Source organism: Baekduia sp. Peel2402 (assembly GCF_052567285.1).
The window spans coordinates 3,133,572-3,188,423 of record NZ_CP199582.1; the positions used below are offsets into that span (position 1 = coordinate 3,133,572).

The window sequence follows — 54,852 nt, forward strand, 5'->3', positions numbered from 1 at the left end:
AGGATCCGGGACGGCTTGGCGGTGCGGGCGGCAGCGAGCACGGAGAGGACCTGTGACCTAGGCGGCGGCGCGGAGCTCGTCGGCGGTCTCAGAGACCTCGACGTTCAGCGCGTCCTTAGCGGCACCGACGATCCCCTCGGGATCGAGCAGGACCACCAGGCGGTCGCCGATCTTGGCGATGCCGTCGATGCCACGGCCACCGGCCGTCGGCGCCTCGTCGAGCTGCTCGCCGTCGATCGTGATGACCTCCTCGACGTCGTCCACGACGACGCCGGCCATGTCCTCGGCCGTCTCGACGATCACGATCTTGGCCTCGCTGACGTCAGCGTGCTCGACGCCGAGGCGGGTGGCCAGGTCGTAGACCGGCAGGATCTTGCCGCGCAGGGAGATCACGCCGCGGACGCTCGGGTCCGAGGAGGCCACCGAGCGGGGCTCGGTGAACCGGATGATCTCGTGCACCTGCGTGATGGGGAGCGCGTACTCCTCCTCGCCGAGCGAGAAGACCACGAGCTGGCGTGAGAGGGTCTCTTCAGGCATGAAAACTCCAAATAGAAGGTCTGTCTGCCCGGTGATCGACCACCCATAGGGGCCGCTTGAGAGCCCCACCCGAACATCCCCCGGCGGGGGGATGGCCGGATGTCAGCGCGCGAGCCGCAGCGAGCGCGCCATCACGTCGACGCGCCAGTCGCGGATCTTGCGCACGACCTCTTCGACCGACTCGGTGACGGCGATGCGCTGCCCCGTGGTCAGCGTGACGTGGCAGTCCGGCGAGGCGTCGATGCGCTCGATCATGTCCACGTTGAGGTGAAACGGATCGCGCGTGGTGGACAGCTTGTGCAGCTCGATCATGGGAAGCCTCCTTAACGACGTTTTGAGACCACGGCACGCCCGCCCGGGCGGATGCCCTCCGCATCCGCGCGGGCGGCCGCGCCGTGGTCTCGTGAGTTTGGCCCCAGGGGCCGACGCTATTAGCGCTTGAGGTTGACGAGCTCTTGCAGCATCTCGTCGGCCGTGGAGATGACCTTCGAGTTGGCCTGGAAGCCGCGCTGCGCGACGATCATGGAGGTGAACTCGCCGGCGAGGTCCACGTTGGACATCTCCAGCGTGCCGCCGATCGTCGTGCCGAACGTCGAGCCGTTGGGCGTGCCGACCTGCTCGGTGCCCGCCGACGGGTGCGCCGCCCAACGGTTGCCCGACAGGCGCAGCAGGCCCTCGTCGTTGGGGAACTTGGCCAGCGAGAGCGTGCCCGCCGTGGTGCGCGTGCCGCCGCCGGCCGGGATGTAGCTGACATCGCCGTTGGTGCCCACGGCCATCGAGGTGGCGCCGGCCGGGATCTGGATGTAGCCGTCGGTGGCCGGCGTCGTGGTCGTGTCGCGACCCATGACGTAGAAGCCCTCGGGCGTGGTCAGGTAGCCCTGGTCGTTGAGGATGAAGTTGCCCGCGCGGGTGTAGTTCATCTCGGTCGGCATCGTGGCCGGCGTCGTCGACGGGTCGCCGAGGCCGACGCGGAAGAAGCCGTCGCCCTGGATCGCGACGTCCAGCGGCTTGCCGGTCGCCTGCATCGAGCCGTCGCCCATGACGGCGTCGATCGAGCCGAGCTGGACGCCGAGGCCGACCTGGGCCGAGTTCGTGCCGCCGGTGTTGGGGCCCTCAGCGGAGCCGCCGTACAGCGTCTGCTGCAACTGGTCCTTGAACGTCACGCGCGAGGACTTGTAGCCGACGGTGTTGACGTTGGCAAGGTTGTTGCTCACCACGTCCAGCATCGTCTGGTGGGTGCGCAGGCCGGAGATGGCCGAGTACATGCCGCGAATCATCTTGGTGGGTCTCCTGTGAGAGACCCGGCTTCCCCTAGGAGGGGTCCAGCCGGGTGAGGGTGTTGTTGGCGTCCTTGCCGTTCTCGCTAAGCGATGACGGCGCTATCGATGTTCGTGAAGACGTGGTCCTTCATCTGGTCCCTGCCGACGGCCGTGACGACCGTGCGGTTGGAGACCGAGACCACGAATGCCGTGTCGTCCACGAGGACCACCGCGTCGCGGGCACCCTTGCCCGCGGCACGATCGACCCCGTCCTGAAGGCGCTGCATCGTCGTCTGGTCGACGTCGAGGTTGCGGCGCTCCAGGCGCTGGACGGCGTGCTTGGAGAACGAGACGGGCTTCGTGCCCGTGTCCTTGAGAACGTCCGCGAACGCCGGTCCTTGAGGCGTCTGGACGGATGGCCGGACAGGCTGCGTCCGGGCGCGCACATCCGCCGGCGCGGAGACGCCGGGCGGGACGAGCGCCGGGTTGAAGGGGGTGCCGGACATCGCGCGCCTAGGGGGTGGTCGTGGGCGTCGTGTCGGTGCCCGTCGCGGGCGTCGACGTGTCCGTGGGCGTGGTGGTGCCCGTGGGCGTGGTGGTGGGCGTGGCCGGCGTCGTGCTGGCCGTCGCGATGTTCGTGATCGTGTCCGGGTCCACGCCGCCCATGCCGCTGACGGTCAGCGCGACGTTGGAGCCCGACTGCTGCACGCTCTCGACGATGCCGCTGTAGGAGACGTTGTTCTCCACGAACGAGACCTGCTTGCCGATGAGCTGCGTCGCGTTGCTCTTGGCCTGCGAGGTCGCCAGGTTGGTCATCTGCTCGACCTGGGTCATCATCGAGATCGTCTGGAAGTACTGGTTGGGGTCCTGCCCCGAGTTGGGGTCCTGGTTGGACACCTGCGCGGTGAGCAGCTTCAAGAAGCCGTTCTTGTCCAACGACGAGTTGGCCTCGGTGCTGGACTTGTTGTAGGCCGCGGCGTTGGTGTACATGCTGCCGACGGCGGTGGTGGTGCTGGCCATGAGGGTCCGTCCTCTGGTGGTTGCGAAGGGATCAGGCCGTGACGTCGACGAGCGCGCTCGTCGCGGTCAGCGGGGCGGGGGAAAGGGTCAGCTCGGCCTCGGCGACGACGTCGTCGTCATCGCCGTCGAGCTCGTAGGAGGAGGCAGCGCCGAAGCGGCCCGACTCCGACTCGCTGGCGTCACGCTGGGCGCCGAAGCCCGAGCCCGTGTCGGCGCTGAGCTGGAGGTCGAGGCTCTGAAGCTGCACGCCGCGGTCCTCGAGCATGCGCTTGAGGTCGTTGCCCGCCTGCTGGAGGGCGTCGAGGCCGGCCTGGTCGTGGGCGGCGATCGTCGCGACGAGCCCCTCGCGCGTGGTGCGCAGGTGGACGTCGACCTGGCCGAGCGCCTCCGGCTTGAGCTGGAGGGTCGCGCGGGCCTGGCCGCTGCGGGTGGTCGCGATGCGGACGAGCTCCTGCACGCGCTCGGCGGTCTGAGCGACGGAGGCCTTCGTGAGCTGCGGAGCCCCTGCCGCGGTCGGCACCTGCGTGAGCGGCGTAGCCGTCGGCTGAGCTTGAGCCACCGGCGCGGAGGTCGTGGGCGCAGCCTGCGCAGCCGCGGCTTGCGGTGCGCCGGCGGTCGTCGGCGCGGCAGCCGGCGAGGACGCAGCGGCGTCGGCGGTCGGCGGCAGCGTCGGCGCGGGCGGCAGGTTCTGCTGGGCGCCGTCCTTGTTGAAGTCCTTGCCATGGCCGCCGGCGTGGGCCTGGGGCTTGCCGTTCAGCAGCTCGGCCGGGATCTGGAGCTTGCCGGTCTGCTGGCCGTCGGCGGCCTTGGCGTCGCCGGCCGTCTTGCCGTCGGCAGCGACCTGCGCGAGCAGCGCCTGGGCGTCGACCGGCAGGCCGTCGGCCCCGAGCGCCGGCTGCTCGCCAGCGGCGGTGCCGGCCGCCGTCGCCGTCGCCGGCGTCGTCGCGGTCTGGGCGGCGGCCAGCTGCGCGGCGAGCGCGGCCGCAGCCGCAGCCGGGTCGACCGGCGGCGTCGGCTTCTCGCCCTGGTCCTGCGCATCAGCCTGCGGCTGCTGCTGGCCCTGGGGCGTCGTCGCGTCGTCGCTGGCCTGCGTGGTCGCCGGCGTGGCCGAGGCGTCGTCGGGCTTGGCCGCCGGCGCCGCCTTCGCGTCGTCGTCGTCGCGACCGGCCGCCCGCGGCGCCGCGTCGTCGCGACGGCGCGTGTCCTGGGGCCGAGTCTTGGGGCCTTCCGCATGTGCGGTCCGGGCCGAGGTCTGGGTGAGGAGGGCGGCGAAGTCGCCGCCTGCGCCTCCGGGCGGTGAGCCAGTGCTCTTTGAGAGCGCTGTGCCCGCTCGCGCCGTTGGTGGCGTGATGGGGAGGGAAGTCATCTAGACCGTGCTGTAGTCGAGGGAACCGGAGGTGGAGGTGGTGAGCGAGACCGGCGCCGTCGCGGCGGGAACCGCGCTCGTGGCTGCCGTGGTGGCGCCCGTGCCGCGGTACTCGGCGGCGTAGCCGAGGACCTTGGTGACGTAGTTCTGGGTCTCGGCGTACGGCGGGATCCCGCCGTACTTGGCAACCGCGCCCGGGCCGGCGTTGTAGGCCGCCAGCGCCTTGGAGGCGTCGCCGCCGAAGCGGTCGAGCTGCTGCTTGAGGTACTTGGCGCCGCCGTCGATCGCCTGCGCGGGATCGGTCGCGTCGGTCACGCCGAGCCCTGCCGCGGTGCCGGGCATCAGCTGCGTGAGGCCCTGGGCCCCGGCGCCCGACTTGGCGTTCGGGTTGAAGTTCGACTCCTGGCGGATCAACCCCTTCAACAACGCGGGGTCGATGCCGTACTTGGTCGCCGCGGCGGTGATCTGCGCGTCGTAGGCCGACGGCGTGCCGCCGCCCAACGTGGTGCCGGTGGCCGTCGTGGCCGTGCTGGCGCTCGTGCCGGTCTGCGCGGCCGCCAGCTGCGAGGCGAAGCTCGACGCGTCGACCGTGGAGGCCGTCTGCGCCTGGCCGCTGAGGGCCGTGAACTGCGACTGAATCTCGGCGATCCGCGCGCCGATCAGCTCGACGCTCATGCCGCCTGCTTCCGGGCGAACATCTGCAGCGCCATCTCGTCGAGGCGCTCGGACTCAGCGCGCTCGGACTCCAGGCGATGCTCCTCGCGCTGGCGCTCTTCAAGCTTGTCGAGAACCTCGCGGGCCTGGCTGGCCTTGGCGAGCTCGGACCGCTTGTGCAGCAGGTCGTTCTCGTAGGTGGTCATCCGCAGCTTGGCGTCCGCGCGATCGTGCTCCAACCGCTCGACCCACGCCTGACGGGCGACCAGCGACTGCCCAGAGACGGACCCACCCACCCCGAAGCCCGGCTCGGTGACGCCGGACTGCGCGTCACGCAGACGATCCTCGGCGGCGCGCAGGACGGCTTCGCCGCGCACGCGCGCGTTGAGGCTGGCCGCGAAGCGCTCCTTCGCCTGGTCCTCGTCGTGGGCGCGGATCTCGCGCACACGCTGAAGGCCGAATCGAAAAGGGCGGGACATCTCGTTCTGGTTCGTCGGACGGTTCGGAGGTTGATGAAGGGCGCTGGACGACTGTCGGACAAGTCGACTCAGACCGCCAGGTTCAACGGCGGAATGGCGGACGGGCCGGTGGCCGCAGCCGGCTGCTGACCCATGGCCGCAGCGGCGGCCTGGTCGGCGGCCATCGACTCGGCCAGGTCGCCGACCGAGACCGACGTGATCCCGACCGTGCGCAACAGCATGTCGTCGGAGTCGGGACCGGGCACGGCCTCGTCGGGACGCTGCTTGAGGAAGCCGTCGATCGACCCCTTCAGGTCGATCGCCATGTCGGTGACCGGGTCGCTGCCGCGCTCGTAGGCGCCGATCGCGATCAGGTCCTTCTTGTCGCGGTAAGCGGCCAACAGCGAGCGCAGGCGCGTCGCGCCCTCGCGGACGTCCGGCGTCATGATCTCGCCTTCGAGCCGCGAGACCGACTGCAGGACGTCGATCGCCGGGTAGTGGCCGGCGTGCGCGAGCTGGCGCGTGAGGACGATGTGGCCGTCGAGGATCGAGCGGACCGCGTCGGCGATCGGCTCGTTCATGTCGTCGCCGTCGACCAACACGGTGTACAACGCGGTGATCGATCCCTTCGGGCTCGTGCCCGAGCGCTCCAGCAGCTTGGGCAGCAGCGCGAAGACCGACGGCGTGTAGCCGCGCGTGGCGGGCGGCTCGCCGATGGCGAGGCCGACCTCACGCTGAGCCATGGCAAAGCGCGTGACCGAGTCCATCATCAACATGACGTCGTGGCCCTGGTCGCGGAAGTGCTCCGCGATCGCCGTGGCCGTGAGCGCCGCCTTGATGCGCACGAGCGCGGGCTGGTCGGAGGTCGCGACGACCACGACCGAGCGCTCGATGGCGGGGCCGAGGTCGCGCTCGATGAACTCCACGACCTCGCGACCACGCTCGCCGACCAGGCAGATGACGTTGATGTCGGCCGAGGTCGAGCGGGCGATCATGCCCAAGAGCGATGACTTGCCGACGCCGGAGCCGGCGAAGATGCCCAGGCGCTGGCCGCGGCCGCAGGGCACGAGCGAGTCGAGCGCGCGCACGCCGAGCGTGACGCGGTCGGTGATCCGCGGGCGCGACAGCGGCGAGGGCGGCGCGCCGGTGATCGGGCGCATCGGCGAGCCGTCGAGCGACCCGAGGTCGTCCATCGGGTTGCCGAGGCCGTCGAGCACGCGGCCGAGCAAGTGGTCGCCGATCGGCACCGAGACCTGGCGGCCGGTGGCGGTGACGACGTCGCCCGGCGCGATGCCGGTCATCTCACCCAAGGGCATCAACAAGGTGCGGCCGCTGCGGAAGCCGACGACCTCGGCGGGGATGGTGATGTACTCGCCCGTCTGCGGATCGCGGCCGGTGCGCACGTCGCAGACCTCGCCGACCTCGGCCTCCAGGCCGGTGGCCTCGACGATCAGGCCGATCAGGTCCATGACGCGGCCGTGGCGGCGGTGCAGGTCGGCGCGCGTGATCGCGCGGCCCAGGCCTTCCAGCCGCTCGGCGATCAGGGTCTCAGGCAAGGCCGGCCTCGGCGCCGTCGCCCTCGCCGCGCAGCTCGTCCTCGAGCACCTCGCGCGCCTTGGAGAGCTTGGTGGCCAACGTCGCGTCGACCTCGCCCTCGACCGTGCGGACGATCGCGCCGCCGCGGCCGACGCGGCGCTCGGCCTGCACGTCGCAGTGCTCGATCCCGCCCAGCTCGGCGGCCAGCGTCTCAGACGCGGTCCGCACGAGCTCCAAGTCCTCCGGGTTGACGAGGATCGTCACGCGCTCGCGCTCGGCGAGGCGGCGCAGCGCGCCGCGGACGACCTCGACGACGGCCTCGGGCCGCACGGCGACCGAGGCGGCCAGCGCCTGCTCAGCGATCTTCAGCGCCAGCTCGACGGCCGCGGGCTCGACCGCGGTGGCCAGGCGCGTGCGCTCGGCGTCGACGGCCGCGGCAGCCGCCTGCAACGCGGCGACGCCCGCCGCCATGTGCGCCTGGGCCTCGATGAGCCCGGCCTGGAAGCCCGCCTCGTGGCCGGCCGCGCGCGCGGCCTCGGCCTCGGCCTCGATGTCGATCGGCGGCGCCTGGTCGACGGCCTCCGGGGCGTTGAAGGTCGGCGCGTCGAGCGCCTCCAGCGTGGGGAACGCGAAGTCCTGCATCAGATGATGTCGTCCTCGGAGGCTTCGCCGTCCTCGCCGCCGCGGCCGATCGTGATCGCGCCCGCGTCCTCGAGACGGCGGATGGCGCCGACGATCCGGCTCTGCGCCTCTTCGACGACGGAGCGCCGCTGCGGCTTGCCGGTGTCCAGGTCCTCCTGGAGCATCTCGGCGCCGCGGGTGGACATGTTGCGGAAGATGGTGTCCTTGACCTCGTCGTTGACGCCGCGCAGCGCCAGCCCGAGGTCCTTCTGGTCGACCTCGCGCAGCAGCAGCTGGATGTCGCGGTCCGACAGCACGATGATGTCGTCGAAGGTGAAGAGCTTCTGGCGGATCTCGTCGGCCAGCTCGCCGTCGGTCTCGGCGATCGCCTCCAGCACCGTGCGCTCGGTCGAGCGGCCGGCGCGGTTGAGCAGCTCGGCCAGCGAGTCGACGCCGCCCGCCTGGGAGAACTCCTGGGTGAGCACGTTGGACAACTTGAGCCGCAGGCCGCGCTCGACGTCCTCGACGACGCCCGGGTTGGTGTCCTCCATCGTCGCGATCCGCATCGCGACGTTGGCCTGGACGTCAGGCGGCAGGCAGCCGAGCACCTTCGCGCCCAGCGTCGTGTGCAGCGAGGCGACCACGAGCGCGATCGTCTGCGGCGCCTCGTCGGCGAGGAACGTCGCGATCTGCTCCGGCGGGGTGCGGCGCAGGAAGTCGAACGGGCGCAGCTCGGCCTGTGCGGTGATCTGACCGAGGATCTCCTCGGCGCGCGTCTCGCCGAGCAGGTGGACCAGGACCTCGCGGGCGAAGTCCGGGCCGCCCATGGCGAAGTCTTCCTGGGTCTCGAAGCGCTCGGCCAGCTCCTGGACGACCGCGTCGGCCGTCTCGGCCTTGACGCGCCACAGCGACGCCATCTCGGCGGAGATCGCCTCGATCTCGCGCTCCGAGAGGAACTTGAGGATGTCGGCGGCGCGCGAGGTGCCGATCGTGATCAGGAAGACGGCGGCCTTCTGGCGACCGGTGAGGCCGGCCGAGCCGGAGCGGGCGACGACGCTCACTTGTTGTCCTCCGTGATCCACGAGCGCAGGTGGGCGGCGACGCGCTCAGGCTCGTCGTGGATGATGTTGTCCAGCTGCTGGCGGCGCGGGTCGGCCGTCGCGATCGACACCTCGGTGGCCGCGGCCGCCGAGTCGAAGGTCGGCATCGCCATCAGCTCGGGCTGCGGCTGCGCGGCCTCCAGCGACTTCAGCCAGGACGGCTCGTCGATCAGCTCGCCACGCTCGCGCTTGCGCAGGTGGCGGGTGACGAAGAACAGGAACAACAGCGCGCCCAGGCCGATGCCAACGCCCTTGAGGATGCCGGAGAAGGCCGCGGGGATCGGGCCGCCGGCCTTGGCGGCGGTCTCGACCGGCGCGAAGCTCAGGCCCTCGGTGACGTTCAGCGTGTCGCCGCGCTGCTTGAGCTGCAGGCCGGCGGCCGACGAGAGGCTGTTCTCCAGCGAGGTCTTCTGCGCGGGCGTCAGCTTGACCGACTTGTCCAACATGACCGCGACGTCGAGGCGGTTGACCGCGCCCGTCGCCTTCTCGGTCTTGGTGATGGTCTTGTTGACGCCGTTGGTCGTGTCGGTCGAGGTCTTCTTGTAATCGCTGTTGCCGCTGCCCGAGCCGGTGGTCGTGGAGGCGACCTGGTTGGGCGAGTTGCTGGCGTTGCCCGTCGCGCCCGCGCCGGAGCCGGTGCCCGTGCCCTTGAGCGTCTCGGTGTCCTTCTGCTCGGCGAGCGGGACGACCGACTTCTTGTCGTAGGCCAGCGACTCCTCGTTGATCTTGTCCACGTTGAGGTCGGAGTGGACGACGACCTGCGCCTTGTTGTCGCCGAGCGTCTTGTTCAGCAGCGCCTGGAGGCTGGCCTGCTGCATGGCGTTGTACTTGGCCTCGGCCGCGGTCTTGGACGGCAGGCCGTCGGTGCCGCCGCCGGAGCTGTCGCCGGACGGCCACAGCATCGTGCCGCTGCCGTCGGTGATCGTGACGTTGGCGGGCTTGAGGTTCGGGACGGCGGAGGCGACGAGGTTGGCGATGCCCTTGACCGACGCGGGGTCCATGCTCGAGGCGTCGGTGGGCAGCAGCACGGCCGCGGTGGCCGGCTGGCTCTCGTCGGCGAAGAGGTTGTCCTGGCCCAGCGTGAGGTTTACGCGCGCGCCCTGGCCGCCGTCGATCTGGCCGATCGTGTTGGCGATCTCGCCCTCGAGGCCGCGCTGGTAGGCGACCTGCTGCTGCTGGCTGGAGGCGCCGAGCTTCTGCTTGTCGAGGATCTCGAAGCCGGGCTGGGTCGAGGTCGTGTTCAGGCCCTTGGTCGCCAGCGCGACGTTGGCCTGGGTCTCCTGGCCCTTCTTGACGGCGACGGCGGTGCCGCCGTTCTGCAGCTCGTAGGCGACGCCCGCGGACGTCAGCGCCGAGGTGATCTGCGCGGTCTTCGCCGGGTCGACGCCGGTCATCACCGTCGCGTAGGACGGCTTGCCCGCCATCTTGACGAGGAACAGCGACGCGGCGATGAAGCCGAGCGCGCAGGCGGCAAGGGTGATCTTGCCGCGCAAGGACATGGAGTTGAAGAGAGCCATTGGAGGGAGGGGCTCCAGGTGGAGGGTGTGTGGCTAGACCTGCGTGCGGAAAAGTTCTTGAAGGGCCTCGACGCCCTTGGTGCGAAGCTGAGCTGCAAGCTGCATCGACAGCTGGGCGCGCTCGACTGCAACGATCGCGGCCGTCGGGTCCGTGGCCGTACCGTCAGCCAGCGAACGCGAGGCGGAGGAGGCGTCGGTCTGCGACTTCTCGAGCGCGCCGATCTGGTTGCTGAGCAGCTGGCCGAAGCCGCCGCTGCCCGCGCCCTGAGCGCCCTCGGTGCCGGTGGTCGGCGTGCCGTCGAGCTTGCCGACCGAGCCGACGTTCCAGTCGAGGCCTTTGATGGCCATGGACGGGTCGATCGGCATCAGCGCAAGATGTCCAGCGTCTTGGTGAACATCGTCTTGGCCGTCTGCATCGCGGTGACGTTGGCCTCATAGGACCGCGACGCCGAGATCAGGTCGGTCATCTCCGTGACGGAGTTGACGTTGGGCATCGTCACGTAGCCGTCCTTGTCTGCGTCCGGGTGACCCGGGTCGTAGATGCGCTTGAGCGCGGACTGGTCTTCGACGATCCCACTGACCTTCACGCCGTGCGTCGGCGCGTTGTCGGAGATGCCGGACAAGATCGAGGCGAAGGTCGGCGTGCCGCTGGAGCCGGCCTCCTGGAAGACGACCTCCTTGCGGCGGTAGGGCTGCCCATCGGCGGCCTTCGTCGTCTCGGCGTTGGCGAGGTTCTCCGAGACGACGTCCATGCGGACGCGCTCGGCCTGCATGCCGGAAGCGGAGGAGCTGATCGCGTCGAAGAGGCCCATCTACATCGTCCCGATCGCGGTCTTGATGATGCTGACGCGGGTCTTCATGAGCTGAGAGACCGCTTCGTAGGTGAGGCCGTTCTTGGCCTGCTCGGAGGCCTCGGCGTCGATGTCGACCGCGTTGCCGTCGGCGCGCATCGTCGTGGCGTCGTCCGTCGTGGTCGAGATGCTCGCGCCCTCGACCGCCGGCTTGCCCGCGTCCCAGGCGTTGTGCAGCGCCGTCTGGAAGTCGACGTCCTTGCGCTTGTAGCCAGGCGTGTTGACGTTGGCGATGTTCTGAGCAATCGCCTGCTGGCGCATCGAGCTGCCGGAAAGCGCGCGCTCGAGGCCGATCTGGGTGGTGTCGAACAGTTCCATGGACGTGCCTAAGTCGTGGCCCGTCCGTGGGCACTGAGTCGGTCGCCGGCCATGGCCACCCACTCAACGTTCTCGGCCGAACGGACGCCCGCTTGAGCGCCGCGTCCAGGAAGCGTCCAGGCGTGGACTAGCCTCACGCTGGGCGTCGGGCGCCGGACAGCGCGAGCGCCGCCGGCGGTCTGTTATCCGACGCCGTTAAAGCTCACGCGCGGACGCGCGGAGGCCACACCGGTGCCGGCGGCGTAGCCGGCGACCGCGGTGCGAGTGGTGCCCACACGGCGCAGCTCAGAGGCCGTGTCGGCCAGGCCCTGCTTGAGCGCGGCAGCCGACAGCGCCTGGAGGCGCATCGCCTCGCGCAGGTCGGCCAGCGCCTCCGGCGGAGCGGAGGCGGGCAGCGCGGCGAGCACCTGCTCGCGGCGCGCGTTGAGCTCCGCGAGGTCGTCCCAGCGGCCGTCGGTCACGGCGGCGTGCTCCTCGCGCCCGAGCGCGACGAGCAGGGCGAAGACGCTCATGCCGAGGCGGGCGCGGCGGCGGCCTGCTCGGCGAGCTTGGCCCACGCCTCGCGCAACGAGACGAGCAGCGCGATGACCTGCCCGATCTTCTCGTGGTTGCGCTGGATGCGGCCCTCGATCAGCGTCTTCTTGAGGAACACGTAGATCGCCTGGAGGCGCTCGGACATCTCGCCCACGTCCATGTTCAACGTCGCCAGCAGCTCGTCGATGATCGCCTCGCCGCGCGAGAGCTTCTCGAAGCTGTGCAGGAACGCGCCTTCCTTCATGGCGACCTCCGCCTGGCGCAGGAAGCGCACGGCGCCGTCGTACAACATCACGACGAGCTGCTCAGGAGAGGCGGTCAGCACCGCGGAGTCGCGGTAGGCCTGGGGGCTGGCGTAGGGATTCATGGTGAGGGAGGGACTCCGGGTCGGGAGGAGGAGCTACGAGGACGAATCGGTCGAGAACATCGAGCTGAACTTCGAGCCAGCGGCCTGGCTCTGCTGCAGCGCGGTCTCCATGGCCGTGAACTGCTTGGTCAGGAGCGCCTGCTTGGCGTCCATGCGGGCGTCGAAGTCGGTGAGCTTCGTCGCCAGATCGGAGAGCTCGCTGGTCGCCGAGGTGATCCGCGCCTGGATCAGCCCGGCCGAGCCCTGGTAGTTGGTGAGGACCTTCGCGAAGCCCTGCGCGAAGCCGTCGGTGCCCGACATGCCACCGAGCAGCGACCGGACCGCGTTGGGATCGGAGTCCAGCGCGGAGCGCAGCTTGGTCTCGTCGAGCGTGAGCTTGCCGTCGAGCGAGTCCTGGTTGATCGTCGCCGAGGCGGCGCCGGTCGAGATGCCCAGGTCGGTCATCGACTTGAACGTGCCGCTGGCGCCGTTGACCGCGTTGGACAGCGTCGTGCGGAACTGCGACAGCATCGTCGACAGGCCCGAGTCGCCGAAGAGCGTGCCCTTCTGGATGTCGGCCGTGGTCGACGCGCCGCGGACCGGCTTCTCGGACAGGCCGGCGCGCGTCGTCGTGACGAGGTCGTTGTAGGCGGTGACGAAGGACTTGACCTTGTCGACGATCTTGTCCTTGTCGGGACCCGGCGCGCCGACCGTAAGGCCGACCGTGTCGGTGCCCGACGTCTTGCCCTTGAGCGTGAGCGACACGCCCGGCAGAGCGTCGGTGATCGTGTTGGTCTGACGCTCGTAGGCGGTGCCGTTGATCGTGACCTTGGAGTTCTGGCCGGCGACCCGCTCGGTCTGGCTGCCGATGCCGGCACCGCTGACCGAGAAGCCGCTGGTGTCGCCGGTCGTCTTGGAGCTGAAGACCAGGCTGCCGTTGACGTTGACCGCGTAGAGGCCGGACTTCGTGTCGCTGTTGATCGCCCCGACGACGTCGTTCAGCGACGCGCCGGCCTTGACGTTGACGCTGACGCGCGCGGTGCCGTCGGCGTTGGCGATGTCCAGCGTGCCATCGGCGGTCGGTGCGACGAAGCCGTAGGTCTGGCGCTCGGCGGTGGCGAGCTGGTTGACCTGGACGTCGTAGCCGCCCGGCGCCGCACCGGCGGTGCGCGTGGCCGTGAACTTCGACGTGTCCGCGCTCTCGACGGTCTGGGAGTCCAGCCACGTCAGCGCCGACTTGAGGTCGTCGTTGGCGTACTTGAGCGTCGTGAGCTTGGAAGAGACGTCCTGCAGCAGGCCCTGCCGCTTGGTCGTCGCGTCCTGGTCGAGGGTGATCTTCGTGCGCGGGATCTTGTTGATCGTCATCAACTGATCGATGATCGATCCGGTGTCGATCCCCGACACGAGTCCGCTGAGCTGAATTCCGGCCATGTCGTCCTTTTAGGCGGCGGGTGCCGGGTCGGGGTCGTGGCCGTGGCCGAAGATCTCGCCGAGGCCGACCGGCCGCAGGAGGCGACCGTCGTCGTCGACGAGCGACGCCACGACCCGATTGGTCAGGCGATGCGTGTCGAAGCGGACGCTCTGCCCGCGAGCCGTGAGGTCGTCGGCGAGCTGCCCGGCACGGGTGATGTCGTCCCAGACCTCGTCTGGGATGCGCTCCGGGCCCGTCATTCGCCGGCGGCGTGCCTCGGCGATGTCGAACACCCGCGCGAACTCGCCCGAGACCGCGGCCGTATCGGCCTTGCCTCGGGTGGGGACGGCGGAGAGTCCGCCGATGCCCTTTGTCGCGTCGATGTCCATGTGAATCCTTTCGCTTTCCGTCCGGCTCGTCCCTGAGCCGCCTGCTCTCGTCTCTCCGGTCATCGGTGCACCGGAAAGGGCCTTGAGCAAAGGCATGGACGGACGGCCGATCGTCGGATCGTCGAGCGGATGTCTGGCGGGACAGCCCATCGGGAAGCGCGCGGCAGCGGTTAGGCGGTGGCGCCGGCGAGGCTGGCGGCCTCGTCGCGCATGAGCTGGGCGTCGTCGTGGAGGCCGTCGGCCTCGGCCAGGTGGGCCAGGCCGAGCAGCACGCGCGCGTCCGGAGCGCCGAGCTTCTCGGCGACGCCGAACCACTCGCGGGCGGCCGACTCCAGGAAGCCGCGGCGCAGGTAGACCCCGGCCAGCAGCTCGCGCTGCTCACGCCATGGGAGGTCGAGCCGCTCGACCACGCCGGCCAGCGCCTCGAACTCGTCAAAGCGCTCTAGGCGCGCGAGCGCTTCGAGCATCACGGCCACCAACGGCGCCGCGTCGGCGGGGACGACGGTCCCGCCCGCCCCCGCATCCGCGCCACCGCGCCACGCGCGCAGCGCGGCGAGCTGGGCGGCGCCGAGGCCGGCGGTCTGGGCGTAGTCGAAGGCGGCGTCCAACGCGGGCGCGTCGGCGCCGGCGGCCAGGCGGGCGAAGACCAGCGTCTGCGCGGCGGCCGGGGCGTGCGGCGCGTCGGCCGGGACCTCGGCGGCGAGCTGCGCGGCGCCGTCCAGGTCGCCCTGCGACAGGCGCGCCTCGGCGAGCGCGACCCGCGCCGCATGGGCGCCGGGCTGCGCCGTCAGGACGGAGCGCAGCTGCGTCTCGGCTTCATCAAGCGCGGCAGCCTCGTAGAAGGGGACAGCGAGCAGAAAGCGCTGGGCCGGCGTCGGCTCGGGGACGATCTCCGCGATCCGCGCGGCCACCTCGGCGGCGGGCGTGCCGCCGCGCAGCAAGACGCGGGCGTAGGGCTCGACCACGCCGACGAAGCGCGGGTAGTGCTCCAGGACGTGGTGCAGGTGGGTCTCGGCCTCGTCGAGGCGACCCTCGGTGATCAGCACCTCGGCCAGCAGGTTGCGGGCGTGGTAGGTGCCGGCGCCGACCGTCGCGCTGTAGCGCGCGGGCGCGTCGCCCATCTCGATGCACTGGTCAAAGCGCGCGATCGTGGTCTCCAGGTCGCCCAGCGAGCGGGCGGCCATCGCCTGCTCCAGGACGATGTCCGTGAAGCCCGGCAGCAGCGTCAGGACCTCGTCGCCGCGCGTGACCGCCTCGGCGTGGCGGCCGTTGGCGTTCAACGCCTTGACCAGACGCGAGCACAGCGACGGGAAGTAGCCGAGCTCCAAGCGGTCCGGGTCCTGCTCGACCTTGTCCCAGGCGCGCTGGAGGTGCACCAGCGAGCCGGCGATGTCGCCGCCGGCGGCGCGCTCGGAGCCGAGGTTGAAGTGCAGGAACGGCGTGTCGACGCCCTCGGCGATCTGACGCTCCAGGAGCTCCAGGTTGCGGTTCGCCTTGCCCTTGGACTCGCGGACGGCGCCGAGGTAGCCGAAGTGCTCGATCCGCACCTGCGTGTACTCGACGCGCTCGGGCTGGGCCGGCAGCTTGTGGGCGAACTGCTCGTGGACGCGGCCCTCGAAGCGGTAGTCCGGGTGGTTCTTGAACAGGCGCAGCGCGGCGTGCTGGACGGCGACGCCGTCCTGGACCTCGCCGACGTGATTGGACTCGGTGAGGAAGATGCCCTCGCGCCAGGTGTGGCCGAGCAGCTCGCGCAGGCGCGGGCCCTCGCCGTCGACGAGCACCTCGTCGGCGTCCAGGTACATCAGCCAGTCGCTGCTCGCGGCCTCAAGGCCGACGTTGCGCGCGGCGGCGAAGTCGCCGTCCCACTCGTGGTGCAGGATCGTCGCGCCGTAAGACTCAGCGATCTCGACCGTCCGGTCCGTCGAGCCGGTGTCGACGATGATCAGCTCGTCGACGAACTCGGCGACGGAGGCCAGGCACTGCGGCAGCATCGCCTCCTCGTCCTTGACGATCATGCACAGCGAGACCGTCTGGTCGGTGGCGGGCACGGCCTTCTGCGCGGCCTTCTGGGCGCGCGGGCCGAGCGTGCGCAGCAGGCGCAGCACCTGCGGCGGCAAGCCCTGGGGCGTGGTCAGGCCGGCCTTGCGGCGGGCGGTGACCGCGCGCAGGTTCGCGCCGACGTCGGCCAGCTCGTGGTCCAGGCGCTGGGCGGCGCGGAAGAGTGCCTCGGCCGCAACGATCGCGCCGAGCTCGTACATCAGGACGCCGGTGAAGTTCAGCAGGACGGGCTCGCGCGGCTCGCTCTCGAGCATCTCGGTGCCCGCGAGCGCGCCGGCGGCAAGCTGCTCGGCGTTCTTGGACGGCGTGTTGGCGCGGTTGCGCAGGATCGACTCCAGCAGCAAGCGACGCGCGAGGTAGCGGTCGTTGGGGTCGGCGAGCTCGCCTGCGGCCGTGGCCAGGGAGCGCCAGCCCGCGAGGTCGTGGGCCTCGAGCAGGCTCGCCGCGCGGTTGGTGACCTGCGCGACTGCGGCGGCGCCCGTGGTGGGGGCGGAAGTCTGGGGTGCCGGTCCGTCGACCGGCGCAACGAGGCGAAGCGCCATGGGTGCTGAAGGCTCCTTGGAGGGGAAGGAACGGCGGGAGGGCCGCCACTCCGTACGTTCGGCCACCGACGTTTCGAGTTGAGAGCAACGTCACACCATGGTCTGCGCGCGGATGCATGGGTCCTGAAGCGAACTCACGACGAACGGCCCTCACGCGTACGCCCCCGCGCGTGTCAAGCAGGATCGGCACCCATGCACAGCTTTGAGTGCGTTCGATGGAGGTTCGACGGGGTGGGTCCCCAGTTCTGGGGAGGGCACGTCTGGCCGCATGTCCAGAGGCTCGATACCAGACATTGGGGATGCGGAACGTTCGGCGCCGCACCGATACCTCCAGCGTCCCCCCCGCACCAAGGAGCCCCGTCGTATGAGCCTCGCCACCGCCCAGACCTCCAAGCGCCGCCTCTCCTCCGAGGACACGCTCGCGCTTTGGAAGGAGTACCGCCGCACCAACGATCGCGCCGTTCGTGATCGCCTCGTGCTGACCTTCGCCCCCCTGGTCAAGTACATCGTCTACAAGAAGGTCCGCGAGATGCCGGCCCGCTGTGAGGTCGAGGACTTCATCTCCTGCGGCCTCGAGGCCCTCATCCAGTCGATCGAGCGCTACGACCCGGCCAAGGGCGCCACGCTCGAGCAGTACGCCTGGACCCGCATCCACGGCGCCGTCCTCGACGAGCTGCGCCGCCAGGACTGGGCCCCGCGCTCCGTCCGCCGCTGGGAGCGCGACATCGAGCGCGCCGCCGACGACTTCACCACGCTGCACGGCCGTCGCCCGACCCAGCCCGAGCTGGCCGAGTCGATGGGCACCACGGTCGCCGAGCTGCGCAAGCGCCGCGACGAGGTCACGCAGTCCGACCTGACGTCGCTGAACACGCTCGTGCTCTCCGACGACGAGACGACGATCGAGCGCATCGACACGATCGCCTCCACCGACGCGTCGGCCGACCCGCTGCACCAGGCTGCCAAGGAGCAGGCCAAGGACAAGTTCCGCGAGGCCTTCTCCCGTCTGCCCCAGCGCGAGCGCGAGGTCGCGGTCCTGCTCTACGTCAAGAACATGACGCTGGCCGAGATCGGCGAGATCCTCGGCGTCTCCGAGTCCCGCGTCTGCCAGATCCACGGTCAGCTCAAGAAGACGCTGCGCACCGTGCTGGACGACGACGCGCCGCTGTTCCAGGCCGTGGCCTGAGCTCGCCTAGCGGCTCGTTCGCCTGGCTGCTGCTTCCTTCGTCGCTTGTTCGCGGGGGCTTAGAAGCGACGCTTTTTCTCCAAGCCGTAGGCCCACACCAGGACCTCGGCCACTGCGACAAACAGCTCGGGCGGGATCTCCTGCTCGAGCTGTAGTCGTGAAAGGGCCTCGGCCAGCGCCGGGTCCTCGCGCACCGGCAGGCCCTGCTCGCGCGCGATCTCCACGATCCGCTCGGCGATCAGCCCCGAGCCGGTCGCGATCACCTCCGGCGAGCCGTGCTTCTCGCGGTCATAGCGCAGCGCCGTCGCGCGCTTGGGCTTCTTGGGCTCCTCAGGCACGCAGGTTGAAGCTCCGCGGGTGGACGGTGACCTGCGTCGGGTTCCCGGTCGCGCGCATCAGCGCGTCGCGCAGGACCTCGGCCGCCTCGGCGACCGTGGCCGCCGGATCGCCCTCGGCGACGTGGACCGCCGCCGAGTGCGCGTCCAGCCGGACGTCCAGGCGCCCGAGCGTCGGCGAGTCGTAGCGGACGACGACCGTCCGCGCCTCGCCATCGCCGCGCTTGCGCCCGCCGGCCTCTTCGCGCTCCTCGACGTGCAGCTTGGCGACGATCCCGCCGGGCAGCGCGAGCTGGTAGGCGTTGGCCGGGACCTGCGGCGGCTCCGCCGCCTGGGCGGCTTGGGCCAGCGGCGTACCCGGCTCGATCACCTTGAGGTGGATCCGCTCGGTCGTCGCCTCCTGGACCTGCAACCGCAGGACCTGGCCGGCAACGACGTCCGCCGGGAGCTGCGCGGCCAGCTTGACGCCCGCGAGGTTGAGCGTCTTGGGGTCCAGCACGCGGCCCGTGACGAACGTGCCCGGCGTGAGCGTGAGCTCGGGCAGCAGCCCGCGCAGCAGGGTCGCGCTGATCGGGATCGCTTCCATGTCCGCCCACAGGTTCGCAGGCGCGAAGGCGCCTCAAGTCGCGCCGCGCCGGGCCGACCTACGGGAGGCATGGAACGCGGGCTTTACATCGCCGCCGCCGGCATGGTTGCCGAGATGGTCCGGCAGGATCAGATCTCCAACGACCTCGCCAACGCGGCGACCCCGGGCTACAAGTCCGACCGGTCACAGCAGCGTTCCTTCGAGGACCTCTTGCTCGAGAACACCAAGACCGGCCAGCAGGTCGGCAAGCTCGGCATCGGTCCGCTGATCACCAAGCAGGTCACCGACTTCACGCCTGAGGCGCTGAAGGCCACCGACGAGCCGCTCGACCTCGCGATCGCGGGCCCGGGCTTCTTCGGGGTGCAGACCGCTGATGGCGTGCGCTACACGCGCAACGGCTCCTTCCAGGCCAACAAGGCCGGCGAGCTGATCGACCAGATGGGCAACAAGGTGCTCGGCACCGACAAGAAGCCCGTCAAGGTCAACGCCGACGGCACGGTCGACGTCGCCAAGGTCGGAAACTTCAACCTCACCAACCCGGCCAAGTCCGGTGACTCCTACGTCACGGGCACCGCCGCGGGTACCGCCAAGGGCGAGGTCCAGTCCGGGGTCCTTGAGGGCTCCGGCGTCGATGCCGGCCGCACGATGGTCGACATGATGGCTTCTATGCGCGCCTTCGAGGCCGGCCAGAAGGCCATCCAGACGATCGACTCGACGCTGCAGCTGGCGTCGAGCCAGGTCGGCAACCTCCCGGCCTAGCGCCTGCAAAACCGCACTTTGGTGCGGTTGGGAGGATGGCTGGGGGCGGTGGGCGGGTTCGGCAACGGACGGATGTCCCATCACTTCTCAAGTCGGTTCGGCCCTTGCCGATCACCGGAGAGACAGAGGATCACCGCAGGCTGGACCACCCTTGGTGGAAGCCGGAGATCCTGATTTCCCTCCTTCCCAGGAGACCCGGTTAAAAGTGCTTGAAGGCATGTACACAGCGGCCGCCGGCATGGCAGCCCAGCAGACGCGGCTCGACGCCGTATCGGCGAACCTCGCCAACGTCGACACGCACGGCTACAAGGCCGCCCGTGTCGCGTTCCGCGACCTCGTGTACGACGATGCCCAGGGCTACGGCGCCGCTAAGGGCGTGGAGATCGGAGCGGGGTCGGCCGCGACCTCGATCGGCCGTTCTACCGCGCAGGGCGGGCTTGAGAACACCGGGCGCTCCTTGGACGTCGCCCTCAACGGCCCTGGGTTCATCCAGGTCAAGTTGAAGGACGGCACCAAGGCGCTGACGCGCGATGGCAACCTCCAGGTCACCGCCGACGGACGCCTTGCCCTGCACACCGGCGAGCTCATTGAGCCCTCCATCAAGTTCCCGCAGGGTGCAAACACCGACGCCGTGAAGATCGGCGCCGACGGGACGATCTCGCTGGACGGCAAGGCGCTCGGCCAGCTCAAGATCGTGGATGTCCCCGCTCCGGCGGCCCTCAAGGGCGGCCCGGACAACACCTACGTGGCGACGACCGGCTCCGGCGCGATCCGCGCAGCAGCCAAGTCGACGACGCTCACGCAGAGCACGCTGGAAGGCTCGAACGTCGACACGGCTCAGGCCATGACCGACATGATCGAGGCCCAGCGCGCGTTCCAGCTCGCCTCCAAGGCCATCACCACCCAGGACCAGATCCTGGAGATCGCCAACCAGGTCAAGCGCTGATGTCGACCCTGCCGCCCATCGACAACTCGACGCTGCCCGCGGACATCCGCAGCGGCAGCACCGAGGACAAGAACACCTACAAGGCTGCGCTGCAGTTCGAGCGCCAGCTCGTCGAGCAGCTCACGCAGTCGATGGCCGACACCGCCAAGGGCTCCGACGACGAGTCGGCTTCGCCGGCCACCCAGCAGTACAAGCAGATGCTGCCGGGCGTCATGGCCGACGCGGTCGTGGGCAGCGGCGGCCTCGGGCTCGCCCGCACGATCGCTGCGAACTTGAAGAACCAGGGGGCGACGTCATGACCGCCACGACGCTCGCTCCGCAGGCGCCGACCGCGTTCGGCACCGACATCCTTCGCCACCTCGACGCGCAGATCGCTTCCGCGCGCCGGCTGCTGGACGCCGTCCTGCGCCAGGGCGCCGCGATCCGCAACCGCGACGTCGACGCCGTCCTGGCTCGCCTCGGCGAGATGCAGGCCGAGATGGAGCGTCGCTCCGGCCTGGAGCGCGACCGCGTCCGCCTGCTCACGCAGGCCGGCGGCGGCCTGGGCATCCCGGCCCACCAGGTCACGCTCGAGGCGCTGGCCCAGCTCTTGAACCCCAACGAGGCGATGGCGGCCAAGGGCCGCTCCGCCGAGCTGCGCGGCCTCCTCGCCGAGGTCCAGCGCGAGCACGTCGTCAACCGCGCCCTCATGCGCCAGGAGCTCGCGTTCCTGTCGCACCTGACCCGCCAGCTCGGCGTGGACGGCGAGGACGTCGGCTACCGGCCGCCCAGCGAGCCGGGCGCCAACATGCGCGCCACCCTCGACCCGTCGGCCCAGGCCGTGCGCGTTCGTCGCGCCCTGGACCTCGAGGCATAGGCCATGACGATCCCGGCCTTCAGCGGACTCAACACGGCGCTGCGCGGCGTCCAGGCCCACCAGTCGGCGCTGGACGTCACGTCCCACAACATCGCCAACGTCGACACCGACGGCTACACGCGCCAGCAGGTCGTCCTCGGCGCCGCCCCGTCGCTGCTGATCGACTCGATCAAGCAGGACGGCACGGGCGCGCAGCTCGGCCAGGGCGTCGACGTCCTCAGCTACCGCCGTGTCCGCGAGGACTTCCTCGATCTTCAGTACCGCACCCAGAGCACGGTCGCCTCGCAGGCCGAGACCACCGCGCGCCGCCTGACGACCGCGCAGAGCCTGCTCGGCTCGGGCACGGCCAACGACCTCGGGGCGCTCGTCGACAAGTTCTGGACCTCGTGGGACACGCTGGCGTCCAACCCGAGCTCGCAGGCTGCCAAGGACGGCGTCGTCGGCGCCGCGCAGAACCTCGCCACGCGCTTCAACTCGCTGGACAAGGACCTGGCCGCCTCCGGCCAGCAGGCCACCGACGCGATCAGCGACATGCTGTCGCCCGAAGGCCCGATCAAGCCGATCGCCAACGAGCTGGCGTCGCTGAACCAGCGCATCAACATCGCCGTCCAGTCCGGCAGCGAGCCCAACGACCTGCTCGACCGCCGCGACCAGCTGCTGGACCAGCTCTCGCAGTACGGCCAGGTCTCGGTCACCGCCGACCCGACGCTCGACGCCAACGGCAACAAGGCCTACCCGGGCATGATCCAGGTGTCCTTCGCCGGCGCCACGCAGCCGCTGGTCTCCCAGACCGCGGTCACGATGCCGACGACCGCGACGATCTCCGCGACCCCGGGCGGTCAGCTCGGCGGCCTGCAGGACGCCGCGGCCAAGATCGCCAGCTACCGCACGACGCTGTCCTCGATGGCCTCGTCGCTGATCACCGGCGTCAACACGCTGGCGACCAACCCCATCTTCTCCGGCACCAGCGCGACCGACATCGCGACGGTCGCCACCGGCGCGACGGTCACCGGCGCTCCGGCCGGCGGCGCGGCGGGCGACAACTCGGTCGCCGCGGCGATCGCCAAGCTGCGCGGCGGCACGGTCGACACGGCTTACGCCGGCCTCGTCCGCACGGTCGGCTCTGACGTCCAGAGCGCGACCAACACCTACTCCACCGCGACGAGCGTCCAGAACTCGATCTCGGGCCAGCGCCAGTCGGTCTCCGGCGTCTCGCTGGACGAGGAGATGTCCAACCTCATCAAGTTCCAGCGCGGCTACCAGGCCGCGGCCCGCGCGCTGACGACGATGGACGACATCTTGAACACGCTGATCAACTCGACCGGACGGGTGGGGATGTAGATCATGTCCTTCCGCGTCACGAACAACATGGTCAGCGACCGGGTCCTGCAGGACCTCCAGTCCCGGTACAAGACGCTCACCGACACCCAGAACTCGATCTCCACCGGCCGCTCGGTCAACGCGCCGTCCGACGACCCGATCGCCGCGGCGCAGGAGCGCCTGCGCCTGTCGGAGCTGTCGGGCATCAAGTCCAGCCAGGACTCGGTCGCCGGCGTCTCGACGCGCTTGACCTCGGTCGAGTCGTCGCTGGAGTCGCTGCGCTCGGTCCTGTCGCGCGCCAGCGAGCTCGCGCTGACCGGCGCCAACGGCTCCTACAGCCAGACCAACCGCAACGCGATGGCCGACGAGATCGACCAGCTGATCAAGTCCGCCAAGGACTCGGTCAACGCCAAGGTCGACGGCGAGTACGTCTTCTCCGGCACGGCGACCGACAAGGCGCCCTACACGACCGCCACCGGCGACACCTACCAGGGCGACGCCAACGCGATCATCCGCGACGGCGGCGCCGGTACCCAACTTTCCACCAACCCGTCCTTCACAACCACGGACGGAACCAGCACGCCCTTGACCGCAGGTGCGCTCTTGGGCAGCGGCAGCGCGACCGGGGACGGCAAGATCCTCGACGCGCTGGCCCAGCTCTCCGCGCATCTGCGCGGGGGCACGGCCGCGGACCTCCAGGCGATCGGGACCACCGATCTCCAGGCGATCCAGGCCAACCAGACCGCCATCAGCTCCGCCGTCTCGGCGGTTGGCGCGATGTCGAACCGGGCCACCGCGGCCACGGCCCGCCTCGAGGACCTCGAGGACGGGACCAAGCAGAAGATCGACGACCTCACCGGCGTCGACTACGCGGAGGCCCTCATGAACTACCAGACCCAATCTGCCGCCTACCAGGCCTCTTTGAAGGTCGGCGCGCAGGTCATCCAGCCCTCGCTCCTGCAGTTCCTGTCATGAGCGGCGGACTGATCAACCCCAACAACGGAGGCGACTCCCACATGGCAGTAACGCTCCAGTCGAGCCGCTTCGGGGAGCTTCAGATCCCCGCCGAGGCAGTGCTCGACTTCCCGAATGGGCTCATCGGCCTGGGTGGCCGGCGTTTCGCCCTCCTCGCTCGCAGCGAGGAGTCCGCGTTCGTCTGGCTGCACTCGATGGACGACCCCGAGCTGGCGGTCCCCGTGACGAACCCCTGGCGGTTCTTCGAGGACTACGAGCTCGAGCTGTCCGACGACGAGGCCGAGCGGCTTGGCATCTCCAGCGCCGAGGACGCGATGGTCTACGTGACCGTCCGGTCCGCCGCCGCACTCGAGGACTTCTGCGCCAACCTACGCGCGCCGATCCTCGTCGTGGGCAACCAAGGTCACCAGGTGATCAACCAGGTGACGGATGCCCCGGTCCGTGCCCCCCTCTTCGCCGGGCTCCAGGAGGAGCCGTCGACGAAGGCCGCGTAGCCCTTCTACGCTCGAACCCCAGCCTCGGAATCCAAGGAGGAATCTGAAAGATGCTCATCATCACCCGTCGCCCCGGCGAGAAGATCATGGTCGGCGACGACGTCGTGGTCGAAGTGATCGAGGTCAGCGGCTCGAGCGTTCGCATCGGCATCGCCGCTCCCAAGTCGATCCCCGTCTACCGGGAAGAGATTTGGGCGGCCGTCCAGGCGGAGAATCGTGCCGCCGCTGCGTCTGACGTCACCGAACTTCCGGACGACGTCCCGGCGCCCTCCAAGAACCCCTAGCCGCCGGCTAGACGCAACTCCCTCCCTGCACTACTCCCTCCTGACAGGAAAGGACAAAGGATGTCCCTTCGCATCACGCACAACATCGAGGCGATGAACGCCACGCGGAACCTTCAGTCGAATACGGCGAAGATTTCGCAGTCGATGGAACGTCTTTCTTCCGGCTACCGCATCAACCGCGCGGCCGACGACGCTGCCGGCCTCGGCATCTCCGAGTCCATGCGGTCGCAGATCCGCGGCCTCGGCCAGGCTCAGCGCAACATCCAGGACGGCGTCTCGATGGTCCAGACCGCCGAGGGCAACCTCGACGAGGTCCACTCGATGCTCCAGCGCGTCCGCGAGCTGGCCGTCCAGTACAAGAACGGCTCGCTCGACACGGCCGCCCGCACCTCGATCCAGAACGAGGTCAACCAGCTGGCGTCTGAGATCGGCCGCATCGGCCAGCAGGCGCAGTTCAACGGCATCAGCCTGCTGAACGGCTCCGCCACGGTCTCGTTCCAGGTCGGCGCCAACGACGGCGAGCAGATCGGGATCACGTTCCTGAACCTCGCCACGGGCATCGGTTCGTCCTACGCCTCGCTGTCGGCGACGACGAACACCGACATCTCCGAGATCGACACGGCGATCAACGCCGTCTCGGCCGCCCGCGCCGAGATGGGTGCCGTGCAGAACCGCCTCGACCACACGCTGTCGGTCTCCGCCGCCTACCAGGAGAACCTGACCGCGGCCGAGTCGCGCATCCGCGACGTGGACATGGCTGAGGAGATGGTCAACCTCACCAAGATGCAAGTCCTGCAGCAGGCCGGCACCGCGATGCTCTCGCAGGCCAACCAGGCCCCGCAGAACGTCCTGAAGCTCCTCGGGTAAGCCCCGAAAGCAGTGCCTCTGTCCGGCCGTCGGGCCGCTCCTCTGCCGGGGGAGCGGTCCGATGGTCGTTAAAGGTGATCCCGCGCTTAGGGCGAACGGGGACAATAGGAATTGTGAGCTCGCAGGTCGGCACGCTGCTCAACGGCCGGTATCGGCTGGACGCCCAAATTGGCACGGGAGGAATGTCGACGGTCTATCGCGCCTTCGACACCGTGCTGGAGCGCCAGGTCGCGATCAAGCTCATGCACCGCGAGATCGCGACCGACAGCGATCAGCTGGAGCGCTTCCGTCGCGAGGCGCGCGCCGTCGCGCAGCTCAACCACCCGCACATCGTCACGGTCATCGACGCCGGCGAGGACGAGGGCATGCCCTACATCGTCTTCGAGTACGTCGAGGGCGAGACGCTCAAGGACCGGATCCGGCGCTATGGGCGGCTGCCGATCCAGGAGTCGATCGCCTACGCGATCGAGATCGCGCGCGCTTTGGGCGTGGCGCACGACCGCGGCATCGTCCACCGCGACGTCAAGCCCCAGAACGTCCTGGTCGACGAGGAGGGCTCGGCGAAGGTCACCGACTTCGGGATCGCCCGCACGCTGGACCAGGAGGGCCTCACCGCCGACGGCCGCGTGCTCGGAACCACCGACTACGTCTCACCCGAACAGGCGCTGGGCCACCCGGTCACCGGTCAGAGCGACCTGTACTCCTTGGGCATCGTGCTGTTCGAGATGCTCACCGGGGACGTCCCGTTCAAGGGCGACAACCAGGTGGCGGTCGCGATGAAGCACGTGCGCGAGCAGCTCCCGGACGTCCAGGTGCGCCGGCCGGAGGTCTCCAACGCGCTGGCGGCCGTGCTCGAGCGGGCAACCGCGAAGGAGACCGAGAAGCGCTACCCGGACGACCGCGCGCTGATCGCCGCGCTCGAAGAGGTCCTGGCGATCGAGACGCAGCGCTCGGGCCATTCGACCGGCGAGGCGACCGCGGTCCTGCGCACGCTGCCGGCCTCCGCCCAGCGGCGGCTGCCCGCGCGCGTGATCCACCCGGTTCGCCTGGTGGCGGCGCTGGTCGTCATCGCCGCGGTGGTCGTCGCCGCGGTGCTGCTGCTGGCCGACCGCACCGAGAAGGGCACCGCGCAGCGCCCGGTCGACAAGACCCAGCCGGCGACCGGGCTGCAGTCGGTGTCGCTCGGCCAGTCGCGCGCCCACGACTTCGATCCTTACGGCGACCAAGATGAGCACGGCGGCGACGCGCTGCGCGTGCTGGACGACGACCCCGGCACGGTCTGGACGACCGAGACCTACCGCGGTGGCTTGCAGAGCAAGCCCGGTGTCGGGATCTACCTCGACGCCAAGCCGGGCATCGTCGCCAAGCGCCTGGACATCCGCACCACGACCACCGGCTGGACCGGCAAGGTGTACGTGTCGAACTCGGTCGACACCAAGGCGACCGACCTCAGCGGCTGGCAGGACCTCGGCACGACGATCGACGCCACCAAGAAGTCGATGGCGATCCAGCTCGACACCGCCGGACAGAAGTTCCGCTACTACCTGGTCTGGATCACCAAGCTGCCTGAGGGCGGCAAGGTCGGCATCTCCGAACTGGTCCTCTTCCAGCCCAAGCCATGAGGCTGACCCACCCCGAGCGCGAGCTGTGGCCCGAGGACGGGATCACCAAGGGCGAGCTGTTCGAGTACATGGGGTCGATCGCCGACGTGATGCTCCCGCACGTGCGCGACCGGCCGGTGTCGCTCCAGCGCTTCCGCGGCGCGGTCGGCGACGGCGGGTTCTTTCAGAAGGAGGTCCCCAAGGGCGCGCCCGACTGGGTGCGGACCGTGGAGGTGCCCAAGAAGGACGGGGTCGTCCACCACGTCTTGGCCAATGACCAGCGGACGCTCCAGTGGCTGGCCCAGCAGGGCTGCGTGACGCCGCACGTCTTCACCTCCCGCGCGGACAAGCTCGACCGCCCCGACCGGCTGGTCATCGACCTCGACCCGTCCACCGAGGACTTCGCCGCCGTGCGCACCGCGGCCCGCCTCTGCGGCGACGCCCTGCGCGCCGTGGGCCTGGAGCCGTTCGCAATGGTCACCGGCTCGCGCGGCATCCACGTCGTCGTGCCGCTCAAGCGCACGCGCGCGGTGGGCGACGTCGCCGACTGGGTCGCGGCCTTCGCCGCCGACCTCGCCGCCGCGCACGACGACACGCTCACGACCGAGTTCTACAAGAACAAGCGCGACGACCGCATCTACCTCGACGTCGCCCGCAACCGCCCCGCCCAGACCGTCGTCCCGCCCTACGCGCCGCGCCCGCGCCCCCACGCGCCGGTCGCCACGCCGCTGCGCTGGGAGGAGCTTGACGACGACGCGCTGAAGCCCGACGGCTGGACCCTGCGCACGATCGGCGACCGGCTCGCGGAGCTCGGCGGCGACCCCTGGGCCGACATCACCTCCGCCGCCCGCGCGCTGCCGCGCGGATAGCCATCACCCCCTCGGGGGATCCCCACGTCGCCGGCAGTACCGCACCCCTCAGCGCCCCTGGACGAACGGCCGATCACCAGACCATGGCCTCCCTGCCCGCGCTCCCCTCCCTCGCGGCCATCCGCCGCAAGGACGACAACTCGCCTTCCGCCGCCGACCTCGCCGCCCAGGTCGACGCCAAGCTCAAGCTCGCCCGCCGCCTCCACGCCGAGGACCAGGCCCGCCGCTCGACCTCGATCGCCCCGCCGCCGCGCTAGCGCCCTAGTGGCGCAGGGCGCGTTCGCGCTCGAAGCGCGCGACGGCGATCTTGCAGAGCTCGTCGACCAGGTCCGGGTAAGCCAGGCCGGAGCGCTCCCACAACACGCCGTAGACCGACGTGGGCGTCTGGCCCGGGAGCGTGTTCAACTCGTTCAACAACACCGTCTCGCCGTCGACGAAGAAGTCGGCACGGGCCAGGCCGGAGCAGCCGGCCGCCGAGAAGGCGCGCGCGGCCTCCTCGCGTAGGCGCGCGATGGCCGTCGGGGAGATGCGCGCCGGGAACTCCAGGCGCATGCCGCCCTCGGTGTACTTGGCCTCGTAGTCGTACCAGCCGTCGCGCAGCAGGACGATCTCGCCCGGCTGGCTGACGCGCGCGTCGTGCGTGTCGCCCAACACGGAGGACTCGATCTCCAGGCCCGACGAGTTCGCCTCGACGATCACGCGGTCGTCGTGGGAGAACGCCTCGTCCAGCGCGGCGTCGATCTCCTCGGGCTTCTCCACCCGGACGATCCCGACCGAGGACCCCAGCCGCGCGGGCTTGACCCACTGCGGGTAGCCGAGGTGCTCCAGCGACGGGCGCGGCCGGTCCTTCTCCACGAGCGCGTAGGCGACCTGCGGGATCCCCGCCTGCGCCATCAGGTCCTTGAACACCACCTTGTCCATGCACACGGCCGAGGCCATCACGCCGGACCCGACGTAGGGCACGTCCAACAGCTCCAACAAGCCCTGCACCGTGCCGTCCTCGCCGAACGGGCCGTGCAGGACCGGGAAGACGACGTCGGCGTCCAGGAACCCGCGGCCAGGGCGCAGCACCAGCTCGTCGCCGTCGTGCCACCACGTGCCGTCGCGCTCCAGCGTGACGCGCAGCACCTCGTGCCCGGCGTCCAGCGCGCCCTGGGCGACCGTGGCGGCCGACACCAGCGAGACCTCGTGCTCCGAGGACCGACCGCCGCCGAGGACTGCGACCCTCACGGCGTGGTCTCCGTCTCGCTCGGCGAGGTGCTGCTCGGCGTCGTGCTCGACGCCTCCTGAAGCTGTCCGTAGGTGAGGGTCACGGTGTCGCCCTTCTTGGCCTTGGTCCCGGAGGCCGGGTCCTGGGTGATGACGCGCAGGTCCTGCGCGGGGTCGGTGGTCTCCTGCGGGACCAGCTCGACGTCGAAGCCCGCCTGCTTGAGCGCCGCCTGCGCGGCCAAGCGGCCCTGCCCGACGACGTTTGGCACATCGACCTCGGGCGGCGCCTTGCCGACCGTGATCGCCACCGTGCCGCCCTTGGCCAGCGTGCCGCCGCTGGCGGGCTTCTGCGCGAGCACCTTGCCGACCTCGTCCTCGTCGGTGGTCTCCTGATCAGTCTTGGAGACGTTGAAGCCGACCGACTCCAGCGTCGTTCGGGCCTCGTCCTCGGTCAGGCCGGTCACCTTCGGCACGGCGACGCGTTCCTTCCCGCTGGAGACGATCAGCGTCACGCTCGCGCCCTTGTCGAGCTCCTGGCCGACGTCGGGCCGCGTGCCGATGACGCGGTTCTCCTTGATCGTGTCGCTGGCCTGCTGCTCCTCGGTGATGTTGAAGCCGAGGTCGGTCAGCGCCTTGCGCGCGTCGCTGCGCCGCTGGTTGGTGAGGTCCGGGATCCGCGCGGTGCCCGGGCCGGAGCTGACGGTGAGGTTGACCGTCGAGCCCTTCGGCACGCGCGAGCCGCCCGCGGGATCCTGCCCCGTGACCGTGCCCTTGGCCGCGGTGTCTGACTCCTTCAGCGTCACGTCGGTCTTCAGCCCAGCGCGCTTGAGCACCAGCTCGGACTCGGCCTGCGGGCGGCCGACGACGTTGGTCACCTTGACCTTGTCCTTGCCGGTCAGCAGCAGCCCGGCGACGATCGCGCCCGCGACGAGCAACCCCACCAACAACGCGATCCACCACTTGCCCGGGCCGTCGCCGTCGTCCTCCTCGACCACCTCGCCGGGCGCCGGGGGCGGGCCGTAGTGGCGCTGCTCGATGTAGGCGTCCGGCGGCGGCAGCGGGACCATCGGCCCGGTCGGCTGCAGGACGCGCGTCGCCTCGCCGGTCGCGCCGAACGCGGAGACCGGGACGATGCCGGCGGCCGCCTGCTCCAGCGCGGCGACGAACTCGTCGGCGTCCGCGAAGCGGCGCGCCGGGTCCTTCTCCAAGGCTTTGAGCACGACCGCCTCGAGGGCGGGCGGCACCGCCGGGTTCAGCTGCGACGGCGGCACCGGCGCCTCGCCGACCTGCTTGAGCGCGATCGTGACCGCGCTCTCGCCGTCGAACGGCACGCGGCCGGTGAGCATCTCGTACAAGATGATCCCGATCGAGTACAGGTCGCTCGGCGCGCTGACCGCGTGCCCTTGGGCCTGCTCGGGCGAGAGGTACTGCGCGGTGCCCATGATCGACCCGGTCTGCGTCATGTCCGACGCGCCCGCCTTGGCGATCCCGAAGTCGGTGACCTTCGCGCGCCCCTCGGCGTCGACGATCACGTTGTGGGGCTTCAGATCGCGGTGGATGATCCCGCGCTTGTGCGCGAAGCGCGCGGCGCGCAGGATCTGGATCGTGAAGTCGATCGCGCGCGAGGCCTCCAGCGGCGCCTCCTCCTGGACGAGCTTCTTCAGCGTCCGTCCTTCGAGGTACTCCATCGCGATGTAGTACGTGTCGTCCCACGCGCCGCGGTCGTAGACGGCCACGACGTGCGGGTGCTGGAGGCCGGCGGCGCTGGAGGCCTCGCGGCGGAAGCGCTCGACGAACTCCTCGTCCTGGGCAAAGCGCCGGTGCAGGAGCTTGATCGCGACCTTGCGGCCGAGCTGCAGGTCCTCGGCGCAGACGACGTCGGCCATCCCGCCGGAGCCGACGCGGGCCAGCACGCGATAGCGGCCGTCGATGATCGTCGAGGTGGTCTCGGGCGTGGGATCCGTCACTTCAAGAGCTCTTCCATGATGTCGCGCGCGATCGGCGCCGCGAAGTCGCCGCCGAAGCCCGTGACGGCCTTGACCGTGACGGCCACCGCAACCCGCGGGTTGTCCGCGGGCGCGAAGCCGATGAACCAGACGTCGTTGATCTTCTTGCCGAACTCGGTCTCGGCCGTGCCCGTCTTGCCCGCGACCTGAAGGCCCGGGATCTGCGCGTTCCGACCGGTGCCGCTCTGCACCACGCCCACCATCATGTCGGTCACGGCGGCGGCCGTCGATCCCTTCATGACCTCGGACTGCACCTCGGGCTCGACCTGGTCGACCGTGCGGCCGTCGCGGTCCACGACGCGCGTGGCGAGATGCGGCTTCATCAGCTTGCCGTCGTTGGCCACGGCGGCCGCGACCTGCGCCATCTGCAGCGGCGTGGCCTGCAAACCGCCCTGGCCGATCGACATGCGGCCGAGGTCGACGAAGCGCGACGTCGGCGAGACCGCGTGGCCGGGCGGGTTGGGCGCGACGACCGAGGCCGACATCGAGTCCTTCGGGTAGTCGAGCTCGGGCTTGGCGTCGAAGCCGAAGCGCTCCATGTACTCCTTCATCACCGACTTGCCGAGCTTCTCGCCGACGTTGGCAAACGCGGTGTTGACCGACTTGGCCAGCGCGGTCTTCAGGTCGATCTGGCCGAAGTCCTCGTTGAAGTCGTTGGCCAGCGGGACGCCGGAGAACTTCTGGCCGCTGTCGCCGTCGACGGCGCTGTTGGCGCTGAAGGCGCCCGTGTCGATCGCGGCGGTCGAGGTGATGACCTTGAACGTCGAGCCCGGCGCGGCGCCGAACTGCACGGCGCGGTTGACCAAGGGCTTCTCACGCTCGTTCTTGTTGGCCGCCTTCAGCACGCCCGCGTTGGCGATCGTGTTGGGGTCATAGGTCGGGGTCGAGGCCATCACCTTGACCGAGCCCGTCCGCGGATCCAGCGCAACGGCCGCGCCCGAGGACCCCACCTTGGCGATCTCGTCCAGCGCCAGCTGCTGGGCCTTGGGATCCAGCGACGTGCGCACGTCGTCGCCCTCGCGCGCCTTGCCGATCAGCTGATCGAAGGTGGTGGTGAGCGCGTTCTTGTTGCCGGTCAGCTCGTCGTTGCGGTAGCGCTCCAGCTCGGTCTGGCCGATCGAGCTGTAGGAGTAGCCGATCGGGTGCCCGAAGCGCTTGCCCTGCGGATAGGCGCGGTGGTAGACGCCCTCGTCGTCACGCGTGGAGCGGGCGATCACCGAGCCGTCAGCGGCGAAGATCGTGCCGCGGCGGATCTTCTGCGCGCGGATCAGCTCGCGGTGGTTGGCGGTGTCGTGGTCGAGGTCGTCGGCGCGCAGCACCGTCCACCACGAGGTCGAGACCAGCAGCGCGCCGAACATCAGCAACGCGACGACGAAGAGGCGCCCGATCGGCTTGTTCACGCCGACGCCTCTCTCCGTGCGCGGTCAGAGACCAGCAGCAACAGCGCCAACAACACGAAGTTCGCCAGGATCGACGAGCCGCCGTAAGAGACGAACGGCAGCGTGACGCCGGTCAAGGGGATCAACTTGGTCACGCCGCCGACGATCACGAAGACCTGCAACGCGAAGACGCTCGTCAGCCCGGTCGCCAGCAGCTTGGAGAACGAGTCGCGCGCGAGCATCGCGATCTTGAACCCGCGCTGGACCAGCAGCAGGTAGATGCACAACAGCCCGGCGGCGCCCAGGAGGCCCAGCTCGTTGACGATCACCGCGTAGATGAAGTCGGTGTGCGGCGCGGGCAGCAGCGAGCAGTTGATGGTCGCGCTGCAGTCCTCGCTGCCGGGGATCCGCAGCACCGCCTGGCCGAAGCCGCGGCCGAGCACGCCGCCGTCGGCCTGCGCCCAGAGTCCCTGGGCGAGCTGGTAGCTGCCGCCGCTGACGCGGTTGAGCAAGTCCGGGTTGAACGGGTCCTGCCAGGCGTCGATGCGGTCGGCGATGTGGCCGATGTGGCCGGCGACCAGATAGGCGCCCAGCGCGAACGTCGCGATGCCGACGACCACGAACGACAGCCGGTCGGTGGCGACGTAGATCATCGCCAGGAACGCGCCGAAGAACATCACCGACGAGCCGATGTCGCGGATGTAGAACAGCAGCAGCATCGACGTGCCCCAGATCACGAGCATCGGGCCGAAGTGCTTCAGCGGCGGGATCGTCACGCCCATGAAGCGCCGACCCGCCGTGACCAGCAGCTGGCGCGTGTCGCGCAGGTAGGACGCCAGGAAGACGACGATCGCGATCTTGGCGAACTCCGCCGGCTGCACCGACAGCGAGCCGATCTGGATCGACAGGTAGGCGCCGTTGACCGGCGTGAACGCGCGCGGCAGCAGGAGCAGCCCGATGCCGCCGATGGCGATCAGGTAGCGGTAGCGCTCCAGCTTGCGGTAGTCGCGCAGCAGCACGATCGTCGCGGTGAAGAGCCCGAGGCCGATGACGAACCACTGCGCCTGAAGCCGCGCCAGCCCGTCGTCGATCCGGTAGATCTCGACCAGCCCGAAGGACGCCAGCAGCGCCGCGAGCGGGAACAGGTAGGGATCGGCGTTGGGCAGCGTGAGGCGCAGGACGAGGTGCGCGGCGACGCACAGGCCGAGGAAGATCGCGCCGTAGGTGAGGCTGGCGTTGGAGACCTCGTTGGTCCCGCTCAACCCGCCGAGCAGGTCGTCGCGCGACAGGAAGACGGCCGCGAAGCCGGCGGAGACGAGCAGCGCCGCCGGGATGAGCGCGAAGAGCTCGCGATTCCGTGCACTCATGCTGTTTCCGTCTCAATCGAGACGAAGTCTCGACGAGCGCTCACGAGGCGTTCTGCCCCGCCAGCGTGCCCTGCTCGAGCTGGCGGATGAGGTCGACGGCGTCGTCGTGCGAGCGCAGCTTGTGCTCGGTGACCGTGCGCTGGACCTGGGGCGACAGCTCCTGTGCCGGAACGCCGCTGGTGAACTCCGTGGAGTAGAGCTTGAGGATCGGCAGCGAGTACGGCAGGCCCGTGTAGAGCGTCACGAACCCGTCGTCGTCGGTGCCGACGAAATAGACCGACCGCGTCGCGATCCAACCGCCGGAGGCGATCAGGACCAGCAGCACGGCGATGACCGCAAAGCCCTTGGCGAAGGGCGCCCAGCGGCGCTTGCGCTTCGGCGCGGCGTCGTGGCGCGGATGGCGCGGCGGGCGCGGGGCGCGCGCCTCCACCGTGCTCGCGCCGACCACGGATCGCGGGTCGTCCGGGGTCCTCGACTGCTGCGTCGCCGTCGCGCCCGCTCCCGCCGCCGACGCCGCGCGCACCTCGGCGGTGCTCGGCGCCGTCGCGCCGGCCATCGTCTCCTGTCCACCGCTGCCACCGACGACCGCGCCCTCGCCCGGCGTCACCTCCTCCACGCGGAAGAGGATCACGGTGATGTTGTCGCGCCCGCCGGCCTCGTTGGCGGCGGCGATCAGGCGCGTCGCGGCGGTCGAGAGATCCGGCGACGTGGCGATCAGCTCGGCCACGCGCGGGTCCGGGACCATGCCGGTCAGGCCGTCGGAGCAGAGCAGGAAGACGTCGCCGTCGCGGACCGGCCAGGAGAAGTGGTCGACGACGACCTCACCCTCGATCCCCAGCGCGCGCGTGATGATCGAGCGCTGCGGGTGGTCCTCGGCCTCCTCGGCGGAGATCTGGCCGCGGCGCACCAGCTCGCCGACCAAGGAGTGGTCGTCGGTCAGCTGCGAGAGCTGGCCGTCCCGCAGCACGTAGAAGCGGGAGTCGCCGACGTGGGCGATCGCCAGGTCGTCCTCGCCGACGTAGGCGACCGTGAGCGTCGTGCCCATGCCGGCGAACTGGTCGTCGGACTGCGCGCGCTCGTGGACCTGCGAGTTGGCGGCGGCGACCAGCCCGGCGAGGCGCTCCTCGTAGGTGCCCGGGCCGTCGGGCAGACCGCCCTGGTCGGCGAAGACGTCGACCGCGGTCTTGGACGCGACCTCGCCGGCCTGCGCGCCGCCCATGCCGTCGGCGAGCACGAACAGCGGCGAGCGGACCCAGTAGGAGTCCTCGTTGGCAGAGCGGGCGCGGCCCGTGTCGGTGCGGGCGGCGTGATCGGCGACGCGCAGCATCTAGCGGTCCATGTAGGTGAACTCGCTGTCGCCGATCCGCACGCGATCGCCGGCGTGCAACGGCCGCGGACCGTCGACCAGCTCCTCGTTGAGGTACGTGCCGTTGGTCGAGCCCATGTCCTCCAGGACGATCACCGCGCCCTGGCGCGTCAGCCGCGCGTGGCGCGAGGAGGCGAACGGGTCCTCGAGCCGGATCTCGGCCTGGTCGCCGCGGCCCAGCACCGCGCCCTCGCCGACCTCGTACTCCATGCCCGGCACGTGGCCGGGCGCGCGCTCGACGACCAGGCGCGGGTCCAGGCCGGCCGCGGCGTCGGCGCCGATCGTCTGGATGCCCGTGGCCTCAGACGGCGACGGGACGAAGGCGCCGGAGCTCGTCGTCTGCAACGTCGTGCGCTTGAGGTCCTTCAGCGCGTTGCGCGAGATCCACAACAAGAACAGGTAGAGGACGGCCAAGAAGGCGAACTTCAGCGCGACGGAGGCGGGATCGATCACGGCTACTCGACCTCGAAGTCGACGCGGACGGTGCCGAACTCGATGCGATCGCCGTCTTCCAGCGGGTGCGCGCCGTCGACCGCGCGGCCGTTGACGCGGACGCCGTTGGTGGAGCCGAGGTCCTGGATCAGCCAGTTCTGCCCAGACGGCGAGATCTCAGCATGGCGGCGTGAGACGTTGGAGTCGTCCAAGACGATGTCCGCGTCGCGGCTGCGGCCGATCAACGCGCCGGTCGGCGGGATCTGCAGGCGCTTGCCGTTGGCGACGATGACCGCGCGGCGGCGGACGTTCTGCGCGCCGCCGCCGACCTCGTTGAGCGCCGACTGGTGGCGGTCGGAGGTCGAGTAGACCATCGTGTGGCCGTAGTCGGCCGGGCGCGCGGCGGGCTGCTCGGGCTGAGCGGGCTGATGGGGCTCGACGAGCCGCGCCTGGATCCCGAACTCGCCCAGCGCCAGGCGCTCGTCGGTGCGGAACTCGATCTGCGGCTTGGAGACCAGCGCCAGCCGCTCGCGCCGCGCGTGTTCGAGCAGGTACGCGCCGAGCTCGTCGATGACCGACTGCTCGACGCCCTCGTAGCGCTGGCGGTCCTGCGGCGACAGCCAGACCACGTACTCGTTGGGCACGTAGGTCCGCGAGACGGACACCGTGCGGTGCTCGTCCATCTCCTTCGCAAGCTTGCGCGCGAGTTCGACCGGCCGGACTTCGGACCGGAAGACGCGGCCGAACGTCCCCTCGACGAGGCCGGCGATCTTCTCTTCAAGGCTGCGGAGGACGCTCATGCCGTGTGGGAGGACCGCTCGCGCGGACCGGCCTCAGAGGTTACGGCAGGTCAACGCGCTCCGCGGACCTCAGGTGACGGGCAAGCGGCGCGAGGGCCAGCGCGCCGGCCAGGACGGCGCCCTCGACGAGCCCCCGAGGCGTCGCTCCGAGCGCCGCCTGCGTCCCTGCCGCGCAGGCCGCGGCCCACACCGACGCCGCGAGCACATCCAGCACCAAGAGCCGCCCACGCACCAGGAACGGCAACACCGCCGCGGCCGCCGCCCACACGCCGACGAGGACGATCGCGGGCGACGTGACCACCGCGCTGATCGCATCGAACCCGCTGTCGTTCGGCGGTCCGAGCACGAGCTTCTCGCCAAACGCCGCCTCGCCCAGCAGCAGCCACCACGCGCCCAGCGCGCCCGTGAGCGCCCGATGCTCGATCCGCCCCGCCCGCGCCGCCAGGGCTGGGAACCCACCGGAGACCGCCACCAGGCCCATAACGGGCGCCAACGCGGGCAGCGACCACGTCACCGGCGTCGCCCTGCGCAGGAGCAACGGGATCGGAAGCGCCGCCGCCGCGAGCAGCCACGCCCGATCTGCGCCGAGCCCACCCTCGCTCGCCAGCCAGCCGACGATCGCCCCACACGCCGCCATCCACGCCAGGCGCGGGAGGAGCAGTGCCGCCAGCGCCACCGCCAGCGCGCCGGTGAGGGGCGCGACCGGAGGAATCGGCGCGGCCGCACCGCCGCCGCCATCCAACCCCCACCTCAGCGCCGCGCCCGCCAGGACCGCCGCCCCTGCGGCCGCCGCCGCGCGCGCCAGCAGGCCGTAGCGCCGCGGCGGCGCCACCGGGGCCAGCGCCTCGATCGGTCCGCCGGCGATCGTGCCTGGCTCGTCGCCGACGTCGTCCAGCGCAGCGCACAAGGAGGCGCGCAGCTCGCCGACCGTCCCGCGCTCGTCCGCGTGCGGCCAGACGGCGGCGTCGATCGCCTCGCACAGATCCAGCGGCAGATCGCGCCGCAGGCGCCCCAACGGCGGCAGCCGCTGGCCCACGCGCCGCGCCGTCGCGCCCGCGCCACGCGCGCGCACGGGATTGACCCCGCTCAGCCCCTCGTACAGGCACAGGCCCAGCGCGTAGAGGTCGGCCTCCTCGCCGACCTCGCCGCCTTCGGCCTGCTCGGGCGCCATGTAGGCCAGCGTCCCGACCACGTCGCCGGTCCGCGTCAACGCGTCGTCGCCCGCGATCCGCGCCACGCCGAAGTCCGTCAGCTTCGCCGGCGGGCCGTCGCCGCCGTCCGGGATCAGCACGTTCAGCGGCTTGACGTCGCGGTGGACGACCCCGCGCTTGTGCGCGTGGGTCAGCGCGTCGCACAGCGCGACGCCGATCTCCACCACGTCGCGATCGCTCAGCGCGCCGATCTCCAGCAGCCGCGCGTAGGTCCCGCCGCGGACGTACTCGGAGACGAGGTAGACGTGATCCTCGTCGGTGCCGGTCTCGTGCAGCGCGACGATCGCCGCGTGCTGAAGCCGCGCCGCGGCCGTCCCCTCACGCTGCGCGCGCTTGCGCGCTTCCGCGTCCGGCACCGGGATCCGCTTGACCGCGACCGTCCGGTCGAGCTTCTGGTCGTGGGCCAGCCAGACCACGCCGAACCCGCCGCCGCCCAGCCGGCGCACCAGCCGATAGCGGTCGAGGACGACCTCTGAGGAGCCGTTCGTGGCGCTCGTCGTGGGGTGCTCGGCGGTCTCCACCTTCTCCGATCTTCCGCGCGGGAAGAAGGTGCCCTGCGCGCGATGGCGAAGTTGCAGCCACGTTACGCCCGGGCCTCACCGCCCGGGCCACCCGCAATACTGGCCTATTCGCCCCCGCCCGGAGCGTGGCGTGTCCTTCTTCGACGACGAGCCCGACGAGCCCACCCGAGTTACACGCCCCGCGCGGCCCCGCCGCGCTGCGACCGCTGGCACCGCCGCAGGACCGCCGCCGGTCGACGTCGCCCGCCGCCGCCAGTTCGTGCTGTTCGCGGGCCTGGCGGTTATCGCGCTGCTGCTGATCCTCACGGTCAAGAGCTGCTCCTCCACGCGCGCCAAGAACGCGCTGAAGGACTACAACCGCGAGGTCACGTCGATCGTGCAGGACTCCGATCGCAACGTGTCGCGCCAGCTGTTCGACATCCTCAACAAGGGTGGCTCGACCCAAGACGTGACCGCCGCGGTCAACCAGGTCCGCGTCGTCGCCCACGACGACGCCACGCGCGCCAAGGGCCTTGACGCGCCCGACGACGTCGCCGCCGCGCAGACCAACCTCGAGCTGGTCATGAACCTGCGCGAGTCCGGCGTCACCGAGATCGGCAACCAGCTCTCCAAGGCGCTCTCCAACCAGCCGTCGGCGACCGCCGCGATCGCGCGGATCGCCGGCCAGATGCAGGCGTTCCTGGCCTCCGACGTCGTCTACTCACAGCGCGTCAACCCGCTGATCACCCAGGCCCTGAAGGACAAGGACCTCGGCGACCAGACCGTCGTCTCCTCCAAGTTCCTGCCGTCGATCGGCTGGCTGGACGCCAACCAGGTCGCCAACAAGCTCAACCCGGACGCCGACACGTCGTCGCCGAGCTCCAGCGGCGAGGTCAAGCCCGGCACGCACGGCCACGGCCTGGTCAGCACGACCGCCGGCGGCGTCGCGCTGCAGCCCGGAGGGACGGTCAACCGCGTGACCGCCAAGGCGCCGCTCAGCGTCGTCGTCGCCTACGCCAACCAGGGCGAGAACGACGAGAGCAACGTCAAGGTCACCGTGAAGGTCACCGGCGGCGGGTCCAAGACGATCCAGTCGACCAAGACCATCAACCAGACGAAGGCCGGCACGCAGGGCACGGTGCCGATCCAGTTGACGAGCGTGCCGCCGAAGGGCACGTCCTCGACGATGACCGTCCGGATCTCGCCGGTCCGCGGCGAGCAGAAGACCGACAACAACCAGTCGACCTACACGATCCTGTTCAACTGACGCGTTCAGTAGCGTCCGGGGCGTGGATAGCTCGACCGCGGGGATCGTCGCCGTCGCCGGCTGCGCCGTCGCGCTCGCCGCGCTGATCGTCGCGACCATCGCGTTCGTCCGGCTGCGGCGGCTGCGCGCCGACCAGCGGGTGCTGCTCGGCGCCGGTCCCGCCGAGGACCTGGTCGCGCACGCCGCGCGGATCGAGCAGGAGTTCCGGTCGCTGCACGCCTACGTTGCGGACGTCGCGGCACGGCTGGACGGACGCGTCGGGACCGCGGAGGACCGCCTCGACGCGTCAATCGCGTTCCGCGGGCTGGTGCGCTTCGACGCCTACAACGAGATGTCGGGTCAGCAGTCGGTGGCGATCGCGCTGCTGGACGCCGAGCAATCCGGCCTCGTGTTGTCGTCGATCCACCACCGCGACCAGGCGCGGCTCTACGTCAAGCACGTCGTGCGCGGTGAGCCCGAGTACCCGCTGTCGCCCGAGGAGATCGAGGCGGTCCGGGTCGCGCTGGCCGGCGAGCCACCGCCCGAGCCGCCACGGTTGCCATGAGGCTCGGCTACCTCGGTCCCGCCGGGACCTTCACCCACGCCGCGCTGCTCGCCGCCGGCCATCCCGGCGAGGCGATCCCGTTCAGCACGGAGCGCGAAGCGATCCTCGCAGCGGCGCGCGGAGACGTCGCGGCGGCGATCGTGCCGATCGAGAACTCGATCGAGGGCGGCGTGAACGCGACGCTCGACGCGCTCGCGCTGGAGGTCGAGGACGCCGAGATCGTGGGGGAGGAGGTGCTGCCGGTCAGCCACGCGCTCGCGGTCCGGCCGTCGCTCGCCCTCGCCGCGATCGAGGCGATCACCTCGCACCCGCAGGCGCTCGCCCAATGCCGGCGGTTCATCGCTGAGCACCTGCCCGGCCGCCGGCTTATCGCCGCGACCTCCACCGCCGAGGCGGTGCGCACCGCCGCCACTTCGCAGGACGGCGTCGCCGCGATCGGCACGACCACCGCCGCGTCGCTCTACTCGTGCGAGGTGCTGGCGGAGGGGATCGAGGACGAGCACGACAACCAGACGCGCTTCCTCTGGGTCGCCGCGCGCGGGACCGCCCCGTTCGGCGCCGCCGACGCCGCCCGGCCGGCCAAGACCTCGATCGTCTTCCACGGCGCGGGCGACGCGTCGCCGGGCTGGCTTGTGCGCTGCTTGGACGAGTTCGCGGCGCGCGAGATCAACCTGACGCGGATCGAGTCGCGCCCGCTCAAGCGCCAGCTCGGGCACTACCTCTTCCTCGCCGACCTCCAAGGCGACGCGCGCGCGGCCAACGTGGCCGAGGCCATCGAGCGGGTGCGCACCCACGCAGAAGTCGTACGGGTACTGGGTTCCTACCCGACGGCCGCTGGGCCAGATGGGTTCGAACCAGGCTGATTCCGTTCCCCCGGGTGCTACCGTTTCCGCCCACGGAGCCCCGGCTTATGACGACCACCCAGCTCGTACCACCACACATGATGCGGTCCACGTCGCCCGACGAGCACCGGCGACGTGGACGTGATGGCGGCCGGGTGCTCGTCCTGAATGCGTCCTACGAGCCGATCAACGTGTGCACCGTTCGGCGCGCCGTCGTCCTGCTGCTGAAGGCCAAGGCCGAGGTCGTCGACCACGCGACGTGGGAGCTGCGCTCCGAGCGCGCGGCGATGTCCCGCCCGGTCGTCATCCGGCTGATGACCTACATCGTGGTCCCGCGCGACACTCACCGGCGCAAGATCACGCGCCGCGCGGTCTTCGCACGCGACAACTGGACCTGTCAGTACTGCGGGTCGCGGTCGAACCTGACCGTCGATCACGTCATCCCGCGCTCCAAGGGCGGCGGGTCGACGTGGGACAACATCGTCGCCTCCTGCGCGCCGTGCAACCGCCGCAAGGCCGACCACCTCCCGGACAAGGCGGGCATGCACCCGCGTCGCATCCCAGCGATGCCGCAGCCGCACGTCTTCATCCACGTCGCCACGCCGACGATCCCGGCGGCGTGGCGGCAGTGGCTGCCCGAAGCGGCGTAACCGCCTTCAAGTCCTCGTCCTAGGACCGCGCGGGTCCGCGCAGCGTGAAGGCGCGCGCCGCGAGGCGGTTGGACGACGAAGGGCCGCCGCCTCGCGGCGCAAAGGGGCCCTACAAATGGCAAAGGACGCCGCGGAAATCCGCGACGCCCTTTGCACAACCACTGGACTGGACTTGCCCTATTGCCGACGGTCTGAGCGGCCGGAGGGACGACTTCCGGCATCGGCGCAAGGGGGTGGCCCGGCGTGGATTCGCTGGATCGTTACTCCAGCCCGACCGATCTAGCGGCCGGCCACCTCCAGGGTCCCGCAAGTACTAGAACTAGATATTCGGACCACCTCCTTTCTCTGGTATCGCGCAATGTAGCACCCGTTTCCGACGACCTCGAATGCCTGTCGGCAGGTCCGGTCGACAGGCGGACCAGATGGCGCGAAAACGCAACGGGCCCGGCGTGATCGCCGGGCCCGTCGAAGGTGCTGCGCCGCAGGCCGAACAGCCCGCGGAGGCGCGGCGGAGCTACTCCTCGCCGCCCTCGTCCTCGGGCTCGGCGTCCTCAGCGGCGGCGTCCTCGTCCGCGAGGACCTCCTCGGTCAGCTCAGCCACAGCGTCGTCGCCGGGCTGGGCCGCGGCGGAGATCTCGTCGCCCTCGACGTCGAGCGTCGGCTCGCCGGACTCGTCCTCGGACTCCACGATCAACGCGACCGCGGAGACCTGGTCGCCGTCGCGCGGGTTCATGACCCGGACGCCGGTGGCCGAGCGGCCCTGCTGCGAGATGCCCTTGACGCCGGTGCGCTGGATCAGCCCGTTCTGGGAGATGAACACCAACTCCTGGTGCGGGCGGACGACGAGCGCGCCGGCGAGACCGCCCTTGGCCTCGGTCAGCTTGATCGTGATGACGCCCTTGGTCCCGCGCGCCGTCTTGCGGTACTGGTCGATCTTCGTCCGCTTGCCGTAGCCGGCCTCGGTGACGACCAGCAGCTCCATGTCGTCGCGCGCGACGTCCATGGCGATGACCTCGCCGTCGTCGCCCACGTTCATCCCGCGTACGCCGCCGGTGTCGCGACCCATGTCGCGCGCGTCGGACTCCTCGAAGCGGACGGCCAGGCCGGCCTTGGAGATCATCATGATCTCGTCGCCCTCGTCGACGCGGCGGACGGCGATCAGCTCGTCGTCGTCGCGGATCTTGATGGCGATGATGCCGTCGGCCTTGATCGGCGTGTTGTAGGCCTGGAACTTGGTCTTCTTGATCACGCCCTTGCGCGTGGCGAAGACCAGGTACGGCGACTCCGAGAAGTCGCGCGTCGACAGGACCGACTGCACGCGCTCGTTCTCGCGCAGCGGCAGGATGTTGATCAGCGCGCGGCCCTTCGCCGTCCGCTGGCCTTCCGGCAGCTCGTAGACCTTCGACCGGTAGACCTTGCCCCGGTTGGTGAAGAACAGCAGGTAGTCGTGGGTCGACGACACGAAGAGGTGCTCGATGTAGTCACCGTCCTTCATGTCCATCGCGTTGATCCCGACGCCGCCGCGCCGCTGCTGGCGATACGTCGCCAGCGGGACCCGCTTGATGTACCCCGACTTGGTGATCGTGATGACCATCTGCTGGTCGGCGATCAGGTCCTCGATGTCGAGCTCGTCCTCAGACGGCGCGATCGTCGTGCGGCGCTCGTCCTCGAAGCGCTCGGAGATGTCGAGCATCTCCTCCTTGATCAGCGCGCGGACGTTGGCCTCGTCGCCGAGCAGCGTGCGCAGCTCGGTGATCCGCTCCATGACGTCGGCGTGCTCCTGCTTGATCGCGTCGCTCTCCAGCGCGGTCAGCTGGGAGAGGCGCAGGTCGAGGATCGCCGACGCCTGGATCTGCGACAGCGAGAACGTCGCGACGAGCTCCTCGCGCGCGGACTCGCGGTTCGGCGACCGGCGGATGACCTCGATGACCGCGTCCAGGTTGTCGAGGGCGATGAGCAAGCCCTCCAACACGTGCGCGCGGGCTTCCTTCTGGGCCAGCTCGTACTTCGCGCGGCGGACGACGACCTCGCGCTGGTGGGCGACGTAGGCGCTCAGCACCTCGCGCAGCGACAGCGTCCGCGGGACGCCGTCGACCAAGGCCACCATGTTGACGCCGAACGTCGACTGCATCGGCGTGTGCTTGTAGAGCTTGTTCAGCACCACCTTGGGGTTGACCGCGCGCTTGAGCTCGATCACCAGGCGCATGCCGCGGCGGTCGGTCTCGTCGCGCAGGTCGGAGATCTCGGGGATCTTCTTCTCGCGGACCAGCTCGGCGATCTTGGTGATGAGGCCGGTGTCGCCGCCCTTCTTGACCGCGTAGGGCAGCTCGGTGACGATGATCGCCTCCTTGCCCTGGTGGATCTCCTCGATGTGCGCCCGGGCGCGCACGCGCACGCGACCGCGACCGGTCTCGTAGGCGTCGCGGATGCCCGCGGTGCCCATGATGATCCCGGCCGTCGGGAAGTCGGGGCCCTTGATGTGCTTCATCAACCCGTCGAGGTCGATCGACGGGTCGTCGAGGAAGGCGACCGTCGCGTCGATCACCTCCTTGAGGTTGTGCGGCGGGATGTTGGTGGCCATGCCGACCGCGATGCCGGTGCCGCCGTTGACCAGCAGGTTCGGGTAGCGCGACGGCAGGACGACGGGCTCCTGGTTCTGCCCGTCGTAGTTGGGCACGAAGTCGACCGTGTCCATGTCGATGTCGCGCAGCATCTCCTGCGCGAGGCGCGTCAGCCGCGCCTCCGTGTACCGCATGGCCGCGGCCGGGTCATCGTCGACCGAGCCGAAGTTGCCCTGGCCGTCCACCAGCGGGTGGCGCATGGAGAAGTCCTGCGCCAGACGGACGAGCGTGTCGTAGATCGCCGAGTCGCCGTGCGGGTGGTACTTGCCCATGACGTCGCCGACGATGCGCGCGCACTTGACGTACGGGCGCGTCGGGCCAAGGCCGCTCTCGTTCATCGAGAACAGCACGCGGCGGTGGACGGGCTTCAGGCCGTCGCGGACGTCCGGCAGCGCGCGCCCGACGATGACGGACATGGCGTAGTCCAGGTACGCCGTCCGCATCTCGTCTTCGAGGGCGCGCGGCTCGATGTTGCCGCCGCCGATGACGTCGGTCGCCATCAGGCTTCAACTCCTTGGGTGGTGATTCGGGGGACGGGCGCCATCAGACGTCGAGGTTCACGACGGCGCGCGCGTTCTGCTCGATGAACTCGCGGCGCGGCTCGACGACGTCGCCCATCAACATGGTGAACAGGCGGTCGGCCTCGGCCGCGTCTTCGACGCTGACCTGCTGGAGCGTCCGCGTGGCGGGGTCCATCGTGGTCTCGCGCAGCTGCTCGGCGTTCATCTCGCCCAGCCCCTTGAAGCGCTGGACGTTGATGCCGCGACGCGCGACCTCGAGGACCGACGTCCGCAGCGACTCGAACGAGTACGCCTCGTCGGACCGGTCGGCGAGCGCGACGCTGAACGGCGGCGCGCCGGCCAGCTCGACGAGCTGGGCGTTGACCTTGATGAACTGCCTGTAGTCGTTGGAGTCAAACAGCGAGCGGGCGAGGCGGTGCGTCTGCGCCAGCCCCGTCTTGCGCTCGACCGCCTTGATGACCAGGACGTCGTCGTCCTGCTCGACGACGTGCGTCTCGTGCGGGCGCGACGCGTCGTTCTTCTCCAGCGACGTGACGACCGCGGCGAGGTCCGCCGCCTGATCGTCGAGGAGCCCGGCCTCGCCGAGGAAGCGCACGGCCTCGTGGCCGTGCTCGGCGCGCAGCGACGAGGACCAGCCCTCGAACTGCTTCAACAACCGGGTGTACCGCTGCCAGCGCGCCTCGGTCAGCTTGAACTCAGCGCCAGTTCGGTCGTGCACGCTGATCTTCTCGAGCTTGTCGGAGAGCAGGACCTCCTCCAGCTCGGACTCCTTCTCGATGTAGCGCTCGTTGCGGCCCTGCTTGAGCTTGTAGAGCGGCGGCTTGGCGATGTAGATGTAGCCGGCCTCGATCAGCTCGGGCATCTCGCGGAACAGCAGCGTCAGGACGAGCGTGCGGATGTGCGCGCCGTCGACGTCAGCGTCCGTCATCAGCACGATCTTGTGGTAGCGCGCCTTCTCGATGTCGAACTCGTCGCGGATGCCGGTGCCCAGGGCGGTGATCAGCGCCTGGATCTCGTTGTTCTTGAGAACGCGGTCGATCCGCGCCTTCTCCACGTTGAGGATCTTGCCGCGCAGCGGCAGGACGGCCTGCGTGTTGCGGTCGCGCCCCTGCTTGGCCGAACCACCTGCGGAGTCGCCCTCGACCACGAAGATCTCCGTCAAGGCGGGGTCCTTGACCGAGCAGTCGGCGAGCTTGCCCGGCAGCGGCGAGTTCTCCAGCGCGCTCTTGCGACGCGTGAGGTCACGCGCCTTGCGGGCGGCGCTGCGCGCCTGCGCGGCCTGAACGGCCTTGCGGATGATCGCGTTGCCCTCGGAAGGGTTCTCCTCCAGGAACTCGGCCAGCTTGGCGTTGACCACCGAGGCGACGAAGCCCTCCATGCCCGGGTTGCCGAGCTTGGTCTTCGTCTGGCCCTCGAACTGCGGATCGGCGAGCTTGGCGGAGATGACGGCGGTGAGCCCCTCGCGGACGTCCTCGCCGCTCAGGTTGTCGTCCTTCTCCTTGAGGATGCCCTTCTCACGCGCGTACTTGTTCAGCGTGCGCGTGAGCGCGGAGCGGAAGCCCGACAGGTGCGAGCCGCCCTCGTGCGTGTTGATGTTGTTGGCGAACGAGAAGACCGACTCCTGGTAGGAGCCGTTCCACTGCATGGCGATCTCGACGTAGCCCTCGTCGGACTCGCCTTCGAAGAAGATCACCTTCTTGCCGAGCGGCTCCTTGTTCTCGTTCATGTACGAGACGAAGTCTTCGATGCCGCCCTCGAAGTGGAACTCGACCTTCTTGCCACCAGCGCGCTCGTCGGTGAGCGAGATCGCCAGGCCGCGCGTGAGGTAGGCCGTCTCACGCAGGCGCTGCTCCAGGACCTGGAACTCGTGCTCCAGCGTCTCGAAGACCTCGGCGTCAGGCAGGTAGGTGATCGTCGTGCCCGTCGGCTCGCCCTTGGCCAGCGGCTCGCCCTTGACCAGGTCGTAGCGCGGCTTGCCGCGGTCGAACTCCTGGGTCCAGTAGTGGCCGTCGACCCGGACCTCGACCTTGACGGTCTCAGACAGCGCGTTGACGACCGAGACGCCGACGCCGTGCAGGCCGCCGGAGACCTTGTAGCCGCCGCCGTCGCCGAACTTGCCGCCGGCGTGGAGAACCGTGAGCACGACCTCGACGGCCGGGCGGCCCTCCTTCTCGACGATGCCGACCGGGATGCCGCGGCCCTCATCGCGCACCGTGACGGAGTTGTCGGGGTGAATGGTCACGTCGACCCGGCCGCCGAAGCCCGCCAGGGCCTCGTCCACGGAGTTGTCCACGACCTCGTAGACGAGGTGGTGAAGCCCGCGGATGCCCGTCGAGCCGATGTACATGCCGGGACGCTTGCGGACCGCCTCGAGGCCCTCGAGGACGGTGATGTCCTGGGCGTCGTAGGCGGCCGAGCCCTGGCGCGCATTCTTCTGCTTGCCGTTCTCGTTCGCCATAAGAGTGCTGCGTTTCCTGACGCAGATACGCCCCGTCGATCAGGCTCGGTCGAACCTGTCCCGGGGCGTCAGTGAAGTTATCCACAGGATAGCACAGAACCCCCTCGGAACCGCCGTTCAGACGGCCTCGAAATGCCTGCAAATGCAGGCAAAATCGTTACGACTCGGTGGAGGCCCACCGACGCGGCGGCGAGGCGACGCACCGGAGCGTGGTTATGCGCCCTTCGCCGAGCTGCGCGTTGAGGCGCTCGACCAGCTCCGGAGCCATCAGATCGAGCTCCTGCGCCCACACCGAAGACCGGCAGGCGATCGTCAGTGTTCCGCCGTGCTCCGTGGTCGGCGTGGCCTCTTTGGCGACCACCGGACCGACCACCGCGGGCCACGCGCGCTGCACGTCGCCGAGCGTTGTCCGGGGTGCGAGCTGGTCGGCCAGGCCGGCGAGCGCGACCGAAAGCGGGCGTGGGGCTCGGCGGCGCATCAGGCGGCCTTGGCGGCAGGGACGAAGGCCGCAGGACCGGAGGCGGTCGGCGGCGCGTCCGCGTCGTCCAACGCGACCTCGCCCGGCGACACGTGCAGGCGCACGACGTCGGCCCGCTCGCCGCCAGGGACGTGCGCGAGGTCGGTCGTGGTCACCAGCGCCTGGCCGCCGTCATCCAGGCGGGCGATCAGGAAGCCGCGGCGGTCGGCGTCCAGCTCGGACATCACGTCGTCGAGCAGCATCAACGGCGGCGCGCCGCGCTCCTCGGTCAGCACGGCGCGCTCGGCGAGCAACAACGCCAACAACGCGATCCGCTGCTCGCCCTGGGAGCCGAAGGCCTTCAACTCGCGTCCGTCGCGCACCAGTTGCAGGTCGTCGCGGTGCGGGCCGTGCTGGGTGAAGCCGCGGTCCAGGTCGCTCGCGCGGCGCTCGGCCAGCTCGCGCGCCAGCTCCTGCGCGTCGGTGGCGCGCGTGCGCGGGCGGTACCGCAGCTCGCCCGTGCCGTTGAGCCCCAACTCGCTCGCGATCGCCGGGAAGGCGGCCGCCACGCGCTCCACCGCGCTCGCGCGGTCGTCGCGCAGCGCGATGCCCCAGCGCGCCAGCTCGGCGTCCCAGGCGTCCAGCGAGGACTCGCCTGCCCGCCCCAACCGCACCCGTGACAACAGCGCGTTGCGCTGCGCCAGTGCCCGCGAGTACTGCGCGCGGTTGGCGGTCCGCGACGGCCACAGCGCCGAGACGACCTGGTCCAGGTGCGCGCGCCGCAAGGACGGCGCGCCCTTGATCAGCTCCAGGCGGTCCGGCAGGAAGACGCTGACCAGCGGCCGCGCCGGCGAATCCGTCAGCCGCTCCACCGGCGCGCCGTCGACCTTCAGCCGCTTCGGCTCGCCCGGCGCGAAGCCCACCGACAGCGTGTGCCGGTCACCCTCGCCGTCGACCGTATCGACCTCCACCCGCGCCGCCGGCGCGTCGAACCGCACGACCTCGCGCTCGTTCGCCGTCCGGCACGACCGCGACGTGCAGCCGAAGTACAGCGCCTCCAGGAGGTTGGTCTTGCCCGCGCCGTTGGGCCCGTGCAGGACCGTCAGACCCGCGCCGAGCGGCACGTCGGCCGCGGCGTAGGTGCGGAAGTCCCGCACGCGCAGCCGCTCGACGCGGACCATCCGAACCTCAGACGTTCAGCCGGATCGGCATGATCAAGTACAAGAACCCCGACTCGTCGGCGCCCTCGATCAGCCCCGGCCGCAACGGCGAGATCAGCTTGAGGATCAAGTCCTCGGAGCCCACGCTGTCCAGCCCGTCGCGCAGGAACTCCGGGTTGAACCCGATCTCGAACGCCTCGCCCGCAAACGGCACCGGCAGCGGCTCGGAGGCCTCGCCGACGTCCGGCGTCTGCGCCGACACCGTCAGCTGCCCGTCCTCGAACGACAGCCGCAGCGGCGCGTTCTTCTGAGCCATCAGCGAGATCCGCTTGACGACGTCGCCGAGCTCCTCGCCCGAGACCCGCAGCTGGTGCTCGTAGCCGTCCGGGATCAGCTGGCGGTAGTTCGGGAACTGGCCGTCGATCAGCCGCGAAGACAGGACGGCGCCGCCGACCTCGAACACGACCTGGTTGGAGCGCACGCCGATGCGGATGACGTCAGCGCCGGTCGCGCCGACGACCGTGCGCAGCTCGTCCAGCGCGCGCGCCGGGACGTTGGCCTCGAAGCCCGGATCCAGCGGAACCTCCAGCGCGGTCTCCTTGACGCTGAGGCGGTAGGAGTCCGTCGCGACCATCCGCAGCTCCGAGCCAGAGGCGCTGACGAGGATGCCCGTGAGGATCGGCCGCGTCTCGTCGCGCGACGCCGACTTGGACACCATCTCGATCGTCTCCACGAACGCGTGCGCGGGGACGTCGACGACCGTGTCGCCGCCGGTCTCGGGCAGCGGCGGGAAGTCCTCGGCGCGCAGCGTGCGCAGGTGGAACTTCGCGCTGCCGGCGACGACCTCGACGTCCTGCTGCTCGGCGCGGAGCTCGAGCGTCACGCGCTCCGCGTTCTTGGGCAGCGAGCGGGCCACGTCCAGGAGCAAGCGCGCCGGCAGGACGACCGTCCCCTCGCGCTCGACCTCGGCGGTCAGCGGGACGCGCAGGGCGATCTCCATGTCGGTCGCGCGCAGCTCAACACCGGCGGACGTCACGGCGAGCTGAACGCCGGACAGCGCCTGAACGGCAGAGCGCGTCGAAGCGACGCGAGAGACGGATTGCAGCTGGGCGAGCAATTCGGCGCTCGCGATCGAAAGCTTCACGATGAAGACCTCAAGAGAAGAGATTCAGGAGTCATAGGGGCTGTTGACGTGTGGACAGCCGCCGAGACGACCGGAAGTTGCGGGGTTTTCACGCACAGGAGCCGACGGAGTCTGTCAACACCGCCGGTCAAACCGCGTGCTCGGTCAGCCGCGCGGTGATCGAGGCCACCGCGTCGTAGGCGTCTGGGTCGGTGCCGATCCGGTCTGCGGCACGTTTGCACGCGTGCAGGACGGTGGAGTGGTCGCGGCCGCCGAACTGGCGCCCGATGGCGGGAAGCGTCTCGTGCGTGTGCTCGCGCGTGAGGTACATGGCGACCTGTCGCGGCCAGGCGACGCGCGCGGCCCGCGAGGCGCTGAGCAGCTCCTCGCGCGTGATGTCGAAGGCCTCGGCGACGAGCTCCTGGATGCGCTCGACGGTGGGCGGTCCGGCGGCGGCGCGTGCGGTCGCACGGCCGTAGAGCTGCGTGAGCACGTCGTCGGCCAGCGCGGGGTCGATCGTGCGACCGGTCAGCGACGCGTAGGCCACGACGCGGATCAGCGCGGCCTCGAGCGCGCGGATGTTGCCGGTGACGCGCTCGGCGATCAGCTGCAGCACGGCGTCGTCGACCGCGATCCCGTCATGGTGGGCGCGCTTGCGCAGGACGGTCAGGCGCGTGGCGGGATCTGGCTCGCGGATGTCGACGACCAGGCCGGAGCCGAACCGCTGGCGCAGGCGCTCGTCGAGCTTCTCGATGTCGCGCGGCGGGCGGTCGGAGGTCAGGACGAGCTGCGAGCCGGTCTCGTGCAGCGCGTTGAAGGTGTGGAAGAACTCCTCCTCGGTCTTGACCTTGGACTCGAGGAACTGCACGTCGTCGATCAGCAGGACGTCGTTGCGGCGGTAGCGGTGCTTGAAGGCGTCCACGTCGCGCGTCTTCAAGGCCTCCAGGAACTCGTTGGTGAAGCGCTCGACGGTCGTGTAGCGGACGGAGAGGCCGCCGCCGTAAGCACGGACGTAGTTGCCGATCGAGTGCAGGAGGTGGGTCTTGCCAACGCCCGGGGGCCCGACGACGAAGAGCGGGTTGTAGGCGTTGCCGGGGTTCTCCGCGACCGCGAGGGCGGCGGCGTGGGCGAAGCGGTTGGCGTCGCCGATGACGAACTGCTCGAAGGTGAACTTGGGGTTCAGCGGCGAGACGTCATCGGAGAAGAGCGCGGCGCGCGGATCGTCCTGGGGCGCGGAGGTCGCGGGCGACTGCGTGCGCGCGGGCGCGCGTGAAGCCGGAGCGTGCGATGCATGGTGCGGCGCGTGCGCGGTGGGAGCCTCGCCTTCGTCGCGCAGCTCGATCTGGGCGTTCGCGCCCAGCACGGTGCGCGCCGCTTCCTCCAGCACGCCCGCGAAGCGCTGGGCGACCCAGCCGCGGACCTCGGGCGGCGCGAACACGACCAGCCGATCGCCCTCAGTCGGACCCGGGCGCAAGGGCGCCAGCCAGACGTCGTAGGTCGACTCCGGCACCCGGTGGCGTAGCTCCGCCTGCAGGCGGGTCCAGATCGGGGCGGCGTCGAGCGTCACGGCAGGGGTCTGTGGCTCCTCCCGGAGCGGTGTTGCGAACGTGGGCGAGGATGCCACCGCGGCGGGGGTCCGACGCGCCGGCGGGGGAGAAACGTAGCAGGTGCCTTGTGGCCGTCGGGGCCTGTGGAGAACCCCGCGTGCAGGACGTCGCAAATGCCGTTTAAATCCACGGGTCCGCGCCTGTGCATGCGTGTTAGCAAGCACGGTGGACGGTGTGGATAGGCGCCCGCGGGCGGCGCTCGGTACAATCCTCCGCCGGTCGCGCGCCCGCGACCCTGCACGCCCCGACTCGGAGCAACTGAGACTTCATGAAGCGCACCTACCAGCCCAAGCGACGCAAGCGCGCCCGCGCGCACGGCTTCCGCAACCGTATGGCCAGCAAGGCCGGCCGCCTGACGCTCAAGCGTCGTCGCGACAAGGGCCGCAAGCGGCTGACCGTCTGACCGTGGACGCGCTCCCGCGCGTGGGCGGCAGCACCAAGCGGCCCAAGAAGGGCCGGCTGTCGCGCAGCGCCGAGTTCGAGCGCGTCTACCGCCAGGGCCGGTCGATCGGCAACCGGCACCTGGTCCTCTACACGTTCCCCCGCAGCGCGTCGTCTCCGACGCCTGCGGGCTCCGCCGTGGCCGAGTCCGGCCCGCAGGAGCTGACCGCTGGCCCGCGTCTGGGCCTGTCGGTGTCCCGCAAGGTCGGCGGCGCCGTCGAGCGCAACCGCGTCAAGCGCCTGCTGCGCGAGGCGTTTGCGACCGAGGGCCAGCGCCTGCCGCCCGATACCGACGCGGTCGTCGTCGCGCGCCCTGAGGCGCGCGAGCTGGCTGAGCGCGAAGGTCTTGAGGGCATCCGCACCGCCCTCGGCGAGCTCATCGGCCGCTCGGTGGGCGAGAAGCCCTCCGCGCCGGCGTCGTGAGCACCGACGACGCTGATCGGCCCTCGCTGCCACGGCGCATCGCTGTTGCGCCGATCGTCGCCTACCAGAAGCTGATCTCGCCGCTGCTGCCGCGCCGCTGCAAGTACGAGCCGACGTGCTCGGCCTACGCCGCGCAGGCGATCGGCCGCTACGGCATACTCCGGGGCCTGGTCCTGGCCGGGTGGCGGCTCTTGCGCTGCAACCCCTGGAGCCACGGGGGTTTCGACCCCGTCGAAGATCAGCGCCTCTTCCGTACACGCCCCTCCTCTCCCGTGGTGGGCGGGTCCGAATCACCGTCCGCCTGAGCCATGGTCCCCATTACCGCGAACATCCTTCAGCCGCTCGTCGATGTCTTCGAGTCGGTCCTGGTCTTCTTCCACGACTCGATCGGCGCCAGCTGGGGCCTGTCGATCATCCTGCTGACGATCGTCGTCCGCGCGCTGCTGCTGCCGCTGGCGGTCAAGCAGTTCCGCTCGATGCAGGCGCTGCAGCGGATCGCGCCGCACCTGAAGGTGCTGCAGGAGAAGTACAAGGGCGACAAGCAGCGTCTCCAGCAGGAGACGATGAAGTTCTACCAAGAGCACAAGGTCAACCCGTTCGCCTCGTGCCTGCCGCTGGTGGCGCAGCTGCCGGTGTTCCTGTCCTTGTTCTACATGTTGCGCAAGGACCTGCGCCACGACATCTGCCCGGACATCAACCCGGCCGGGATCGCGAACCCGAAGCCGTGTGGGCAGACCGACGCCTCGCAGTTCTGGTTCATCCACGACATCACCGACAAGGCCACGGGCAGCGTGCTCGTGGTGCTGCTGGTGCTGTATGTCGGCTCTCAGCTGGTCTCGTCGCTGCTGATGATGACCGCGACGGCTGACAAGAACCAGAAGATGATCATGCTGGTCCTGCCGTTCTTCTTCGTGGCCTTCGTCTTCAACTTCCCGGCCGGCCTGATCATGTACTGGATCACGACGAACGTCTGGACCATCGGGCAGCAGCAGTTCCTGCGCCGGGTGATCGGGCGCAACGCGCCGGAGCCGCCGCCGCTGCCAGAAGTCAGCAGCGGCAAGGGCGGGAGTTCGTCGAAGGCCGAGTCGTCCTCCGGGGACGGCGGCGGAGGCGGCGGGCTGCTGGCGCGCCTGTCGGGTGCCACCCAGGCCGCGGGCAACGGCAACAGCACCGGAAACGGGAGCGCGCAGGAGGAGTCGCGGGTCACCAAGGCTCCGCCTCCGCCACCGCGGTCGCGCAAGAAGAAGCGTTCGGGACGGAGGCGATAGACGATGACCGCTGAGCGGACCCAGGAGGAGATCCTCCAAGACCTGCTGGAGCACGTGCGCGACGGCCTCGGCCTGGAGGCGACGGTCGAGATCCAGTCCAACGAGGAGGCGCTGATCGGCACGCTCCACGGCGAGGACCTCGGCATCTTCATCGGTCGCCACGGCCAGACGATCGACGCGGTCCAGCACCTGGCCCAGCGGATCCTGCTGGCGAACCCGGAGACGGAGCGCCGCCGGATCGTCGTCGACGCCGAGGGCTACCGCGCCCGCCGCCGCGAGGCGCTTGAGAAGCAGGCCGACCAGGCGGCGATCGAGGCCGAGAAGTTCGGCCGGCCGATCGCCCTTGACGCGATGACCGCCAGCGAGCGCAAGCACGTCCACGAGTACCTCCGCGAGCGCGGCGGCGTGGACACGCATTCCGAGGGCGACGAGCCCGAGCGCCACCTCGTGGTTTCACCGCTCGGCCGCTCGTAGCGCCGCCGCTTGTTTTCACGTGAAACGCCCGCCTTTCGGCGGGCGTTCGTCGTTCTGGGGCGCGTTTCACATGAAACGCCTCGGGTGGGCGCTTTCTGGATCGGGACGTGTCGAGAGCGACGGGTCGGTTCCGACTCCTGGGTGTCGGCGGCCAAAGGGGTCGTCACTAACTCGACGGGAGCAGGACCGATGACCAAGGTGACGGCGCAGATGTCGGTGTCCCTCGACGGCTTCTACACCGGGCCGCGGGACGCACGGGAGCCCAAGGACATGAGCGGCTGGATGCAAGGGCCGGAGGCGCCCGGCTTCTTCCGGGTGACCCGATGGGTTGTGGACGCCATGGCCTGGCGCGAGCGACAGGGCTTCGCTGGAGGCGAGCGGACGATCAACTCGCAGATCCTCGAGGAGACGTTCGCGGCCGCCGGCGCGTACGTCATGGGCCGTCGCATGTTCGACGCCGGAGAGGCCCCTTGGGGCGAGGAGCCGCCGTTCAACGCCCCGGTGTTCGTCGTCACCCACCGCTCCCGTGAGGTGCTCGAACGTCGGGGCGGCACATCGTTCACCTTCGTCACCGAGGGCGTCGAGCGAGCCATCGAGCTGGCCCGCGCCGCCGCCCGCGGCAAGGACGTGGCGGTCGCCGGTGGCGGGGAGCTCCTACGCCAGGTGCTGTCCGCTGGGCTGCTCGACGAGCTCGAGCTGCACATCGCCCCGGTGCTGCTGGGTGACGGCCAACGTCTGTTTGATCCGAGTCTCGGCCTCGGTACCGACGACGGCATCGAGCTGGTTCCGACCCGGGTCGTCGAGGCACCCGAGGTAACCCACGTCCGCTACGCGGTCAGCGGGCGGTCGAAGCTGGTGCTGGACGATCGCGGCGCCAGCGGCGAGCTGGTCGGGCCGGCTCAACCGGGGACCTGACCCGCTTGGAAGCGGACGGTGAGATCGCCCGCTCGCGACCAGAATCAGACGGACCGAGGCCTCGGTGACGTTCGAGGCGCGCGGACGGTGAGCTGGAGTGCAGCTCGATGTGTGGCCGAAGAGGGCTGGGTCGATGCGTTTCACATGAAACGCATCGCACCGGAGAGGCGCTAAGGCCGGTCGCTGGTAGCGACCGGCCGCGCCGCGTCGTGGCTCCAC

General features: G+C 70.2%; 61 protein-coding genes (2 of these 61 running past the window's edge). 23 read left to right on the forward strand and 38 right to left on the reverse strand.

Annotated elements, in window-relative coordinates:
- The 21 genes from cheB to ACT01A_RS15415 form a co-directional block, all read right to left on the reverse strand.
- A protein-coding gene (cheB, locus tag ACT01A_RS15315; RefSeq protein ID WP_445147954.1) for a chemotaxis-specific protein-glutamate methyltransferase CheB crosses the window boundary here: on the reverse strand, positions 1-41 show its 5' end (the start). Its footprint begins 1,072 nt before the window's first position; the window shows 41 of its 1,113 coding nt (coding positions 1-41); its start codon is at positions 39-41; its stop codon lies beyond the left edge, outside the window.
- Positions 42-57: 16 nt separating this feature from the next.
- A complete protein-coding gene (locus tag ACT01A_RS15320) occupies positions 58-537 on the reverse strand; it encodes a chemotaxis protein CheW (RefSeq protein WP_445147955.1) in 480 nt (159 codons plus the stop codon).
- A 102-nt stretch (positions 538-639) separates the two neighbouring features.
- Positions 640-849, reverse strand: a complete 210-nt coding sequence (locus ACT01A_RS15325) for a flagellar FlbD family protein (RefSeq protein WP_445147956.1) — start codon at positions 847-849, stop codon at positions 640-642.
- A 119-nt stretch (positions 850-968) separates the two neighbouring features.
- Positions 969-1,814, reverse strand: coding sequence for a flagellar hook-basal body complex protein (locus ACT01A_RS15330; protein ID WP_445147957.1), 846 nt, complete (start codon positions 1,812-1,814; stop codon positions 969-971).
- Between the two features lie 86 nt (positions 1,815-1,900).
- Positions 1,901-2,302 carry a TIGR02530 family flagellar biosynthesis protein gene (locus tag ACT01A_RS15335; RefSeq protein ID WP_445147958.1) on the reverse strand — a complete coding sequence of 134 codons (402 nt, stop codon included), beginning with the start codon at positions 2,300-2,302 and terminating at the stop codon, positions 1,901-1,903.
- A gap of 7 nt (positions 2,303-2,309) precedes the next feature.
- On the reverse strand, positions 2,310-2,816 hold the full coding sequence (locus tag ACT01A_RS15340; protein ID WP_445147959.1) for a flagellar hook capping FlgD N-terminal domain-containing protein: 507 nt from the start codon (positions 2,814-2,816) through the stop codon (positions 2,310-2,312).
- A gap of 31 nt (positions 2,817-2,847) precedes the next feature.
- On the reverse strand, positions 2,848-4,182 hold the full coding sequence (locus tag ACT01A_RS15345; protein ID WP_445147960.1) for a flagellar hook-length control protein FliK: 1,335 nt from the start codon (positions 4,180-4,182) through the stop codon (positions 2,848-2,850).
- Positions 4,183-4,857, reverse strand: a complete 675-nt coding sequence (locus ACT01A_RS15350) for a lytic transglycosylase domain-containing protein (protein ID WP_445147961.1) — start codon at positions 4,855-4,857, stop codon at positions 4,183-4,185. It lies immediately after the preceding gene.
- On the reverse strand, positions 4,854-5,315 hold the full coding sequence (gene fliJ, locus ACT01A_RS15355; protein WP_445147962.1) for a flagellar export protein FliJ: 462 nt from the start codon (positions 5,313-5,315) through the stop codon (positions 4,854-4,856). The genes ACT01A_RS15350 and fliJ overlap by 4 nt, the downstream gene beginning before the upstream one ends.
- A 68-nt stretch (positions 5,316-5,383) precedes the next feature.
- On the reverse strand, positions 5,384-6,823 hold the full coding sequence (locus ACT01A_RS15360) for a FliI/YscN family ATPase (protein WP_445152835.1): 1,440 nt from the start codon (positions 6,821-6,823) through the stop codon (positions 5,384-5,386).
- A 19-nt stretch (positions 6,824-6,842) separates the two neighbouring features.
- Positions 6,843-7,472, reverse strand: a complete 630-nt coding sequence (locus tag ACT01A_RS15365) for a FliH/SctL family protein (RefSeq protein WP_445147963.1) — start codon at positions 7,470-7,472, stop codon at positions 6,843-6,845.
- Positions 7,472-8,512, reverse strand: coding sequence for a flagellar motor switch protein FliG (fliG, locus tag ACT01A_RS15370; protein WP_445147964.1), 1,041 nt, complete (start codon positions 8,510-8,512; stop codon positions 7,472-7,474). Before fliG ends, ACT01A_RS15365 begins: the two co-directional genes overlap by 1 nt.
- Positions 8,509-10,068, reverse strand: a complete 1,560-nt coding sequence (fliF, locus tag ACT01A_RS15375) for a flagellar basal-body MS-ring/collar protein FliF (protein ID WP_445147965.1) — start codon at positions 10,066-10,068, stop codon at positions 8,509-8,511. The genes fliG and fliF overlap by 4 nt, the downstream gene beginning before the upstream one ends.
- Positions 10,069-10,101: 33 nt before the next feature.
- Positions 10,102-10,434 carry a flagellar hook-basal body complex protein FliE gene (gene fliE, locus ACT01A_RS15380; RefSeq protein ID WP_445147966.1) on the reverse strand — a complete coding sequence of 111 codons (333 nt, stop codon included), beginning with the start codon at positions 10,432-10,434 and terminating at the stop codon, positions 10,102-10,104.
- Positions 10,434-10,880, reverse strand: a complete 447-nt coding sequence (gene flgC, locus ACT01A_RS15385; RefSeq protein ID WP_445147967.1) for a flagellar basal body rod protein FlgC — start codon at positions 10,878-10,880, stop codon at positions 10,434-10,436. The genes fliE and flgC overlap by 1 nt, the downstream gene beginning before the upstream one ends.
- Positions 10,881-11,237, reverse strand: a complete 357-nt coding sequence (locus ACT01A_RS15390) for a flagellar basal body rod protein FlgB (protein WP_445147968.1) — start codon at positions 11,235-11,237, stop codon at positions 10,881-10,883.
- A gap of 182 nt (positions 11,238-11,419) precedes the next feature.
- Entirely contained in the window at positions 11,420-11,749 is a 330-nt protein-coding gene (locus tag ACT01A_RS15395) for a hypothetical protein (protein ID WP_445147969.1), read from the reverse strand.
- A complete protein-coding gene (gene fliS, locus ACT01A_RS15400) occupies positions 11,746-12,138 on the reverse strand; it encodes a flagellar export chaperone FliS (protein WP_445147970.1) in 393 nt (130 codons plus the stop codon). Before fliS ends, ACT01A_RS15395 begins: the two co-directional genes overlap by 4 nt.
- A 33-nt stretch (positions 12,139-12,171) precedes the next feature.
- On the reverse strand, positions 12,172-13,548 hold the full coding sequence (fliD, locus tag ACT01A_RS15405) for a flagellar filament capping protein FliD (protein WP_445147971.1): 1,377 nt from the start codon (positions 13,546-13,548) through the stop codon (positions 12,172-12,174).
- A 9-nt stretch (positions 13,549-13,557) separates the two neighbouring features.
- Positions 13,558-13,917, reverse strand: a complete 360-nt coding sequence (locus ACT01A_RS15410; protein WP_445147972.1) for a hypothetical protein — start codon at positions 13,915-13,917, stop codon at positions 13,558-13,560.
- A 170-nt stretch (positions 13,918-14,087) separates the two neighbouring features.
- The gene (locus ACT01A_RS15415) at positions 14,088-16,517 is read right to left on the reverse strand and encodes a tetratricopeptide repeat-containing glycosyltransferase family 2 protein (RefSeq protein WP_445147973.1); all 2,430 of its coding nucleotides are present in this window, start codon (positions 16,515-16,517) and stop codon (positions 14,088-14,090) included.
- A gap of 364 nt (positions 16,518-16,881) precedes the next feature.
- Here ACT01A_RS15415 and ACT01A_RS15420 point away from each other — a divergent pair, with 364 nt between their 5' ends.
- Entirely contained in the window at positions 16,882-17,700 is an 819-nt protein-coding gene (locus ACT01A_RS15420) for a sigma-70 family RNA polymerase sigma factor (protein WP_445147974.1), read from the forward strand.
- A 59-nt stretch (positions 17,701-17,759) separates the two neighbouring features.
- Here the strand turns inward: ACT01A_RS15420 and ACT01A_RS15425 are convergent, their stop codons facing one another.
- On the reverse strand, positions 17,760-18,038 hold the full coding sequence (locus tag ACT01A_RS15425) for an EscU/YscU/HrcU family type III secretion system export apparatus switch protein (RefSeq protein WP_445147975.1): 279 nt from the start codon (positions 18,036-18,038) through the stop codon (positions 17,760-17,762).
- Positions 18,031-18,621, reverse strand: a complete 591-nt coding sequence (locus tag ACT01A_RS15430) for a hypothetical protein (RefSeq protein WP_445147976.1) — start codon at positions 18,619-18,621, stop codon at positions 18,031-18,033. The genes ACT01A_RS15425 and ACT01A_RS15430 overlap by 8 nt, the downstream gene beginning before the upstream one ends.
- A 69-nt stretch (positions 18,622-18,690) precedes the next feature.
- Between ACT01A_RS15430 and ACT01A_RS15435 the strand changes: the two genes are divergently transcribed.
- The 12 genes from ACT01A_RS15435 (at position 18,691) to ACT01A_RS15490 (ending at position 27,849) form a co-directional block, all read left to right on the forward strand.
- Complete coding sequence (locus ACT01A_RS15435; protein ID WP_445147977.1) at positions 18,691-19,380, forward strand: flagellar hook-basal body protein; 690 nt, start codon at positions 18,691-18,693, stop codon at positions 19,378-19,380.
- A gap of 238 nt (positions 19,381-19,618) precedes the next feature.
- The gene (locus tag ACT01A_RS15440) at positions 19,619-20,326 is read left to right on the forward strand and encodes a flagellar hook-basal body protein (RefSeq protein WP_445147978.1); all 708 of its coding nucleotides are present in this window, start codon (positions 19,619-19,621) and stop codon (positions 20,324-20,326) included.
- Positions 20,326-20,625 (forward strand): rod-binding protein, encoded by a 300-nt coding sequence (locus ACT01A_RS15445; RefSeq protein ID WP_445147979.1) that lies wholly within the window; start codon positions 20,326-20,328, stop codon positions 20,623-20,625. Before ACT01A_RS15440 ends, ACT01A_RS15445 begins: the two co-directional genes overlap by 1 nt.
- On the forward strand, positions 20,622-21,182 hold the full coding sequence (gene flgN, locus ACT01A_RS15450) for a flagellar export chaperone FlgN (RefSeq protein WP_445147980.1): 561 nt from the start codon (positions 20,622-20,624) through the stop codon (positions 21,180-21,182). The genes ACT01A_RS15445 and flgN overlap by 4 nt, the downstream gene beginning before the upstream one ends.
- A 3-nt stretch (positions 21,183-21,185) precedes the next feature.
- Positions 21,186-22,523: a flagellar hook-associated protein FlgK gene (gene flgK / locus ACT01A_RS15455; protein WP_445147981.1), complete on the forward strand. Its 1,338-nt coding sequence runs from the start codon at positions 21,186-21,188 to the stop codon at positions 22,521-22,523.
- A gap of 3 nt (positions 22,524-22,526) precedes the next feature.
- Positions 22,527-23,477: a flagellar hook-associated protein FlgL gene (flgL, locus tag ACT01A_RS15460; protein WP_445147982.1), complete on the forward strand. Its 951-nt coding sequence runs from the start codon at positions 22,527-22,529 to the stop codon at positions 23,475-23,477.
- Entirely contained in the window at positions 23,474-23,971 is a 498-nt protein-coding gene (gene fliW, locus ACT01A_RS15465) for a flagellar assembly protein FliW (protein ID WP_445147983.1), read from the forward strand. Before flgL ends, fliW begins: the two co-directional genes overlap by 4 nt.
- 50 nt (positions 23,972-24,021) lie before the next feature.
- Positions 24,022-24,255, forward strand: coding sequence for a carbon storage regulator CsrA (gene csrA, locus ACT01A_RS15470; protein WP_445147984.1), 234 nt, complete (start codon positions 24,022-24,024; stop codon positions 24,253-24,255).
- Positions 24,256-24,315: 60 nt separating this feature from the next.
- A complete protein-coding gene (locus tag ACT01A_RS15475; protein ID WP_445147985.1) occupies positions 24,316-25,122 on the forward strand; it encodes a flagellin N-terminal helical domain-containing protein in 807 nt (268 codons plus the stop codon).
- A gap of 113 nt (positions 25,123-25,235) precedes the next feature.
- Positions 25,236-26,744, forward strand: coding sequence for a protein kinase domain-containing protein (locus ACT01A_RS15480; protein ID WP_445147986.1), 1,509 nt, complete (start codon positions 25,236-25,238; stop codon positions 26,742-26,744).
- On the forward strand, positions 26,741-27,592 hold the full coding sequence (gene ligD, locus ACT01A_RS15485) for a non-homologous end-joining DNA ligase (RefSeq protein ID WP_445147987.1): 852 nt from the start codon (positions 26,741-26,743) through the stop codon (positions 27,590-27,592). Before ACT01A_RS15480 ends, ligD begins: the two co-directional genes overlap by 4 nt.
- An 83-nt stretch (positions 27,593-27,675) precedes the next feature.
- On the forward strand, positions 27,676-27,849 hold the full coding sequence (locus tag ACT01A_RS15490; RefSeq protein ID WP_445147988.1) for a hypothetical protein: 174 nt from the start codon (positions 27,676-27,678) through the stop codon (positions 27,847-27,849).
- A gap of 4 nt (positions 27,850-27,853) precedes the next feature.
- Here ACT01A_RS15490 and ACT01A_RS15495 read toward each other — a convergent pair whose 3' ends face one another.
- From ACT01A_RS15495 to ACT01A_RS15530, 8 genes are read right to left on the reverse strand one after another with little or no spacing between them, the layout of a single operon-like run.
- Positions 27,854-28,822: a D-alanine--D-alanine ligase family protein gene (locus ACT01A_RS15495; RefSeq protein WP_445147989.1), complete on the reverse strand. Its 969-nt coding sequence runs from the start codon at positions 28,820-28,822 to the stop codon at positions 27,854-27,856.
- Positions 28,819-30,768 (reverse strand): Stk1 family PASTA domain-containing Ser/Thr kinase, encoded by a 1,950-nt coding sequence (gene pknB, locus ACT01A_RS15500; RefSeq protein WP_445147990.1) that lies wholly within the window; start codon positions 30,766-30,768, stop codon positions 28,819-28,821. Before pknB ends, ACT01A_RS15495 begins: the two co-directional genes overlap by 4 nt.
- Complete coding sequence (locus ACT01A_RS15505) at positions 30,765-32,207, reverse strand: peptidoglycan D,D-transpeptidase FtsI family protein (RefSeq protein WP_445147991.1); 1,443 nt, start codon at positions 32,205-32,207, stop codon at positions 30,765-30,767. The genes pknB and ACT01A_RS15505 overlap by 4 nt, the downstream gene beginning before the upstream one ends.
- Positions 32,204-33,553 (reverse strand): FtsW/RodA/SpoVE family cell cycle protein, encoded by a 1,350-nt coding sequence (locus tag ACT01A_RS15510; protein WP_445147992.1) that lies wholly within the window; start codon positions 33,551-33,553, stop codon positions 32,204-32,206. Before ACT01A_RS15510 ends, ACT01A_RS15505 begins: the two co-directional genes overlap by 4 nt.
- A gap of 40 nt (positions 33,554-33,593) precedes the next feature.
- On the reverse strand, positions 33,594-34,880 hold the full coding sequence (locus tag ACT01A_RS15515) for a Stp1/IreP family PP2C-type Ser/Thr phosphatase (RefSeq protein ID WP_445147993.1): 1,287 nt from the start codon (positions 34,878-34,880) through the stop codon (positions 33,594-33,596).
- On the reverse strand, positions 34,881-35,372 hold the full coding sequence (locus ACT01A_RS15520) for an FHA domain-containing protein (RefSeq protein ID WP_445147994.1): 492 nt from the start codon (positions 35,370-35,372) through the stop codon (positions 34,881-34,883). It abuts the gene before it with no gap.
- 2 nt (positions 35,373-35,374) lie between these two features.
- Complete coding sequence (locus ACT01A_RS15525; protein WP_445147995.1) at positions 35,375-36,151, reverse strand: FhaA domain-containing protein; 777 nt, start codon at positions 36,149-36,151, stop codon at positions 35,375-35,377.
- 40 nt (positions 36,152-36,191) lie between these two features.
- The gene (locus ACT01A_RS15530) at positions 36,192-37,883 is read right to left on the reverse strand and encodes a protein kinase domain-containing protein (RefSeq protein ID WP_445147996.1); all 1,692 of its coding nucleotides are present in this window, start codon (positions 37,881-37,883) and stop codon (positions 36,192-36,194) included.
- 130 nt (positions 37,884-38,013) lie between these two features.
- Between ACT01A_RS15530 and ACT01A_RS15535 the strand changes: the two genes are divergently transcribed.
- The 4 genes from ACT01A_RS15535 (at position 38,014) to ACT01A_RS15550 (ending at position 41,165) form a co-directional block, all read left to right on the forward strand.
- On the forward strand, positions 38,014-39,129 hold the full coding sequence (locus ACT01A_RS15535) for a hypothetical protein (RefSeq protein ID WP_445147997.1): 1,116 nt from the start codon (positions 38,014-38,016) through the stop codon (positions 39,127-39,129).
- 22 nt (positions 39,130-39,151) lie between these two features.
- The gene (locus ACT01A_RS15540) at positions 39,152-39,673 is read left to right on the forward strand and encodes a DUF4446 family protein (protein WP_445147998.1); all 522 of its coding nucleotides are present in this window, start codon (positions 39,152-39,154) and stop codon (positions 39,671-39,673) included.
- The gene (gene pheA / locus ACT01A_RS15545; protein WP_445147999.1) at positions 39,670-40,536 is read left to right on the forward strand and encodes a prephenate dehydratase; all 867 of its coding nucleotides are present in this window, start codon (positions 39,670-39,672) and stop codon (positions 40,534-40,536) included. Before ACT01A_RS15540 ends, pheA begins: the two co-directional genes overlap by 4 nt.
- 134 nt (positions 40,537-40,670) lie before the next feature.
- Positions 40,671-41,165, forward strand: a complete 495-nt coding sequence (locus tag ACT01A_RS15550; RefSeq protein WP_445148000.1) for an HNH endonuclease — start codon at positions 40,671-40,673, stop codon at positions 41,163-41,165.
- A 514-nt stretch (positions 41,166-41,679) separates the two neighbouring features.
- Here ACT01A_RS15550 and gyrA read toward each other — a convergent pair.
- The 6 genes from gyrA to dnaA all read right to left on the reverse strand — a co-directional run bounded on the left by gyrA (position 41,680) and on the right by dnaA (position 51,072).
- Complete coding sequence (gene gyrA, locus ACT01A_RS15555; RefSeq protein ID WP_445148001.1) at positions 41,680-44,286, reverse strand: DNA gyrase subunit A; 2,607 nt, start codon at positions 44,284-44,286, stop codon at positions 41,680-41,682.
- A 43-nt stretch (positions 44,287-44,329) separates the two neighbouring features.
- The gene (gene gyrB, locus ACT01A_RS15560; RefSeq protein WP_445148002.1) at positions 44,330-46,765 is read right to left on the reverse strand and encodes a DNA topoisomerase (ATP-hydrolyzing) subunit B; all 2,436 of its coding nucleotides are present in this window, start codon (positions 46,763-46,765) and stop codon (positions 44,330-44,332) included.
- Between the two features lie 157 nt (positions 46,766-46,922).
- Positions 46,923-47,243 (reverse strand): DciA family protein, encoded by a 321-nt coding sequence (locus ACT01A_RS15565; RefSeq protein WP_445148003.1) that lies wholly within the window; start codon positions 47,241-47,243, stop codon positions 46,923-46,925.
- A complete protein-coding gene (gene recF / locus ACT01A_RS15570) occupies positions 47,243-48,403 on the reverse strand; it encodes a DNA replication/repair protein RecF (RefSeq protein WP_445148004.1) in 1,161 nt (386 codons plus the stop codon). Before recF ends, ACT01A_RS15565 begins: the two co-directional genes overlap by 1 nt.
- Positions 48,404-48,410: 7 nt before the next feature.
- Positions 48,411-49,526: a DNA polymerase III subunit beta gene (gene dnaN / locus ACT01A_RS15575; RefSeq protein WP_445148005.1), complete on the reverse strand. Its 1,116-nt coding sequence runs from the start codon at positions 49,524-49,526 to the stop codon at positions 48,411-48,413.
- 127 nt (positions 49,527-49,653) lie between these two features.
- Positions 49,654-51,072: a chromosomal replication initiator protein DnaA gene (dnaA, locus tag ACT01A_RS15580; protein ID WP_445148006.1), complete on the reverse strand. Its 1,419-nt coding sequence runs from the start codon at positions 51,070-51,072 to the stop codon at positions 49,654-49,656.
- 308 nt (positions 51,073-51,380) lie between these two features.
- On the opposite strand from dnaA, the gene rpmH reads away from it, so the two are divergent.
- From rpmH to ACT01A_RS15610, 6 genes are all read left to right on the forward strand, one after another.
- Positions 51,381-51,515 carry a 50S ribosomal protein L34 gene (gene rpmH, locus ACT01A_RS15585; protein WP_028074071.1) on the forward strand — a complete coding sequence of 45 codons (135 nt, stop codon included), beginning with the start codon at positions 51,381-51,383 and terminating at the stop codon, positions 51,513-51,515.
- A 2-nt stretch (positions 51,516-51,517) separates the two neighbouring features.
- Positions 51,518-51,976, forward strand: coding sequence for a ribonuclease P protein component (rnpA, locus tag ACT01A_RS15590; RefSeq protein ID WP_445148007.1), 459 nt, complete (start codon positions 51,518-51,520; stop codon positions 51,974-51,976).
- Positions 51,973-52,281, forward strand: coding sequence for a membrane protein insertion efficiency factor YidD (gene yidD, locus ACT01A_RS15595; RefSeq protein WP_445148008.1), 309 nt, complete (start codon positions 51,973-51,975; stop codon positions 52,279-52,281). Before rnpA ends, yidD begins: the two co-directional genes overlap by 4 nt.
- Before the next feature lie 3 nt (positions 52,282-52,284).
- Complete coding sequence (locus ACT01A_RS15600) at positions 52,285-53,244, forward strand: YidC/Oxa1 family membrane protein insertase (protein ID WP_445148009.1); 960 nt, start codon at positions 52,285-52,287, stop codon at positions 53,242-53,244.
- Positions 53,245-53,247: 3 nt separating this feature from the next.
- A complete protein-coding gene (locus ACT01A_RS15605; RefSeq protein ID WP_445148010.1) occupies positions 53,248-53,718 on the forward strand; it encodes a Jag family protein in 471 nt (156 codons plus the stop codon).
- A 189-nt stretch (positions 53,719-53,907) separates the two neighbouring features.
- Entirely contained in the window at positions 53,908-54,633 is a 726-nt protein-coding gene (locus ACT01A_RS15610) for a dihydrofolate reductase family protein (RefSeq protein ID WP_445148011.1), read from the forward strand.
- A gap of 170 nt (positions 54,634-54,803) precedes the next feature.
- On the opposite strand, the gene ACT01A_RS15615 is transcribed toward ACT01A_RS15610, so the two are convergent.
- Positions 54,804-54,852: the end of a sulfurtransferase gene (locus ACT01A_RS15615; protein WP_445148012.1), read on the reverse strand. The gene runs 773 nt beyond the window's last position; only the last 49 of its 822 coding nucleotides appear in the window; its start codon lies off the right edge, out of view; it ends in the stop codon at positions 54,804-54,806.

Excerpts from the sequence above, each read along its gene's own strand:
- ACT01A_RS15320 (WP_445147955.1), bottom strand. The coding sequence starts at position 537 with ATGCCTGAAGAGACCCTCTCACGCCAGCTCGTGGTCTTCTCGCTCGGC.
- ACT01A_RS15325 (WP_445147956.1), bottom strand. The coding sequence starts at position 849 with ATGATCGAGCTGCACAAGCTGTCCACCACGCGCGATCCGTTTCACCTC.
- ACT01A_RS15330 (WP_445147957.1), bottom strand. The coding sequence starts at position 1,814 with ATGATTCGCGGCATGTACTCGGCCATCTCCGGCCTGCGCACCCACCAG.
- ACT01A_RS15335 (WP_445147958.1), bottom strand. The coding sequence starts at position 2,302 with ATGTCCGGCACCCCCTTCAACCCGGCGCTCGTCCCGCCCGGCGTCTCC.
- ACT01A_RS15340 (WP_445147959.1), bottom strand. The coding sequence starts at position 2,816 with ATGGCCAGCACCACCACCGCCGTCGGCAGCATGTACACCAACGCCGCG.
- ACT01A_RS15345 (WP_445147960.1), bottom strand. The coding sequence starts at position 4,182 with ATGACTTCCCTCCCCATCACGCCACCAACGGCGCGAGCGGGCACAGCG.
- ACT01A_RS15350 (WP_445147961.1), bottom strand. The coding sequence starts at position 4,857 with ATGAGCGTCGAGCTGATCGGCGCGCGGATCGCCGAGATTCAGTCGCAG.
- fliJ (WP_445147962.1), bottom strand. The coding sequence starts at position 5,315 with ATGTCCCGCCCTTTTCGATTCGGCCTTCAGCGTGTGCGCGAGATCCGC.
- ACT01A_RS15365 (WP_445147963.1), bottom strand. The coding sequence starts at position 7,472 with ATGCAGGACTTCGCGTTCCCCACGCTGGAGGCGCTCGACGCGCCGACC.
- fliF (WP_445147965.1), bottom strand. The coding sequence starts at position 10,068 with ATGGCTCTCTTCAACTCCATGTCCTTGCGCGGCAAGATCACCCTTGCC.
- fliE (WP_445147966.1), bottom strand. The coding sequence starts at position 10,434 with ATGCCGATCGACCCGTCCATGGCCATCAAAGGCCTCGACTGGAACGTC.
- flgC (WP_445147967.1), bottom strand. The coding sequence starts at position 10,880 with ATGGGCCTCTTCGACGCGATCAGCTCCTCCGCTTCCGGCATGCAGGCC.
- ACT01A_RS15390 (WP_445147968.1), bottom strand. The coding sequence starts at position 11,237 with ATGGAACTGTTCGACACCACCCAGATCGGCCTCGAGCGCGCGCTTTCC.
- ACT01A_RS15395 (WP_445147969.1), bottom strand. The coding sequence starts at position 11,749 with ATGAGCGTCTTCGCCCTGCTCGTCGCGCTCGGGCGCGAGGAGCACGCC.
- fliS (WP_445147970.1), bottom strand. The coding sequence starts at position 12,138 with ATGAATCCCTACGCCAGCCCCCAGGCCTACCGCGACTCCGCGGTGCTG.
- fliD (WP_445147971.1), bottom strand. The coding sequence starts at position 13,548 with ATGGCCGGAATTCAGCTCAGCGGACTCGTGTCGGGGATCGACACCGGA.
- ACT01A_RS15410 (WP_445147972.1), bottom strand. The coding sequence starts at position 13,917 with ATGGACATCGACGCGACAAAGGGCATCGGCGGACTCTCCGCCGTCCCC.
- ACT01A_RS15415 (WP_445147973.1), bottom strand. The coding sequence starts at position 16,517 with ATGGCGCTTCGCCTCGTTGCGCCGGTCGACGGACCGGCACCCCAGACT.
- ACT01A_RS15420 (WP_445147974.1), top strand. The coding sequence starts at position 16,882 with ATGAGCCTCGCCACCGCCCAGACCTCCAAGCGCCGCCTCTCCTCCGAG.
- ACT01A_RS15430 (WP_445147976.1), bottom strand. The coding sequence starts at position 18,621 with ATGGAAGCGATCCCGATCAGCGCGACCCTGCTGCGCGGGCTGCTGCCC.
- ACT01A_RS15435 (WP_445147977.1), top strand. The coding sequence starts at position 18,691 with ATGGAACGCGGGCTTTACATCGCCGCCGCCGGCATGGTTGCCGAGATG.
- ACT01A_RS15440 (WP_445147978.1), top strand. The coding sequence starts at position 19,619 with ATGGCAGCCCAGCAGACGCGGCTCGACGCCGTATCGGCGAACCTCGCC.
- ACT01A_RS15445 (WP_445147979.1), top strand. The coding sequence starts at position 20,326 with ATGTCGACCCTGCCGCCCATCGACAACTCGACGCTGCCCGCGGACATC.
- flgN (WP_445147980.1), top strand. The coding sequence starts at position 20,622 with ATGACCGCCACGACGCTCGCTCCGCAGGCGCCGACCGCGTTCGGCACC.
- flgK (WP_445147981.1), top strand. The coding sequence starts at position 21,186 with ATGACGATCCCGGCCTTCAGCGGACTCAACACGGCGCTGCGCGGCGTC.
- flgL (WP_445147982.1), top strand. The coding sequence starts at position 22,527 with ATGTCCTTCCGCGTCACGAACAACATGGTCAGCGACCGGGTCCTGCAG.
- fliW (WP_445147983.1), top strand. The coding sequence starts at position 23,474 with ATGAGCGGCGGACTGATCAACCCCAACAACGGAGGCGACTCCCACATG.
- csrA (WP_445147984.1), top strand. The coding sequence starts at position 24,022 with ATGCTCATCATCACCCGTCGCCCCGGCGAGAAGATCATGGTCGGCGAC.
- ACT01A_RS15475 (WP_445147985.1), top strand. The coding sequence starts at position 24,316 with ATGTCCCTTCGCATCACGCACAACATCGAGGCGATGAACGCCACGCGG.
- ligD (WP_445147987.1), top strand. The coding sequence starts at position 26,741 with ATGAGGCTGACCCACCCCGAGCGCGAGCTGTGGCCCGAGGACGGGATC.
- ACT01A_RS15490 (WP_445147988.1), top strand. The coding sequence starts at position 27,676 with ATGGCCTCCCTGCCCGCGCTCCCCTCCCTCGCGGCCATCCGCCGCAAG.
- ACT01A_RS15510 (WP_445147992.1), bottom strand. The coding sequence starts at position 33,553 with ATGAGTGCACGGAATCGCGAGCTCTTCGCGCTCATCCCGGCGGCGCTG.
- ACT01A_RS15515 (WP_445147993.1), bottom strand. The coding sequence starts at position 34,880 with ATGCTGCGCGTCGCCGATCACGCCGCCCGCACCGACACGGGCCGCGCC.
- ACT01A_RS15525 (WP_445147995.1), bottom strand. The coding sequence starts at position 36,151 with ATGAGCGTCCTCCGCAGCCTTGAAGAGAAGATCGCCGGCCTCGTCGAG.
- pheA (WP_445147999.1), top strand. The coding sequence starts at position 39,670 with ATGAGGCTCGGCTACCTCGGTCCCGCCGGGACCTTCACCCACGCCGCG.
- gyrA (WP_445148001.1), bottom strand. The coding sequence starts at position 44,286 with ATGGCGACCGACGTCATCGGCGGCGGCAACATCGAGCCGCGCGCCCTC.
- gyrB (WP_445148002.1), bottom strand. The coding sequence starts at position 46,765 with ATGGCGAACGAGAACGGCAAGCAGAAGAATGCGCGCCAGGGCTCGGCC.
- ACT01A_RS15565 (WP_445148003.1), bottom strand. The coding sequence starts at position 47,243 with ATGCGCCGCCGAGCCCCACGCCCGCTTTCGGTCGCGCTCGCCGGCCTG.
- recF (WP_445148004.1), bottom strand. The coding sequence starts at position 48,403 with ATGGTCCGCGTCGAGCGGCTGCGCGTGCGGGACTTCCGCACCTACGCC.
- rpmH (WP_028074071.1), top strand. The coding sequence starts at position 51,381 with ATGAAGCGCACCTACCAGCCCAAGCGACGCAAGCGCGCCCGCGCGCAC.
- ACT01A_RS15600 (WP_445148009.1), top strand. The coding sequence starts at position 52,285 with ATGGTCCCCATTACCGCGAACATCCTTCAGCCGCTCGTCGATGTCTTC.
- ACT01A_RS15605 (WP_445148010.1), top strand. The coding sequence starts at position 53,248 with ATGACCGCTGAGCGGACCCAGGAGGAGATCCTCCAAGACCTGCTGGAG.
- ACT01A_RS15610 (WP_445148011.1), top strand. The coding sequence starts at position 53,908 with ATGACCAAGGTGACGGCGCAGATGTCGGTGTCCCTCGACGGCTTCTAC.